Source organism: Paenibacillus monticola, from assembly GCF_009664975.1.
GTDB lineage: Bacteria > Bacillota > Bacilli > Paenibacillales > Paenibacillaceae > Paenibacillus_AQ > Paenibacillus_AQ monticola.
The window spans coordinates 692,056-747,848 of record NZ_WJXB01000001.1; the positions used below are offsets into that span (position 1 = coordinate 692,056).

73 protein-coding genes and 1 tRNA gene (2 of these 74 only partly in view) are annotated in these 55,793 nt (G+C 46.7%); 66 read left to right on the forward strand and 8 right to left on the reverse strand.

Annotated elements, in window-relative coordinates:
- On the reverse strand, nt 1-148 hold the 5' end (the start) of the coding sequence (locus GJB61_RS02840) for a hybrid sensor histidine kinase/response regulator (RefSeq protein ID WP_154116895.1). The gene continues 2,960 nt to the left of window position 1, outside the view; 148 of the gene's 3,108 nt are visible here — the first part of the coding sequence; the start codon lies at nt 146-148; its stop codon lies off the left edge, out of view.
- A gap of 168 nt (nt 149-316) precedes the next feature.
- Between GJB61_RS02840 and GJB61_RS02845 the strand changes: the two genes are divergently transcribed.
- The 4 genes from GJB61_RS02845 (at nt 317) to GJB61_RS02860 (ending at nt 3,053) form a co-directional block, all read left to right on the forward strand.
- Nucleotides 317-877 carry an RNA polymerase sigma factor gene (locus tag GJB61_RS02845; RefSeq protein ID WP_195724208.1) on the forward strand — a complete coding sequence of 187 codons (561 nt, stop codon included), beginning with the start codon at nt 317-319 and terminating at the stop codon, nt 875-877.
- On the forward strand, nt 874-1,323 hold the full coding sequence (locus GJB61_RS02850) for an anti-sigma factor family protein (RefSeq protein ID WP_195724209.1): 450 nt from the start codon (nt 874-876) through the stop codon (nt 1,321-1,323). Before GJB61_RS02845 ends, GJB61_RS02850 begins: the two co-directional genes overlap by 4 nt.
- Nucleotides 1,324-1,442: 119 nt before the next feature.
- Entirely contained in the window at nt 1,443-1,940 is a 498-nt protein-coding gene (locus GJB61_RS02855; RefSeq protein ID WP_154116901.1) for a hypothetical protein, read from the forward strand.
- An 18-nt stretch (nt 1,941-1,958) separates the two neighbouring features.
- Entirely contained in the window at nt 1,959-3,053 is a 1,095-nt protein-coding gene (locus GJB61_RS02860) for a DUF4097 family beta strand repeat-containing protein (RefSeq protein WP_154116902.1), read from the forward strand.
- An 86-nt stretch (nt 3,054-3,139) separates the two neighbouring features.
- Here GJB61_RS02860 and GJB61_RS02865 read toward each other — a convergent pair whose 3' ends face one another.
- Nucleotides 3,140-4,120: an aldo/keto reductase gene (locus tag GJB61_RS02865; protein ID WP_338115646.1), complete on the reverse strand. Its 981-nt coding sequence runs from the start codon at nt 4,118-4,120 to the stop codon at nt 3,140-3,142.
- A gap of 228 nt (nt 4,121-4,348) precedes the next feature.
- On the opposite strand from GJB61_RS02865, the gene leuB reads away from it, so the two are divergent.
- The 5 genes from leuB (at nt 4,349) to GJB61_RS02890 (ending at nt 9,955) form a co-directional block, all read left to right on the forward strand.
- Nucleotides 4,349-5,431 (forward strand): 3-isopropylmalate dehydrogenase, encoded by a 1,083-nt coding sequence (gene leuB / locus GJB61_RS02870; RefSeq protein ID WP_154116905.1) that lies wholly within the window; start codon nt 4,349-4,351, stop codon nt 5,429-5,431.
- Nucleotides 5,432-5,655: 224 nt separating this feature from the next.
- Complete coding sequence (locus tag GJB61_RS02875) at nt 5,656-6,195, forward strand: peroxiredoxin (protein WP_154116907.1); 540 nt, start codon at nt 5,656-5,658, stop codon at nt 6,193-6,195.
- Nucleotides 6,196-6,421: 226 nt separating this feature from the next.
- Nucleotides 6,422-6,829, forward strand: coding sequence for a hypothetical protein (locus tag GJB61_RS02880; protein WP_154116909.1), 408 nt, complete (start codon nt 6,422-6,424; stop codon nt 6,827-6,829).
- A 371-nt stretch (nt 6,830-7,200) separates the two neighbouring features.
- Complete coding sequence (locus GJB61_RS02885) at nt 7,201-8,304, forward strand: ATP-binding protein (protein WP_338115647.1); 1,104 nt, start codon at nt 7,201-7,203, stop codon at nt 8,302-8,304.
- 139 nt (nt 8,305-8,443) lie between these two features.
- Nucleotides 8,444-9,955: a leucyl aminopeptidase gene (locus GJB61_RS02890; RefSeq protein ID WP_154116913.1), complete on the forward strand. Its 1,512-nt coding sequence runs from the start codon at nt 8,444-8,446 to the stop codon at nt 9,953-9,955.
- 84 nt (nt 9,956-10,039) lie between these two features.
- Here the strand turns inward: GJB61_RS02890 and GJB61_RS02895 are convergent, their stop codons facing one another.
- From GJB61_RS02895 to GJB61_RS02905, 3 genes are read right to left on the reverse strand one after another with little or no spacing between them, the layout of a single operon-like run.
- Nucleotides 10,040-10,219 (reverse strand): FeoB-associated Cys-rich membrane protein, encoded by a 180-nt coding sequence (locus GJB61_RS02895; RefSeq protein ID WP_154116915.1) that lies wholly within the window; start codon nt 10,217-10,219, stop codon nt 10,040-10,042.
- 50 nt (nt 10,220-10,269) lie between these two features.
- The gene (gene feoB / locus GJB61_RS02900; protein WP_154116917.1) at nt 10,270-12,282 is read right to left on the reverse strand and encodes a ferrous iron transport protein B; all 2,013 of its coding nucleotides are present in this window, start codon (nt 12,280-12,282) and stop codon (nt 10,270-10,272) included.
- Complete coding sequence (locus GJB61_RS02905) at nt 12,279-12,521, reverse strand: FeoA family protein (protein ID WP_229521420.1); 243 nt, start codon at nt 12,519-12,521, stop codon at nt 12,279-12,281. The genes feoB and GJB61_RS02905 overlap by 4 nt, the downstream gene beginning before the upstream one ends.
- Nucleotides 12,522-12,765: 244 nt before the next feature.
- Between GJB61_RS02905 and GJB61_RS02910 the strand changes: the two genes are divergently transcribed.
- The 3 genes from GJB61_RS02910 to GJB61_RS02920 all read left to right on the forward strand — a co-directional run bounded on the left by GJB61_RS02910 (nt 12,766) and on the right by GJB61_RS02920 (nt 16,155).
- Complete coding sequence (locus GJB61_RS02910) at nt 12,766-13,728, forward strand: aldolase catalytic domain-containing protein (protein ID WP_338115648.1); 963 nt, start codon at nt 12,766-12,768, stop codon at nt 13,726-13,728.
- Nucleotides 13,729-13,889: 161 nt separating this feature from the next.
- Nucleotides 13,890-16,022: a putative bifunctional diguanylate cyclase/phosphodiesterase gene (locus tag GJB61_RS02915; protein ID WP_154116921.1), complete on the forward strand. Its 2,133-nt coding sequence runs from the start codon at nt 13,890-13,892 to the stop codon at nt 16,020-16,022.
- A gap of 62 nt (nt 16,023-16,084) precedes the next feature.
- Nucleotides 16,085-16,155, forward strand: a tRNA-Gly gene (locus GJB61_RS02920).
- 84 nt (nt 16,156-16,239) lie between these two features.
- On the opposite strand, the gene GJB61_RS02925 is transcribed toward GJB61_RS02920, so the two are convergent.
- The 3 genes from GJB61_RS02925 to GJB61_RS02935 form a co-directional block, all read right to left on the reverse strand.
- Nucleotides 16,240-17,460, reverse strand: a complete 1,221-nt coding sequence (locus GJB61_RS02925; RefSeq protein ID WP_154116923.1) for a tyrosine-type recombinase/integrase — start codon at nt 17,458-17,460, stop codon at nt 16,240-16,242.
- Between the two features lie 129 nt (nt 17,461-17,589).
- Nucleotides 17,590-17,988, reverse strand: coding sequence for a hypothetical protein (locus tag GJB61_RS02930; protein ID WP_154116925.1), 399 nt, complete (start codon nt 17,986-17,988; stop codon nt 17,590-17,592).
- Nucleotides 17,981-18,616: a helix-turn-helix domain-containing protein gene (locus GJB61_RS02935; RefSeq protein ID WP_154116928.1), complete on the reverse strand. Its 636-nt coding sequence runs from the start codon at nt 18,614-18,616 to the stop codon at nt 17,981-17,983. The genes GJB61_RS02930 and GJB61_RS02935 overlap by 8 nt, the downstream gene beginning before the upstream one ends.
- A gap of 190 nt (nt 18,617-18,806) precedes the next feature.
- On the opposite strand from GJB61_RS02935, the gene GJB61_RS02940 reads away from it, so the two are divergent.
- The 54 genes from GJB61_RS02940 to GJB61_RS03190 all read left to right on the forward strand — a co-directional run.
- A complete protein-coding gene (locus GJB61_RS02940) occupies nt 18,807-19,022 on the forward strand; it encodes a helix-turn-helix domain-containing protein (protein ID WP_154116930.1) in 216 nt (71 codons plus the stop codon).
- Nucleotides 19,019-19,309: a helix-turn-helix domain-containing protein gene (locus tag GJB61_RS02945; RefSeq protein WP_154116932.1), complete on the forward strand. Its 291-nt coding sequence runs from the start codon at nt 19,019-19,021 to the stop codon at nt 19,307-19,309. Before GJB61_RS02940 ends, GJB61_RS02945 begins: the two co-directional genes overlap by 4 nt.
- Complete coding sequence (locus GJB61_RS02950) at nt 19,306-19,623, forward strand: hypothetical protein (protein ID WP_154116934.1); 318 nt, start codon at nt 19,306-19,308, stop codon at nt 19,621-19,623. The genes GJB61_RS02945 and GJB61_RS02950 overlap by 4 nt, the downstream gene beginning before the upstream one ends.
- Nucleotides 19,624-19,805: 182 nt before the next feature.
- On the forward strand, nt 19,806-20,012 hold the full coding sequence (locus GJB61_RS02955) for a hypothetical protein (RefSeq protein ID WP_154116936.1): 207 nt from the start codon (nt 19,806-19,808) through the stop codon (nt 20,010-20,012).
- Complete coding sequence (locus GJB61_RS02960; protein WP_154116937.1) at nt 20,009-20,416, forward strand: hypothetical protein; 408 nt, start codon at nt 20,009-20,011, stop codon at nt 20,414-20,416. The genes GJB61_RS02955 and GJB61_RS02960 overlap by 4 nt, the downstream gene beginning before the upstream one ends.
- Nucleotides 20,409-20,792 (forward strand): hypothetical protein, encoded by a 384-nt coding sequence (locus tag GJB61_RS02965; RefSeq protein WP_154116939.1) that lies wholly within the window; start codon nt 20,409-20,411, stop codon nt 20,790-20,792. Before GJB61_RS02960 ends, GJB61_RS02965 begins: the two co-directional genes overlap by 8 nt.
- Before the next feature lie 253 nt (nt 20,793-21,045).
- Nucleotides 21,046-22,038 carry a hypothetical protein gene (locus GJB61_RS02970; protein ID WP_154116941.1) on the forward strand — a complete coding sequence of 331 codons (993 nt, stop codon included), beginning with the start codon at nt 21,046-21,048 and terminating at the stop codon, nt 22,036-22,038.
- A 281-nt stretch (nt 22,039-22,319) separates the two neighbouring features.
- The gene (locus GJB61_RS02975; protein ID WP_154116943.1) at nt 22,320-22,739 is read left to right on the forward strand and encodes a hypothetical protein; all 420 of its coding nucleotides are present in this window, start codon (nt 22,320-22,322) and stop codon (nt 22,737-22,739) included.
- A 15-nt stretch (nt 22,740-22,754) separates the two neighbouring features.
- Nucleotides 22,755-24,311: a PcfJ domain-containing protein gene (locus tag GJB61_RS02980; RefSeq protein WP_154116945.1), complete on the forward strand. Its 1,557-nt coding sequence runs from the start codon at nt 22,755-22,757 to the stop codon at nt 24,309-24,311.
- Complete coding sequence (locus tag GJB61_RS02985; RefSeq protein WP_154116947.1) at nt 24,308-25,297, forward strand: DUF3102 domain-containing protein; 990 nt, start codon at nt 24,308-24,310, stop codon at nt 25,295-25,297. The genes GJB61_RS02980 and GJB61_RS02985 overlap by 4 nt, the downstream gene beginning before the upstream one ends.
- Entirely contained in the window at nt 25,281-25,574 is a 294-nt protein-coding gene (locus GJB61_RS02990; RefSeq protein WP_154116949.1) for a hypothetical protein, read from the forward strand. Before GJB61_RS02985 ends, GJB61_RS02990 begins: the two co-directional genes overlap by 17 nt.
- 15 nt (nt 25,575-25,589) lie before the next feature.
- Entirely contained in the window at nt 25,590-25,913 is a 324-nt protein-coding gene (locus GJB61_RS02995) for a hypothetical protein (RefSeq protein WP_154116951.1), read from the forward strand.
- Between the two features lie 9 nt (nt 25,914-25,922).
- Entirely contained in the window at nt 25,923-26,723 is an 801-nt protein-coding gene (locus tag GJB61_RS03000) for a hypothetical protein (protein WP_154116954.1), read from the forward strand.
- 12 nt (nt 26,724-26,735) lie between these two features.
- The gene (locus GJB61_RS31045) at nt 26,736-27,149 is read left to right on the forward strand and encodes a hypothetical protein (protein ID WP_195724210.1); all 414 of its coding nucleotides are present in this window, start codon (nt 26,736-26,738) and stop codon (nt 27,147-27,149) included.
- Between the two features lie 2 nt (nt 27,150-27,151).
- Nucleotides 27,152-27,304 carry a DUF6906 family protein gene (locus tag GJB61_RS32485; RefSeq protein WP_420819722.1) on the forward strand — a complete coding sequence of 51 codons (153 nt, stop codon included), beginning with the start codon at nt 27,152-27,154 and terminating at the stop codon, nt 27,302-27,304.
- A 13-nt stretch (nt 27,305-27,317) separates the two neighbouring features.
- Nucleotides 27,318-27,665, forward strand: coding sequence for a DUF7694 domain-containing protein (locus GJB61_RS03010; protein ID WP_154116958.1), 348 nt, complete (start codon nt 27,318-27,320; stop codon nt 27,663-27,665).
- A gap of 12 nt (nt 27,666-27,677) precedes the next feature.
- Entirely contained in the window at nt 27,678-28,679 is a 1,002-nt protein-coding gene (locus GJB61_RS31050) for a hypothetical protein (RefSeq protein WP_195724211.1), read from the forward strand.
- Entirely contained in the window at nt 28,672-28,872 is a 201-nt protein-coding gene (locus tag GJB61_RS03020) for a hypothetical protein (protein WP_154116961.1), read from the forward strand. Before GJB61_RS31050 ends, GJB61_RS03020 begins: the two co-directional genes overlap by 8 nt.
- Entirely contained in the window at nt 28,869-29,489 is a 621-nt protein-coding gene (locus GJB61_RS03025; RefSeq protein WP_154116963.1) for a hypothetical protein, read from the forward strand. The genes GJB61_RS03020 and GJB61_RS03025 overlap by 4 nt, the downstream gene beginning before the upstream one ends.
- Nucleotides 29,479-29,829, forward strand: a complete 351-nt coding sequence (locus GJB61_RS31490; protein ID WP_154116965.1) for a hypothetical protein — start codon at nt 29,479-29,481, stop codon at nt 29,827-29,829. The genes GJB61_RS03025 and GJB61_RS31490 overlap by 11 nt, the downstream gene beginning before the upstream one ends.
- The gene (locus tag GJB61_RS03035; protein WP_154116967.1) at nt 29,816-30,064 is read left to right on the forward strand and encodes a hypothetical protein; all 249 of its coding nucleotides are present in this window, start codon (nt 29,816-29,818) and stop codon (nt 30,062-30,064) included. Before GJB61_RS31490 ends, GJB61_RS03035 begins: the two co-directional genes overlap by 14 nt.
- A 170-nt stretch (nt 30,065-30,234) precedes the next feature.
- Entirely contained in the window at nt 30,235-31,413 is a 1,179-nt protein-coding gene (locus GJB61_RS03040) for a hypothetical protein (protein ID WP_154116969.1), read from the forward strand.
- Nucleotides 31,376-31,678 carry a response regulator gene (locus GJB61_RS31495; RefSeq protein WP_229521421.1) on the forward strand — a complete coding sequence of 101 codons (303 nt, stop codon included), beginning with the start codon at nt 31,376-31,378 and terminating at the stop codon, nt 31,676-31,678. Before GJB61_RS03040 ends, GJB61_RS31495 begins: the two co-directional genes overlap by 38 nt.
- Nucleotides 31,671-32,399 carry a restriction endonuclease gene (locus GJB61_RS03045; RefSeq protein ID WP_154116971.1) on the forward strand — a complete coding sequence of 243 codons (729 nt, stop codon included), beginning with the start codon at nt 31,671-31,673 and terminating at the stop codon, nt 32,397-32,399. Before GJB61_RS31495 ends, GJB61_RS03045 begins: the two co-directional genes overlap by 8 nt.
- A gap of 690 nt (nt 32,400-33,089) precedes the next feature.
- Nucleotides 33,090-33,470, forward strand: a complete 381-nt coding sequence (locus GJB61_RS03050) for a hypothetical protein (protein WP_154116973.1) — start codon at nt 33,090-33,092, stop codon at nt 33,468-33,470.
- Between the two features lie 280 nt (nt 33,471-33,750).
- Nucleotides 33,751-34,290 (forward strand): hypothetical protein, encoded by a 540-nt coding sequence (locus GJB61_RS03055; RefSeq protein ID WP_154116974.1) that lies wholly within the window; start codon nt 33,751-33,753, stop codon nt 34,288-34,290.
- Nucleotides 34,271-36,106, forward strand: coding sequence for a phage terminase large subunit family protein (locus GJB61_RS03060; RefSeq protein ID WP_154116975.1), 1,836 nt, complete (start codon nt 34,271-34,273; stop codon nt 36,104-36,106). Before GJB61_RS03055 ends, GJB61_RS03060 begins: the two co-directional genes overlap by 20 nt.
- Nucleotides 36,107-36,116: 10 nt before the next feature.
- Nucleotides 36,117-36,380 carry a hypothetical protein gene (locus GJB61_RS03065; protein WP_154116976.1) on the forward strand — a complete coding sequence of 88 codons (264 nt, stop codon included), beginning with the start codon at nt 36,117-36,119 and terminating at the stop codon, nt 36,378-36,380.
- A 12-nt stretch (nt 36,381-36,392) separates the two neighbouring features.
- Nucleotides 36,393-36,608: a hypothetical protein gene (locus GJB61_RS31055; protein WP_195724213.1), complete on the forward strand. Its 216-nt coding sequence runs from the start codon at nt 36,393-36,395 to the stop codon at nt 36,606-36,608.
- Nucleotides 36,609-36,640: 32 nt separating this feature from the next.
- Nucleotides 36,641-38,299 (forward strand): phage portal protein, encoded by a 1,659-nt coding sequence (locus GJB61_RS03070; RefSeq protein WP_338115649.1) that lies wholly within the window; start codon nt 36,641-36,643, stop codon nt 38,297-38,299.
- Nucleotides 38,280-39,422: a head maturation protease, ClpP-related gene (locus GJB61_RS03075; protein WP_195724214.1), complete on the forward strand. Its 1,143-nt coding sequence runs from the start codon at nt 38,280-38,282 to the stop codon at nt 39,420-39,422. Before GJB61_RS03070 ends, GJB61_RS03075 begins: the two co-directional genes overlap by 20 nt.
- 5 nt (nt 39,423-39,427) lie before the next feature.
- Nucleotides 39,428-39,799 carry a head decoration protein gene (locus tag GJB61_RS03080; RefSeq protein WP_154116978.1) on the forward strand — a complete coding sequence of 124 codons (372 nt, stop codon included), beginning with the start codon at nt 39,428-39,430 and terminating at the stop codon, nt 39,797-39,799.
- 14 nt (nt 39,800-39,813) lie between these two features.
- Nucleotides 39,814-40,956, forward strand: a complete 1,143-nt coding sequence (locus tag GJB61_RS03085; protein ID WP_154116979.1) for a major capsid protein — start codon at nt 39,814-39,816, stop codon at nt 40,954-40,956.
- Between the two features lie 14 nt (nt 40,957-40,970).
- Nucleotides 40,971-41,318, forward strand: coding sequence for a hypothetical protein (locus tag GJB61_RS03090; protein ID WP_154116980.1), 348 nt, complete (start codon nt 40,971-40,973; stop codon nt 41,316-41,318).
- Nucleotides 41,251-41,622, forward strand: coding sequence for a hypothetical protein (locus tag GJB61_RS03095; RefSeq protein WP_229521422.1), 372 nt, complete (start codon nt 41,251-41,253; stop codon nt 41,620-41,622). Before GJB61_RS03090 ends, GJB61_RS03095 begins: the two co-directional genes overlap by 68 nt.
- Nucleotides 41,619-42,188, forward strand: a complete 570-nt coding sequence (locus GJB61_RS03100; RefSeq protein WP_154116982.1) for a phage tail protein — start codon at nt 41,619-41,621, stop codon at nt 42,186-42,188. The genes GJB61_RS03095 and GJB61_RS03100 overlap by 4 nt, the downstream gene beginning before the upstream one ends.
- Nucleotides 42,185-42,616: a hypothetical protein gene (locus GJB61_RS03105; RefSeq protein WP_154116983.1), complete on the forward strand. Its 432-nt coding sequence runs from the start codon at nt 42,185-42,187 to the stop codon at nt 42,614-42,616. The genes GJB61_RS03100 and GJB61_RS03105 overlap by 4 nt, the downstream gene beginning before the upstream one ends.
- Nucleotides 42,613-42,900: a hypothetical protein gene (locus GJB61_RS03110; RefSeq protein WP_154116984.1), complete on the forward strand. Its 288-nt coding sequence runs from the start codon at nt 42,613-42,615 to the stop codon at nt 42,898-42,900. The genes GJB61_RS03105 and GJB61_RS03110 overlap by 4 nt, the downstream gene beginning before the upstream one ends.
- A gap of 3 nt (nt 42,901-42,903) precedes the next feature.
- On the forward strand, nt 42,904-44,349 hold the full coding sequence (locus GJB61_RS03115) for a phage tail sheath family protein (RefSeq protein WP_154116985.1): 1,446 nt from the start codon (nt 42,904-42,906) through the stop codon (nt 44,347-44,349).
- A gap of 15 nt (nt 44,350-44,364) precedes the next feature.
- Nucleotides 44,365-44,883 carry a phage major tail tube protein gene (locus GJB61_RS03120; protein ID WP_154116986.1) on the forward strand — a complete coding sequence of 173 codons (519 nt, stop codon included), beginning with the start codon at nt 44,365-44,367 and terminating at the stop codon, nt 44,881-44,883.
- A 14-nt stretch (nt 44,884-44,897) separates the two neighbouring features.
- Nucleotides 44,898-45,218, forward strand: coding sequence for a phage tail assembly protein (locus tag GJB61_RS03125; protein ID WP_154116987.1), 321 nt, complete (start codon nt 44,898-44,900; stop codon nt 45,216-45,218).
- A gap of 148 nt (nt 45,219-45,366) precedes the next feature.
- A complete protein-coding gene (locus GJB61_RS03130; protein WP_154116988.1) occupies nt 45,367-48,276 on the forward strand; it encodes a phage tail tape measure protein in 2,910 nt (969 codons plus the stop codon).
- A complete protein-coding gene (locus GJB61_RS03135) occupies nt 48,273-48,479 on the forward strand; it encodes a tail protein X (protein WP_154116989.1) in 207 nt (68 codons plus the stop codon). The genes GJB61_RS03130 and GJB61_RS03135 overlap by 4 nt, the downstream gene beginning before the upstream one ends.
- Before the next feature lie 11 nt (nt 48,480-48,490).
- The gene (locus GJB61_RS03140; protein ID WP_229521469.1) at nt 48,491-49,513 is read left to right on the forward strand and encodes a phage late control D family protein; all 1,023 of its coding nucleotides are present in this window, start codon (nt 48,491-48,493) and stop codon (nt 49,511-49,513) included.
- Nucleotides 49,514-49,517: 4 nt separating this feature from the next.
- Nucleotides 49,518-49,745 carry a hypothetical protein gene (locus tag GJB61_RS03145; RefSeq protein ID WP_154116991.1) on the forward strand — a complete coding sequence of 76 codons (228 nt, stop codon included), beginning with the start codon at nt 49,518-49,520 and terminating at the stop codon, nt 49,743-49,745.
- Nucleotides 49,742-50,140: a phage tail protein gene (locus GJB61_RS03150; RefSeq protein WP_154116992.1), complete on the forward strand. Its 399-nt coding sequence runs from the start codon at nt 49,742-49,744 to the stop codon at nt 50,138-50,140. The genes GJB61_RS03145 and GJB61_RS03150 overlap by 4 nt, the downstream gene beginning before the upstream one ends.
- Complete coding sequence (locus tag GJB61_RS03155; RefSeq protein ID WP_154116993.1) at nt 50,137-50,472, forward strand: GPW/gp25 family protein; 336 nt, start codon at nt 50,137-50,139, stop codon at nt 50,470-50,472. The genes GJB61_RS03150 and GJB61_RS03155 overlap by 4 nt, the downstream gene beginning before the upstream one ends.
- A 1-nt stretch (nt 50,473) precedes the next feature.
- A complete protein-coding gene (locus tag GJB61_RS03160) occupies nt 50,474-51,604 on the forward strand; it encodes a baseplate assembly protein (protein WP_154116994.1) in 1,131 nt (376 codons plus the stop codon).
- Nucleotides 51,597-52,148 carry a phage tail protein I gene (locus GJB61_RS03165; protein ID WP_154116995.1) on the forward strand — a complete coding sequence of 184 codons (552 nt, stop codon included), beginning with the start codon at nt 51,597-51,599 and terminating at the stop codon, nt 52,146-52,148. The genes GJB61_RS03160 and GJB61_RS03165 overlap by 8 nt, the downstream gene beginning before the upstream one ends.
- A gap of 12 nt (nt 52,149-52,160) precedes the next feature.
- Complete coding sequence (locus GJB61_RS03170) at nt 52,161-53,975, forward strand: phage tail-collar fiber domain-containing protein (protein ID WP_154116996.1); 1,815 nt, start codon at nt 52,161-52,163, stop codon at nt 53,973-53,975.
- A gap of 95 nt (nt 53,976-54,070) precedes the next feature.
- Nucleotides 54,071-54,580: a phage holin family protein gene (locus GJB61_RS03175; protein WP_154116997.1), complete on the forward strand. Its 510-nt coding sequence runs from the start codon at nt 54,071-54,073 to the stop codon at nt 54,578-54,580.
- Between the two features lie 12 nt (nt 54,581-54,592).
- On the forward strand, nt 54,593-55,435 hold the full coding sequence (locus GJB61_RS03180) for a M15 family metallopeptidase (RefSeq protein ID WP_338115650.1): 843 nt from the start codon (nt 54,593-54,595) through the stop codon (nt 55,433-55,435).
- 2 nt (nt 55,436-55,437) lie between these two features.
- Nucleotides 55,438-55,650 (forward strand): phage holin, encoded by a 213-nt coding sequence (locus GJB61_RS03185; protein ID WP_154116998.1) that lies wholly within the window; start codon nt 55,438-55,440, stop codon nt 55,648-55,650.
- 134 nt (nt 55,651-55,784) lie between these two features.
- Nucleotides 55,785-55,793, forward strand: the 5' end (the start) of a protein-coding gene (locus GJB61_RS03190) for a hypothetical protein (RefSeq protein ID WP_154116999.1). 729 nt of this gene lie beyond the right edge of the window; the window shows 9 of its 738 coding nt (coding positions 1-9); its start codon is at nt 55,785-55,787; the stop codon falls past the right edge of the window.

Sequence of the window (55,793 nt, forward strand, 5' to 3'; positions counted from 1 at the left end):
CATTCAGCCCGCCATGCCGTAAATCCAACACGCCCTTGACCGAGTGAGTGTGGATAGGAAGAGGATGAATGCTTGTCCAAAAGATACGGAAGCTAGTAAGACCTAGCAGAAAGAGCAGGATAATTAGGAACAGTTTTTTATTTGTCATAATAATTAAGGTTATTTCGACGAATTATGTCGTTTTTCCTTCTATAGTCGAATGTTCCTGATATAAGATGTAAATAAGATAGTTATCGGTGGCTATTTAAGAATTATATATAATTATTCAGGTGGGTTGCAGGGGATTCCGATTAACTGGCGTCTAACTTTATGTAGCTTGGAGGAGGGGAGAAAACTGGAAGAGGCGGAGTTGATTGCCGCTGTGCTAAGCGGTCAGCATCAGGCTTTTGGGCCTTTGGTGACGCGTTATCAGGGCATGGTGTATAGAGTATGCATTAAGATTACAGGAGAAGCCGAGTCGGCCAAGGACATGGCCCAGGAGGTTTTTATTAAAGCTTATAAAGCCCTCCCCTCTTTCCGGGGGCAATCCTCTTTCTCCACCTGGCTTTATCGGATTGCTTATCGAACCTGTCTGGACTGGAAACGGGCCAATGACAGGGAATGGAAGCACCGCAGCACGGCAGATTATACAGAGAATGATTGGGTAACGTCGCAAACGCCTGAACATGTGGTACTTCGTAAAGAAGCATCCGCTGAACTTGGGGAGAATCTAAACAGCCTTGCCGAACCGTACCGGTCGGTCGTGCAACTGTACTATTTTCAGCGGCATTCCTATCAGGAAATTGCCGAGCAAAAGGGTATTTCAGTCAAAACCGTTGAATCACAGCTATATCGCGCCAGACAGATGATGCGTGGGAAAGGGGAGGAATGGCGATGAATTGTGCAACAGTGAAAGAATGGATGCCACATTATATCGAAGGTTTGCTGTCTCCTGAGATGGAGCAGAGTATCCGACTGCACATAGAATCCTGTCTCAACTGTGCTCAGTGGCTGGAGGAAGCCCGTGAACTGTCAGCTTTATGGGTGGAAATGGATTCTAATCAGGATCAATTGGAACTTATGGACTTTCCCGATCTGACGGCTGGTGTTATGGCACAAATTGATCTGCTGGAGAATGGGCGGAGAGAACGGGCCGTTAAAGCGACGATGGCAAGACGCCGTTCCGCCCCCAGAACCTCATGGATACACTATGGCGTTGCGGCTTGTCTGACCTTTTTGTTAATGCAGTTTGGTGTGTTTGAGCATTTGGCTTATGGGATTACGGAAATCAACGGTCATATGTCGAGTTCGGTCACTGCGTTATTTGGTCCTCAAGGGAAATAAAGGAGATATTCAAAATAGATAAGCAGATGCTCACAAAACTAAGTGTATGCTTTCGAAGTAGTTTTGTACGAAGTAAATCAGTGAAGCAAATGCTCACAAAACTTTTAGGAGGGTATTTTATGATCAAGAAGAAGCGCTGGCTTACCTTTATGCTGGCTATGATGCCAGGCGTGGGACATTTGTACTTAGGTTTCAAAAAGCAGGGGATGCAGTTTATGATCGGGGCATTTGTGTGTATTATTTTTATTCCTTCCATGCCCATGGTCTTTCCATTTGCGCTGGCCGCTCTGTGGTTCTATCAATTGTTTGATGCGCTGCAAAAAGCGACCTGGATGAAATTATCTGCGGAGGAGCATGAGCGGATGATGTTTCATCCGGATAATTTCGGAGCGCCTTGGAGTATGGATTTGCATTCGATTCCAGGCTATCCGCATGATGAGGTGAATCCGGCTTGGGTGGGCATCGGCTGTGTCGTAGCTGGCTTTTTGCTGCTGCTAATTACGGCTTTCCCAACACTGTGGAGAATGCTCACTGAGATCAATATTGGAACCATCCTGCTGTCATTAGCTTTAATCGGATATGGGCTGAGGATGCTGAAGAATAATTCGAGAGTATAGGGAAATGGGGAATTCGCCATGGGGAGATGGAAAATCGGGAGTTTTACTGCGGCATTAGGCTGTATTGCTCTGGGAATTATTGTTGGGCTTGCCCAATATGATGTAGTAACTTACGCAGCACTGGGCTATTTATGGCCCGCACTTCTTATCCTGTTTGGTTTGGAAATGTTAATCAGACTCTTTATTAAATCGGATGTCAAAAGCCGCGTGAGTGGCTGGGCCGTCCTTCTAATCATCTTGTTAGTTGCAGCAAGCGGAGCACAGTCGGTTTTGTTAGGAGATAGCTCACTGAGTTCTTTGTTTAATAATAAACAGCTTGCCCCCCTTAGCGGAACCGTAGAGGTGAAAGCGACTATTAAGACAGTGAAGATTGTACTCCCTAACGGAAAAGTTAAGGTAGACGGTGTTGACGGAAGCACATTGAAGTATGAAGGGAGCTTGCTCGTTTCCGGCAGTTCCGAAAGCGAAGCTGCAAGCACACTGGAGAAAAAATGGAAGGTTACGACGGATGGAGATACGCTGGTCATGGAGCTGAATGAGGAGTCAAACTGGCTCTCAAATCTTCAGTTTGGATTCAATAGTAAAAATCCTTTCCTGAATGTCACGGTGCCCAGCAATCTGACTGTGGAGGTAGAAACCAGTGATGGTTCAATAGAAGCCCAAAGTCTGAAATCAGGTATAGAGGCTGATACTTCCAATGGAGTCTTGGATATTCATGATATTGCCGGTGGTGTGGAGGCGCATTCCAGCAACGGCACTATTACGGTGCAAAATATTCAAGGAGAGGTAGAACTGGTCAGCTCAAACGGAGCGGTTACACTGAGTAATATCGATGGCTCCTTGTCAGCCAAGAGCAGCAATGGCAAAATCAGTATCAATTCAGCAGTGACTGGTGACTGGAAATGCACCACAAGCAATGGCAAGATTGTGATTGAATTGCCGGCAGTAAGTGATGCCAAAATCACAGCGGATACGAGTAATGGCTCGCTGAATGGCAATCTGCCCTGGGACCGTGAGGGTGATAGTCATGGGACAGCGCAGCTTGGCAGCGGCACTCATTCGATTGACCTGTCCACAAGCAATGGAAGCGTGACAGTGGACACTGCAAAGTAATAAGTTCTTCTATTTAGACAAAGGGGAGCGTTGGCACAGCATGATTCACAGCTGTGCCAACGCTCCCCTGATTTATTATTTAGAATCTACCAGGCATAGGCTTTTGGGGCTTCTCCGCCTGGACCAGGGAATATTTCATCAAGACGCTTCATCACCGATTCGTCCAGTACAATCTCAAGGCTGCGCAGAGCACTTTCGAATTGCTCTTGTGTACGCGGTCCGATAATCGGTGCGGTTACAGCAGGGTTGGCCAGCAGCCAGGCCAGGGCGATATTATCCTGCGGCTCTCCAAGCTCCATACTTAAAGCTGCGAAGGCCTCAAGCTGGCTCTTGTATTGCTCTACACGCTCTGAGTTTCCACCGCTGCGGCTACCCTCGATTTTCATGAGTGCATTACGGCCAAGAAGTCCTCCATCAAGTGGACTCCATGGAATAATACCCAGTCCGAGACTCTTGGAGGCGGGCAATACTTCCAGTTCAGGCAGACGACAGGTTAGGCTATATTTATGCTGTTCCGATACCAAGCCAAGGAAACCACGCGCTTTAGCTTCTTGCTGTGCTATTGCGATATCCCATCCCGCAAAATTACTGGAACCGACATAACCGATCTTGCCTTGGTTCACAGCCAGCTCGAAAGCGCCCCACAGTTCGTCCCAAGGGACAGAACGGTCTACATGGTGCATCTGGTAGAGTTCTATGTGATCCGTCTGCAGCCGCTGTAGCGATCCCTCTAAATGGCGGCGGATAATGTAGGAGGAAAGACCACCTTCATCATTAGGACCGTCAATCGTGTCGCTCATGGCACCATAAACTTTGGTGGCCAATACGACTTTTTCCCGCCGTCCGCCGCCCTGTTTAAACCAGCGGCCAATAATGGTTTCTGTAAGTCCGGAATTTTTGCCCCAGCCATAAATGTTAGCGGTATCAAAAAAGTTGATTCCGGCATCCAGCGCAGCATCCATAATACGGAACGCTTCTTTCTCATCTGTAATTGGACCAAAATTCATCGTTCCCAGACAAAGACGGCTAACCTTCAGACCGGATTTGCCAAGTTTAGCGTATTGCACTTCGCAATCACTCCTTTAATGGATTTAAAATTAGGGGAAATATAACAACTACTTATTAATTGTAACGATCTTGAGAGGCAAGGGCAAATAGCAGTTACTTCTTACTTATAGGCTTTGACTATCAGCTCCATAGAATCTATATCTTTGTCCTTTGTTCCCCGTTATGATACAACAATATACAGAAGAACTATGTCTGCATAAGCGCAGAACACTTGAGGAGTGACTTGAATGAGTGAAGTTAAAAAAATCGCCGTAATTGCTGGAGACGGCATCGGACCGGAAGTAGTAGCTGAGGCGGAAAAAGTATTGAAGGTAACCGAAGAAATATTCGGCTATGTCTTTGAAACAGAGCATGCGCTATTTGGTGGAATTGCCATTGATGAGAGAGGAACACCGCTGCCGAAAGATACATTAGAAATCTGTCGCAGTGCTGATGCAGTTCTACTTGGGGCCGTTGGTGGGCCTAAATGGGATAACAATCCAAAGGAACTGCGGCCGGAGACAGGCCTGCTGGGTATTCGTAAAGCACTTGGCCTGTTCTCTAACCTGCGTCCTGCAGTGGTGTTCGATTGCTTGAAGGATGCTTCGACGTTAAAGCCTGAAGTTCTGGAAGGTACAGATCTTATGGTTGTGCGTGAACTGACAGGCGGGATCTACTTCGGTGAGAAGCTGCGTCGTCAAGGCGAGTTCGGAGAGGAAGCAGTGGATACCTGCGTATATAACGTAATGGAAGTGGAGCGCATCGTCCGCCAGGCATTTGAAATTGCCGGCAAACGCCGCAAGAAACTGGCTAGTGTGGATAAAGCAAACGTTCTGGAAACTTCACGTTTGTGGCGTGAGGTTGTGAATAAGCTAGCTCCTGAATACCCGGATGTAGAGGTGGAGCATATCTTGGTAGACAACTGTGCAATGCAGCTATTGCGTCGCCCCTCTAGCTTTGATGTTATTGTAACTGAGAATATGTTCGGAGATATCCTGAGCGACGAGGCTGCCATGCTGACAGGATCTATCGGAATGCTTGCTTCGGCATCAATGGGCGAGGGCAGTTACGGTCTCTTCGAGCCGGTTCATGGCTCCGCACCTGACATTGCAGGACAAGGTCTTGCGAATCCAATCGCAACTATATTGTCCGTGGCACTGATGTTCCGTATGACCTTCGGTTATGAGGATGCAGCTGCTGCGATTGAAGCTGCCGTGGCAGAGGTGCTGGATGCAGGCCACCGTACAAGTGATATCGCTGTAGACAAGAGTAAAGCAATAAGCACAACAGAAATGGGCGATCTAATTGTTGCGGCTATTCGCAAAGCATAGTAATCGTAACCCATCTTAGACAGCTTTAAGGTAACGCAGAAAAAAGAAAAATGTCACAAAAGATTACTTATTTATAATAATTATAAATAAGTAATGAATATAATCTTGACTTTGATTTTGTACGATGATAACATTTGGTTATAGCAAAAAGACATTAGCTAAACCATAATATCAAGAAAAGCGATTGATTGTTTTTCTTACATAATCAAAGGAGGATTTAAGCAATGGCAGAACGTTTAGTAGGTAAACCGGCTCCGGACTTTACATTGGAAACAGTATCGGGAGACGGCAAGGATTTTGGTAAAGTAAGCTTGTCCGACTATCGCGGCAAATGGCTTGTATTCTTCTTTTATCCACTAGATTTCACTTTTGTATGCCCAACCGAAATTACAGCATTAAGTGACGCTGCAGCTGATTTCACAGCACTTGATACAGAAATTCTCGGTGCCAGCATCGATTCGATCCATAGTCATAAGGCATGGCTCACCACACCAAAGGATTCTAATGGCCTTGGCCCAATTAATTTTCCTCTGGCTTCTGACATCACGAAGAAGGTTGCCAGTGACTATGGCATTCTAATTGAAGAAGAAGGTATCGCATTGCGCGGATTGTTCATTATCGATCCTGAAGGCGAACTTAAATATCAAGTGGTGAACCATAATGATGTGGGCCGCAGCGTAGAAGAGACTCTTCGTGTTCTGCAAGCTTTACAATCTGGTGGACTATGCGCCATGAACTGGAAACCAGGCGACAAAAATTTGTAAATTTTTGTCCGCAGATTTGATCTTTGAGATACTAATGAGAGCCTCCTTGCGGGAACATTGACCCGCCAAGGGGGCTTTTTGTAACAATACAATCCGGGTTTATGAGATTGTTGTTTGAAAATGGGCGTAAAGGTTAATCTATAGCTTCAAGGAGAGGAATCTCCAGTGACATAGTGTAATACAATAATAAGAAAACATTGGAATCAACCAAGGAGGGTGAACAAGCATGAGCTTTTGCTGTGGAGCAAGTATGGTAGGAACAAAGGGAACCCTTAAACATTATCGTACGCAAGTTCATAATGTTCCCCTGCTTTTTTGTCCGGTATGTCACCGGGTGGAGGTTCATTACAAGGTCGAAAATGAATATGAGATTCTCGCAGAATACGCTCATGGAGACGGAGTTACGGATGTAGATTTTCAAGACTATGTCTTGGAGGACGAAACGGCGATCTTTGAGAATGTTATTAATGTCGAGAGTGAAGATCCGTTAACCATTGTGCGAAGCCAGATTGATATGGCGCTTGATTTGTTGGCAGTTGCGAAGCAGATCGGGGACACAAAATGGGAACGCGAACTGAAGAAAAGACTGGCTGTGATGAGCCAGCGTCGTCACCGGCTGCAACAGAAAGCTTAGGAGGATACTGATTATTCTCTATGCAGTGTCAGCACAATATTGTTCCACAAAAAAGCCTTCGCATTTGCGAAGGCTTTTTTGTGGATATGTTTTTTTATTCTATCTATGAAAATGGCTGATCCATAAAAAGACTCTTTTACAGTAAAATAATGAGTCTTAGGGATCATTTTTATCTATTTTTTAGCCATTCGACACTTTCTCTGATTGCGTTGTCTTCTTCACTTGGATATGATTGGAATATAGTTGAAACGGTTGGATAATAGTAGCGATTACCGAATGTTCTGGCGTCTTCGTCATATACTCAAATACATAGTAATTTGATGTCACTTGAGCGTCTTCGTCAAATGCAGTTAAAGGGGGAACTTCGTATCGTGATAAGTCAATACCAGGAAAGCTTGCTTTTATCAGCAAGAACGTTTCACTCCGGTCCTATGGATTCTACATATGAGGATGTTCTGGAAAACCTTGATAGTGGAATTATGCTTTTTGATGAAGAAGGGGTTTTGAGTTTTGCCAATAAACAAATGTACGCCATACTCGAATTGCAGCGTCACTCTATTTTAGGCTGCACTATGGTTCATCTGTTATCTCATATCCAGTTAAGCCGCTTCAAGAAGAAGCAATTGCTGCGCGGCTACCGGGATTTGGTTTGTAAGGTAAAGCCCAAATATGAATTTGTAGACGAATATGGGCGTTACTGGCGGGTCACTTTGAGTGCTGGCGAGCAAATGAAAGGCTATTCTTTGATTACAGTCAAAGAAATCTCTGATTACAAGCTTATCGAGCAAACGGCCTACCAGAATGATAGCTTGGCTATGTTGGGCAAATTATCTGCCTCCATTGCTCATGAAATCCGTAATCCATTAACTGCAATTCGGGGATTTATTCAGTTACTCCGTCCACACCTGCAGCAATTGGGGAAAGAGGAGTATGCAAAGATTATTTTAGCGGAAATTGACCGTGCGAACGATATTATACATGAATTTCTAAATTCTTCTAAGCCCTCTGTTCCTCAGGTTGGAGCGATTCCAGTTTCGGCGCTGCTCAAGGAGATCGTTCTGCTCACAGAGAGCGAAGCTTTGATGAAGGGTTGCCAGATTAATCTGCATCCGCTTCAGAGCGAGATGATTATATCGGTAGATGTAAAGCAATTGAAGCAGGTAGTGCTTAATATGATTAGAAATGCAATGGAAGCGATTGCGGAGAAAGCTGATAATGATATGGGGAAGATAGAGGTTGGGGCGCGGAGGGAAGGCGCAGAGGTTCGTATTTATATTTCTGACAATGGTAAAGGAATGGATGCCTGCACATTGGACAGGTTATTTAATCCATTTTTTACGACGAAGGAGAATGGGACGGGACTGGGTCTGTCTGTGAGTGATCGAATCATCAAGGATCATGGTGGATGTATTTCTGTTAGCAGCAGGATTAATGAAGGCACACGTTTTGTAATTTCACTACCCCTTACACACTAACAGATTGAACAATATCTTTAATAATAAATTCCTTTGAGAGGCTGATTCCTGTGGTGTAATACCGCTGCGGGAGATCAGCCTTAGCTATGTTACAATAAATATGAACTTAGCGTGTGACGACAAACGGAGGTAATGAAAATTGAAGATTGATTATAGCAGTGGAGTAGCATTAGAAGCAATAAAAGCTGATGCTATAGTCCTAATTGTATCTGAATCGGAAGTTGAACAAGGGGGCTTATTTGCTCAGTGGAATGATAGAATTGCTGTGTTGGGTAAAACAGGGCTGTTTGGAGGCAAGTTAAATCAGACTTATGTCCTGCCTTTGGAGAATCAATATGATTTTCCCATCATCATACTATGCGGTTGTGGAGATGGGCTTCTAACTACTGATCAACTGCGTATACTGGCTGCGAATATTGCTCGTGCTGCACTCAGGTTGAAAGCAGAGAAAATTGTCTTTCAGTTACCTGGTGAGATTACGCTTCTTACTGAGGAGAAGGCCGTAGTTACAATCGCCTATGCGCTTACGGAAGGATTAAGACTTGGAGCGTACCGCCGCAGACACTATAAGCAGGAGCAGACCTCTTATATGGGACTGGATTCCGTCACTTTTAATGTCGAACAGCAGACGGATGAGGCGGAGAGTGAGGACTGGGTTAACGGCATCCAGCGCGGTCAGGCCTTTGCTGAGGCGACTAATCTAGCGCGTGACTTGACCAACATCCCCGGCAATCTCCTGACTCCCTCAGATCTTGCGATGGCGGCTATAGAGGTTGCAGAGCGCTATGGGATGCCAGCCGAGGTGCTGGATGAGCGTGAGATCGAGCAAAAAGGAATGGGGGGATTGACGGCAGTCGGCAAAGGCAGCGTTAATCCGCCGCGGATGATCGTTATTCGCTATCAGGGCAGAGAACAATGGGATCATGTTATAGGTCTGGTCGGCAAAGGGATCACCTTTGACACGGGTGGGATCTCATTAAAGAGAGCTCCTGGTATGGAAGAAATGATTAGCGATATGGGCGGTGCCGCAGCTGTACTTGGAGTTATGGAAGCCCTGGGCAGACTACGGCCGCAAATTAATGTTGTTATGGTTATTCCTTCTGCAGAAAACATGCCATCAGCGAATGCCTTTAAGCCTGGCGATATTATTACTACGCTTAGTGGGCGGACGATAGAAGTGTTGAATACAGATGCTGAAGGCCGAGTTGTATTAGGGGATGCGCTCACTTACGCACGGGAATGGGGAGCCGAACGGATTATTGATCTGGCGACGCTGACCGGTGCTGTGCTTACTACGCTTGGAGATATAGCTACCGGTGCAGTAACTAATGACGAGGCATTTATGCAGGAATTAATGGCAGCCTCCAGAGATTCAGGGGAAAATATATGGCAGCTGCCTGTGTATCCAGAATTCCGTGAAATGATAAAAAGTGAGGTTGCCGATATTCGCAATGCGGCGGGGAGATATGGTGGGGCCAGTACTGCGGGCTTGTTTATTGGGGAGTTCGCTGAAGGGCTGCCGTGGATTCACCTGGATATTGCCGGAACGGCCTTCCTGTCTAAAGAGCGTGGAGTTAATCCCAAGGGTGCTACCGGTGTTATGGTTCGTACCCTGCTAGAATGGCTGCTAGGCCAAAACGAAGAGGAATAATATTCTTGCATCACAAAAACAGCACCAAGCTCCTGATACAGGTGAGCTTTGGTGCTGTTTTTAATTAATGGTTGGATATATAACTTAATGTTTGCTGTCTGCAGCTTTTCCACTGCAGGAAAAGGGAGAATCAAGAGATGCTGCCGAGCAAGTCTTCCCTTTGTCACAGCCTGCACAAGCGCCCTCTTTCCCCTTCTGAACATGGCGATAGATCATCCAACCTGAATATCCGAAGACAAGTGCTATAATCAGAACATTTATCATTGTTGTAACCCGCTTTCTTCAAGAATATATTCGAAAAGATGACGAAAGCATTACGACCATCCCAATAATTTACCGCCTTGAAAAATAATCAGAGACACGCTATACGCCAGAACAACGGAGTAACCCATGGAGAAAAAAGTCCATTTCCAGGATGCAGTTTCCTTCTTAATGACCCCTACAGTTGCCAGACAAGGAATATAAAGCAGAATAAAGGCCATGAAGCTGATGGAACTTAGGGGTGTGAAGACTTGTGAAATCTGACTCTCAAGTCCTGCAGAATCCGGTGCATGATAGATGATATTCATGGTTGAGACTACAACTTCTTTAGCTAAAAATCCGGGAACCAGTGTGGAACCTGCCTGCCATGTTCCAAATCCAAGCGGCTCTAGCAACGGTGCAATCATACCGCCGAATTTGGCCAGAAAGCTATTATCCATGGCTACATCAAATCCACCAGGCCCAGCATAGGACATCAGCCAAATAATTACGGAACCTGCAAGAATAATCGTTCCGGCTTTGCGCAGGAACCCTTTGCCTTTTTCCCAGGTGCTGCGCGAAAGTGTCTTAATTTGCGGCAAGCGATAAGGAGGCAGCTCAATAATGAAGATGGAGGATTCATTTTTGAACAAATATTTGGAGAATACTTTACATAAGATCAGTGCGAATACAATTCCCATTACATACATGGATAATACTGCTGTTGCTTGCCGTTCCGGAAAGAATACTGCTGCGAACAACAGGTAGACGGGCAATCGTGCAGAACAAGACATCAACGGCATAAGGAGTGTAGTAAGCATCCGATCCTTGGGCTGTTCAATACTGCGTGCAGCCATAATTGCCGGTACGTTGCAGCCGAAACCAATAATGAAAGGAATGAACGCTTTTCCGTTAAGTCCCATTCGTTCCATGGTACTATCCATCAGCAGGCAGACCCGCGCCATATAACCGGAATCCTCAAGAAAGGAGATAATCAGGAACAAAATGAAGATTTGGGGAACAAAAACCAGTACGCCGCCAACACCACCGATAATGCCATCCACAATCAAGGCGTGTGTAAAGTTAGAGGCCCCAAGGTACTGAAGCATAGAAACGGTTCCGTCACTGATGGGGCCGGATATTAATCCATCCACAAGGTCCGATAAAGGTCCACCTACCCAGTCGAAGGTTGTCTTGAACAGCGCATACATAAAGACGATGAACAGAGGCAATCCCAAAAAGCGGTGAGTCAGCAGGGAATCCAGTCTTTCAGTCAGGTTATGTGGTTTCTGAGCTGTAGTATCAAGTGCTGCATCGCATAAAGAACGGATATAATCCATGCGGGTTGAACGAATCCATTGGGGAAGCGTTAATGCAAGCTTTTTGATTTGCAATTCGCTCTGACAGGCAGCACAGATGGTCAGTAATCGAGAGGTATCCACACGTGTCTTTAGAAACTGGAGAATGACCGGATTCTGCTCCAACAGCTGAAGAGCAACCCATCGGAGAGTAGGTAAACCCGGGGTATGCTGCAATTCTTTTATAATAGAGGAGATGGCCTCTTCAACAACTTCACCATAAAATAATTTGAAAGTTACAGGCGGAATAGCTGAGGATTTCTCCAGAATGCTAAGTACTTGTCCAGTGCCTTTGCCGGTTCTTGCTACAAGCGGGAGGACGGTAATGCCAAGATGTGCCTGCAGGATTTCGGCATTGACATGAATTCCGCGCGCTTTGGCGACGTCGATCATATTCAGCCCCAATAGAGTCGGTTTGCCATATTCCAATAATTGAAGCGTGAGCAGCAGGTTTCGTTCCAACTGTGACGCATCCACGATATTGATGAGTGCTTCGGGTGATTCTTCAATCAGATATTGAGCAGCAACGCCCTCATCGCGTGATAATGGGTGAAGGGAGTAGATACCTGGCAAATCGATCAGCTTGCCAGCCCCGTTCTTTAGGCTACCGACCTTCTTCTCGACGGTTACACCAGCCCAGTTCCCTACATATTCGTAGGATGAGGTTAACGTATTAAAAAGAGAAGTCTTACCTGTGTTCGGGTTACCTACCAGTGCTATAGAACTCAAGATACATTCACCTCAATCATGGAAGCTTCCTTCCGGCGGATGGCGAACAATTGGCCGTTACATTCCAGCGTAATAGGTCCGAGAAAAGGTCCCTTTCCTTTAAGGCGGATGATAACGCCTTCCGCCACTCCGAGATCAGCCAGTCGGCGTTGTAAGATGGGGTTCATTCCTTCAATTCTATGGATGGAACCAGTAGAACCCGGCTGTAAACGCAGCAACGAGCAGGAAGTAGAAGCCATTTTTATCCCTCCGACAAGAGACTGATAATCAATCTCAATTGTTTTCTTGTACTGTAGCATGACAATTGAATAATGGCAGTGATATTTGTCATTGCGGCGTTACACTGGAAACGGTTATAGAGAATGCATCGATTATTCTTTACATTGTATTCATCCTTAAAGTATGATTAAGCGATAATAATTGCATAGTAAAGCTTAAGATCAAGGGAATTATGATTGCTTACAGTTGAAGGGAGAACAAATTGTGAAGACGAATCAGAGCAAAATTGTTGACTGCACCATCCGTGATGGAGGTCTAGTGAACAACTGGGATTTCAGCGTCGAGTTTGTACAAAATTTGTATGCTGGTTTAAATGAAGCTCGTGTTGATTATATGGAAATTGGTTATAAGAATTCACCGAAGCTGCTTAAAGGCGCTGAAGGTGCCGGACCTTGGCGATTCCTTAACGATGATTTCCTGCGCAAAGTAATTCCGCAAAAAGGCCATACTAAGCTTTCCGCTTTGGTGGATATCGGCCGCGTGGATGAGGCTGATATTCTACCACGGAGTGAAAGTATGCTGGATTTGATTCGTGTAGCCTGCTACAGCAAGGACGTGGACAAAGCTCTGCAGCTTGTGCAAACCTTTCATGATTTAGGTTATGAGACGACCATCAATATTATGGCACTGTCGAATGTAATGGATAACGAACTACTAGAAGCCTTCGAACAGATCCGCGAGAGTGTTGTTGATGTTGTATATATAGTAGATTCTTATGGTAGCTTGGATCATAACGATATCACTTATCTGGTTGAAAAGTTCAAAACGCATTTACCTAACAAACGCCTGGGAGTACATACCCATAACAATTTGCAATTGGCTTTCTCCAATACACTTATTGCTGCCGAGAAAGGTGTGGAATTATTGGATGCTTCCTGTTATGGCATGGGGCGTGCGGCTGGGAATTGTCCTACTGAACTGCTTGTTACACATCTGAAAAACACACAATACAACCTTCGTCCTGTGCTGGATGTCGTTGAACGCCTAATGACCCCTTTGCGGGAGAAGGAAGAGTGGGGCTATATCATTCCTTATATGATCACAGGTACGCTGGATGAGCATCCACGTTCTGCTATGGCCCTCCGTTCATCGGAAGATAAGGATAAAGCTGTTGATTTCTATGATTTGCTTACAACGCCCGAGGTTACTTTTGGCGAGAATAAATAGTTTTTTTTCAGAAGCACTGATCTCTGATTAATGGAGCAGTGCTTTCTTTTATATTGTAGGGGAAAACTGTAACTTTAGTGACCCATTCAGCCGATATTTATACATAGGACATAAATATATCCAATATTATGATAGATATCATTTTCAGACGCGAGGGACTTATGAGACAAGAAGAGAAAAGAACAATTCGAACGGCTATTCTAGGGGCTATATTGTTCCTTCTAATTCAGATTTTCCATACACCACTAGAACGAATTGATGACTGGGATCTGATTTCAGCATTATACCTCATTGCCGGATGCTGCAATATTGCGTTTGGTTTTGCAATTTTTGCGCAAGGTTGGCTATTTTTCTCCGATCGGTTATCCAGAGCAAGGTTATATGCCTCAGCGCTTTTTTTAGGGGTATGTATATTTGATTTCTTGCATACGCTCAGTTTTGTAGGAATTCCATGGATATCTTCATTTGTCAGCCCGGAGGAATCGCTTTGGCTGCTTGCGCTCTCACGTCTCTCTAGTGGACTAGGTATTCTGTTTATTTTTAGTAGAGTGGACAAGCCGGTATCTATCTCTGAAAAGGGAAAGGTATTTAGAATTGCCCTGCTATTGATTGTGGTCTCTTTGGTTATATTCCTATTCGGCCACTCGATTATTCCGCAACTGCTTAGCCAAGAGTGGATGGATTCTTTGAAGCGGCTGGTTGATATGGCAGTGCTCTTTATTTATCTGATAGGTGTTGCAGTCATAGTTTATCCAGGCAAAGTTGAAAAGTCAGCCTCGATGTTGATTATTATCCGTTCACTTATCTTTTTCGCTCTGGGCCAAGCTTTCTTTATGAACCCTTTGAGCGTTGGCGATGTGGACCCGCTCTTTGGCATGGTATGCAGCGGAGTTGCCTATTACTTGCTGCTTACCGGAGTATACCGATTGACGATCGAAGAACCTTTTCATGAGAAGCAGCAGGTTGAAGACCGGATGAATTACTTGGCTTATCATGATGATTTAACGGGACTGCCGAACAGACGCAACCTGATGCACCGTGTAGAAGAAATGATTATGACTGCGGTTGGAGAGAAAGATAGTAACCAAGGCTTCTCAGCGCTGGTCATTATGAACATCAATCATTTTAAGAATATTAATGATTCTCTCGGACATTATGCCGGGGATCATTTGTTGCAAAAGGTATCACAGCGGATCGCTATTGAGGCCAGAGATAATGAAGAGTTGTTTAGTATGGGAGCGGATGAATTTGCCTTCCTGATGCTGGAGAGAGCCAGTCTTGAGGGTTGCATGATACGGGCTTCAGAGCTGTTGCAGCTGTTCGAAATACCCGTTGGTCTGGAATCAGGAGAATATCACATTTCACTAAGTTTGGGCATGAGCATCTACCCAGAGGACGGGGATACTGCTGAACAGCTCATTCAGAATGCGGATACTGCTGTTCATAATGCTAAAGATCAGGGTGTTGAAATTCGTCGCTATATGCCAGCTATGCAGATGAAAGCGAAGGAAAGACTGAAGCTGGAAAATGACTTGCGGCGGGCACTTGAACGCAAGGAGTTCTATCTAGTCTATCAACCGCAGGTGAATCTGGAGACGGAAGAAATTGTAGGGATGGAGGCATTGCTGCGCTGGAATCATCCCAAGAGTGGTCTCATCTCGCCAGTGGATTTCATTCCAATCGCCGAGGAGAGCGGGCTAATTGTCCCCATTGGGGAGTGGGTTCTGAAAACAGCTTGCCTACAAAATAAACTATGGCAGTTAGCAGGATATCGACCGTTGTGCATCTCTATCAACCTGTCGATGCGCCAGTTTCTGCAGCCGAATCTGGCTGGTAAGATTGGAATGATTCTGAAAGACATTGGCTTAGATCCTTGTTATGTCGATCTGGAAATTACGGAAAGTATGACATTGGATAAAGAGACAGCCTTTGAACAGCTGAAACGACTAAAAGAGCTTGGTGTATTTATAAGTATAGATGATTTCGGCACGGGCTATAGCTCCCTGCATTATTTAAAGAATATGCCGATTGATCGGCTGAAAATTGATCGTTCCTTCGTCTCAGACGTGATGAATGACACTAATAATGCAGCGATTGTGTCTACCATAACTTCGATGGCGCATCACCTCAAACTGAAGGTCACGGCCGAAGGCGTTGAGAACAAGGAGCAGTTGCAGTTCTTGCGGCAGCAGCACTGCCACGATGCTCAAGGATTTCTATTTAGTAAGCCGATAAGAGCTGAAGAATTTGAAATATTTTTTCTGAAACAACCTTTACTAGGCATGCCTTCCTGAGCGCAAAAAGTTGCATTTTATACCCAGTGGTGCTACAATATTTTTTGTCTTCACTTTGAGTTGCGGGTGTAGTTCAATGGTAGAACTTCAGCCTTCCAAGCTGATAGCGTGGGTTCGATTCCCATCACCCGCTTTGTCCGAAATTTTTACCTAAGCCCTTGCGCCACAAGGGTTTTTTCTTTGCGCATTTTTCGACAAACCGTTGACTACTTTTTGCTCATGGGGCAATCGATGGGGCAATTTTGATGTTTTTTGGATTAAGACTTTCAAGTTTATCGACTACCTCCCGGTTAATAATATCGGACTCATGAGTATATTCCGCGCTCATATCCAACTTAGCATGACGGAGCCGTTCCTGGATTGTCTTAAGATCGGAACCGGATTCCCGTAGTAGCATACCGGCAGTGTGCCGGAGGCCGTGCAACTTGACGTGCTGAAGCTCATGCTTTTGCAGGAAGCGCCGCCATGTCAATGTAGGGGTTGTTGGGTAGTAGGGAAGACCGTTCCCACCATGGAACAAATATTGCTTGTCTGCACCCTTCCACTTCTTGCACTGTAGCTTCTCCTTACGCCAGATTCGCTCCAATCGCTTTAATTCCTCCATGTACCACGCGGGCATTCCCACCCAGCCCTCGCTGGACTCTGTTTTTACTTCACCTACGATTGTATTGCCGTCCTCATCTAGGGTAATCTGCTTGTCGATCCAGATCGCTCGTCGGTCGTGAGACACATCTTTCCACTCCACCGCCAGCAGTTCACCACGCCTGAAGCCGCCAAGCATACAACCTGTAAAGTATAGCCGCCAATTGACAGGGAGCTTGTAGAGGGCAATCAGGAGCTGCTCAACCTCAGCCCAGGAATAGTGCTTCTTCCGGCTACGGATCTGTTTGCGTTCCCGCTTGCTTTGACCGGGCCGCTTTACCCCGTCTATAGGGTTGAAGGATATAACCCCCCAGTCTGCCGCTGCATCAAAGATAGATTTGGCTGCTTTATAGATATTGAGCTTTGTGTTAGTTGCAAGCGGCTCTCCATTTTTTTGATTAGTCAACTCCGCAAAGTAGGTAACCAGGTGAAGCGTCGTGATCTTGTCCAGGCGAGTATCCCCAAAGGCGTCCATAAGACGGGTCTCAACGATAGCCATTGTGTTTTTTACCGTATATCCACCCATGTTTTGATCGGCATACCCCTTTTTCCATTTAGGCACAAAATCTCTGAAGGTCAGCTTACTATCTTTCCCCTTACCAGGGAGAAGACCTGATTCCACAGTATCCGTCCATTTCGCCAACTCCAGCGTGAGCCAGCGCTCTGCTTTCGTGTGTGATCGGACGATTTCTGCTGGAATCACAACTACTGTAGATTTTTTGGGGCGGTTGACCTTTGACGGGTCGCGCGCCACCAGTTTGTACTTGTTCCCTCCTAGATGTTCTGTCCAGGGCATCCTATTTCACCATCCTCACATATGCTATAACGACTTTTCGTTTCACTTTTGTAATACAATGTATTTATCACCTCCTTTCAGGAACACATGTTCTGTTTTGTGACCAAAAAAATAGCCTACTATGGATAATTAAAAATTAATCCAATTGCAAGATAAAATATCTAAGGATCTGGTTTGCATTATTATTTGTAAATCGGACATTTGAATGACAAACTGCTCAATTTCCGAAAGCTTGAAGTTCGGAGTCAACGGTTCCCCGCGTAGTTTGTTCATTCTCTTTTTTACATATGGAAAATGTATTCCGATATATTCCGGCAGTTCCGTATTAATCATCAATTCAGTATTTAATATAGAAATCCCGAGTGTATCATCATTAATTTCTTCTTGTGACGTTCGTTCGAAAGGCTGATTAAGGGATATGTAGGCAGTTTCTTTGTTCCAATCGAAACCATTCTCGGGCTTAACAATAAGCCATTTAGGTATCTCGACTCCCTCGCCGTATCTATAAATTACGCTGAGTCTATACATCGAATTCCACCTTTGTAACCTGCCCTTGGATCATAACTTCATCAATAGGGAAAACCCTCGGAGGGATGTTTTTATTTGCTGCCTGGAGGATTATGTTATCCCCCTCATAAAAGACTCTCTTCAGTGTTCCCTCATCATCGTTAACAATGACAACCCCGATCTTCCCATGCTGACAATGCCTCTGTTTTTTAACCAGTACCCGCATGCCCTCGCCTATACCTTCTTCGATCATGCTATCACCTTTGACGATTAGAAAAAAATACTCCCCGTCCGAAACTGAGTTTTTCGCAACTACCTCATAACCAACAATATCCTCTTGTGCCAAGCTGTTGTATCCTGCTTTGACCTCTCCGTATATTGGAATTTGTACCATCTCCACTGTTGTCATGTCGAAATCAAATACTTTAGAAGGATTGTGTGTATCTTCATTTTCTTCACTAGTAAAATAATCAATTTTTTTACCAAAAAAATCAGCAATCATTTTGAGGGAATCTATTTGGGGATTCTGTGTTTGTCCAGAAAGAATCTTAGTAAGACCGGTATATGATACGCCGGTTTCCTTAGCTAATTTATATGTACTAACCCCATAAGAATCCATTAATCCCTGAAGCTTTTCGGCAATGCCCAAATTCAAAACCCCCAACTATTACTCTATTAAGATATAACTCAATAGAGTAATAGTAAAACACAAAAGAGAGGTATGTCAAGCATATAAAAGCAAAAGAAAGAAAAAGGGAAGTTTTATAATACTTTTGAGTTATAATGGCATTTGATTATAACACTAAAGAGTTATAATATCGTTTCAGGAGGTGGTAAATATGGGGTTGAGAATTGAAGAAAACATGCAGAGGCTTATTAATAAAAAGAACTGGACAATCTATCGTCTAGCAAAAGAGAGCAACGTTGCTGTATCTGCATTGTATAACATAGGAAAAAAAAGACAAGGTCCATACGCTGAAACTCTTATCAAATTGGCTGATGCATTGGGCGTAACGGTTGATGAGTTGTTACGCGGAAAGGATGAAAGCGAATGAATACAGTGGATTTAATAACTGCCATTAGAGAAGATATAAAGCTAAATCTTCGTGAAGAAGTATTGGCAGAGTTGCAGCCAGAGATACAGCGTCAATTGAGAGCGAACATCTTCGATATGTCAGACGCTTGCCAGTATCTCAAAATATCAGATTCCACCCTGCGCAAAATGGTCAAAACCGATGAGGTTCCATATTTCAGGCAACGTGGGCAAATTTTCTTCCGACAAATCTCCTTAGATGGATGGGCTGCAAGTCTGGAAAAAAGCAATAAGGAGGGAGTTTCTTGACCTTATCAATTATCCCTAATACCCAATACCCAACCATACAAGCCAATCAAATTACAATTACAGCAAAAGATCAGACGACAGGCATTACAGCCGAACAGACTTTATCCATTGTTTATAAGGAAAATCAATACGGGATTTGGTTGGAAGGCACGGATGAATTCGGAGATTCCCAAGCGATTGTGATTTTCACAAATGAAGGCAGCTGCCGGATGGACGAACTGCTGGCCACTAATCATGCAAAGGAGGATGAAAACATTGAAAATGACAGTCAACATCTTGCGCAATGTCTGCGGCTTGTTCTTAGTTCTCCGTGATCAAGCAGAGGCTGAAGGATTAACAAAGGCATATGATAACGCCCAAAAGCAGTACAGTCTCTACCGGGATTTGTTGCTGCAGGCATACGAAAAACGGCCATCCAGATCCTACCCTGGACGGCCGTCACATTGGAAAATAATTGTTAAGACCAGTTTACCACGGACTGGAGGTGACAGCAACTGTGGCAAAGAGAGCGAAATCCGCAAGACGCACAGAACTGCGCCAGAATCTTCGCAAGCTATACCTAGACCAATCTGTGTATCTCTTGACGCATAGACTTCCGTCTACGGCTATCAATTTTAAGATTGCCAAGGCAAAGAGTGCGCTTGCAGTAGTGGACAAGGCTTCAATATATGTGGAACTGCCAAAGAAGAAGGCGAAGCCATGACGGACGACCAACTGCAGTATTACATCGCGGAGATTCAGAAGCAGCGCACACAAGCGGATGCTCTTGGTGAGGACAGCCCTGGTTTGCTTGTTGAAAAGATAACGCTGCTAACTACCGTGCATATGTACATGGGTCGTGTATCTGCCCAGATGGACGGAGACTATGCGAGGTTATACACCTTGCGGAAAAACACCTACGTAAAGGCTAAGAAGGAAGCTCCACGGGGTGATAAGACACTCGCGGCGGAAGAAGCGATTATGAAGCTTCGTGAACTGGAAGATGATGCGTATGAGCGCAAAATGATCTGGCGCAATGAGCTGGATTCAGTCAAAGAGAAAATCTATGAATTACGAATGCGGGTTCGAATTGAAACACATATAGCAGGAGGTGGGGCAATTGGTTAGCTTTGGATTCCATCCGGTGGGCAAACCCAAGCATAAGCGCGGTAACCGGACACAAGCTCAGGAGACAGCCATCACAGCCAAGGTGGACAAAGAAGTCTACCGCCGTGCCAGTGAGGCTGGATACACATGTTGTGAACGTTGTGGATGCAGCGTTCCCACGTATCGTTTTGAACGATGCCACATGCTCAATGCTTCTCAGCGGGGTACGGGCAGAGCGCCCTGGAATATCGTTGTTCTCTGTGCACCCTCTAATGTGGAAGGGACTTGCCACTACTGGGCGGATAAGACGACAGAGGGGCACGACTGGAAAGCAGCGAAACAAGCGGAGCTATACATTTACTACACAACAGGTGAGGGCAAAAGATTTTGGAAGTAGGGCATGTATCGCGTCCCCCGGACGTCCCAATAATGTCCCCGGGGACACGTAGGAGACAAAGCGGGGACAACGTAGTGACGTCCCGATGCTGTCCGAATCATGTCCAGCAGGAGGCGGTGAACACAGTTAAATGTTATGGATAAAGAGCTATCAGGCCACTGACAGGGACCCCCAAACGAACAAGTTTTGCCGTCTTTCGGGGTTGAATACAATAAATGCAGTCGGTGTTCTACACATCTTTTGGTGGTGGGCATTGGACTGGGCACCAGACGGAGACATCAGCAAATACGAGGCCATTGATATTGCCGAGGGCATTCACTTTTCCGGCGACCCGGATGTGCTTTTGTCCGCTCTCATTGAATCGGGATATGTGGCAAAAACCCTTGAAGGACGCGAGATCGTCAACTGGCAGAACATCGGAGGCCAAGTCATTGAGGGACGGAAAAAGGCGGCGGCAAAGAAAGCGGAACAACGCGAAAAAGCAAAGGCCAAAAAAACGGCTGAGTTGTTAGCTTCTAGGGCTGTCCCCGGGGACATTCCCGGGACAGAACAGGGACGTCCCCCCAACGTCCCGGTATATAAAGAATTAGATTTAGAAGTAGAACTATATAAAGAAAAAGATTTAAAGATAAACGGTCATGCAGATCAAAATCAAAAGTTAGATCAAAATCAAGAACAAAATCCGAAACCCGAACACACCGCTGACAAATCGGCAGCGCCAGACGAGTCCGGAAAAGATGGGAAAAAGGGTCCAAAAGGGCGGCAAAAGCCCGTATACGAGCCGGATAGCCCGTATATGAAAATGGCGATTTACTTCAAGGGCAAGCTGGACGAGCTGGCCAAAGTGCTGGAAATTGATGATTTGGCACCGAAAGCCAATTTGCAGACTTGGGCAGACGATTTCCGCAAGTTGGTGGAGCTGGACAAGCAATCCGATAAGCGGCTGATCGTGGACGTCATGGACTGGCTCCCGAAACATGATTTTTGGCGCAAAAATGTGTTAAGTGCAAGTACATTTCGGGACAAATGGACGACGTTGGTTGTTGAAATGCGCTCTGGAAAGACTGCTACATCGAATAAGGGTTCCGGGGGCCGAAGCGGCAAGCAAACTATTGAAATTGCACATGATGATGGCATAGAGGGTACGCCAACCCCTGAACAATTCGCCGCAATGATGGCAGAGGCACAGGCATATCAAGATAGAAAGCGGCAGGAAGAAGCTGGACGCCAGGGGATGCGCCAATGACCTACTTGTTGCGGAGTCCAGGTATACACCGTTGCACCTGTGGCTGGGAGGGCGAGCCCTTGCGAGATAAAAAGTACCCGAAAAAGCCGCCCAGGTGCCCAAAATGCTCCGAAGAGACTGCACTTATACCTTTACGGGAGATACCCGGATACTGCTTTTGTTGCGGCGCTACATCCGGCAAGCTACTGATTATAGGTCACACAATGTTACGTGAGTGCCGTAGTTGTGGCGCAAAACTTAATTTAACCACGCTAAAACCGTGGATATGGGAGGTAACAGGAATGAAAGAGGCAATTGACAAAATCAAGGCGGAAATGGAGCTGGACCAGCACCCACATGTCCAAGTGATCGGCAATTATTTGCTGCAGGTGCTGGAGGTCAACCCAACTGCAGCAGAAAAAATCCTGGTTGAAGATAAAACCATAGCAAAAGCAATTACTACAATGGCCGAGGAATCAGAAAAAAAAGCTCAGTTGGCCCATAAAGATAAAAGTGGTGAAGTTATTAAAAATGAGCTTCACATGATTTTCACAAAAACCCAAGCAATCATTATGTACTCAGCCGATCAAGTATTCGACTTTGTTCTAAAATATTTCGGCATCGCGGGCAGTCCCGCTCCTGTCATACAAGCTGCAGCCGCTCCGACACCCGCCACTCCGTCCAAGGGTAGATTTGATATCTCCCTGGATGATCTGTTGTAAAGGGGGAGCGGGACTATGAAGGACCATGAATTTCATGAGCATTTTCCGGATGATGCAACCCCGAAGCTTCTTGATTACATTACGAATACCGTAATGGACTGGAGCCGCTATCTGTTCACTCATCGGGAAGGCCGTCGCCAGTGGGCTTATTGTACGAACTGCCGGCAGGAGCATCCAACAGATCGGACTTTAAAGCATGGTAAAGAGGAGCAATGTCCTCATTGTGGATGTTCTGCGACAGTGAAAGCTTCCGGAGTTGGTCGGAAAACGCTGGTAGATCGTGCTTATCTGCTTTGGTACGAGCGCTCCCAAGTTGATTCTAATATTTTGATAGCGCGAGGATTTTACTGCACAAGAGACTATACCAAGGATTACCGCAAAACGGAAACATATGTGAAGGATATTGCCCGCTACCTGTTCAAATGGGGCGAAGGTGGAAAGATGAAACACCGCATTCATTGGACCAAGGGCGGCGAATGGTATGACCAGAAGAAGGTTTCCACCGAAGCGACCAAATCCATGAGCTACACCCCTAGCTACCATATGCAGCAGAAGGACATCAAGAAGGTGGTTAAGGGAACGCCGTTCCAGTATTGTACTTGGGATCAATATCCTATGCATGACTATGTGGAAATCTTTGATTTGGCTGCACGGTACTCCTGCATAGAGTTCCTTACAAAATTCGGGTTAGGTCACTTTGTGAGAACTAAACTTGAAGGCGGCCAGACTTTTGGGGCAATTAACTGGAATGGAACCACTCCTCAAAAGGTGCTGAGGTTGAATAAGCGGGAAATGAACGAGATAAAAAAAACCGGAGCGATCGGACTGCAGGCCCTGCGTCATTATCAGATTTGCCGTAAAGATGGGTCAAACCTTTCGTTTACGGAAGCCCGTGATCTTGCTAGTTTGGTTGACCCACTTCGCAGGGCAGAGTTAGCGGGGATTTTAACCAGCCTAGATAACAGATTTACTGTTGCAGAAATGAAGCGATACTTTATCAAACAGATTCGCAATAATCGCTTCCGCTATGAATGGAGGTCTTCGGTGATTCTCGACTATCGCGATTATTTAAGGGAATGCAGGGAACTGGGACTTGATTTAAATCGCAATGGAGTCGTAATGCCGAATGATCTAGGTCGAATGCATGAATTCACGATGCAACGAATCAAAGCTGTGTCTGATGCGGTAGTCCGGGAGAACATCCGTACTCGGTTCAGAAGTCTGAAGCCTATGCGGTTTCAATATAAAGACCTTATATTGTTCCCGGCTCCTTCGGCTGATCAGCTTGTGAGTGAAGGCAAGACGCTTAGCCATTGCGTAGGCGGGTATGCAAAGAATTACGCCAATGGTGTATGTGACATATACTTCATCCGGCAGAAGCACCAACCGGACAAACCATTCTACACAATGGAAGTACAGAAAGGGGCTGTCATGCAATGCAGGGGGTTTAAGAACTGCATCATGACAGACGAAGTGAAAGAATTCGTCGAGATGTTTGAGGAACGGAGATTGAAAAAGCGTCCGGCCAGCCCAATTAAAAAATCCAATAAACCGCAGGGGGTAGCAGTATGAACCAGGTATCATTGCGAACCACAGAAGTCATTGCCATTGAGATCAACAGCATTAAGGATCAGACGAAGCGCATTTTCTTATCTGCCAGTATCGAGATTGGCCGTAGATTGGTTGAGGCAAAAGGCATGATTCAACATGGAGAGTTTGCGATCTGGTTGAAGGATAATGTGGACTATTCGCAGTCAACAGCTAACAACCTAATGCGGGTGTTTGAAGAATATGGTTCAGATCAGCTCAGTCTCTTCGGAGGAGATACAAAATCCCAAGCGTATGAGAATTTGAGCTATTCCCAAGCGATTGCACTGCTGGTGCTTCCAGGAGAGGAGCGGGAACAATTTATTGGAGAAACCAATGTCGAGGAAATGTCCACCCGGGATCTGCAGGCTGCAATTAAAGAACGGCAGCAAGCCGTGAAGGAAAAAGAAGATGCTGAGAAAGCCAAAGTTACAGCTGAAAAAGCCGCCGAGAAGGAACGGAAGATCCGTGAGAAGCTGGAAACCCAGCAGAATGACCATGAGGCCATTGTGCAGCGCCTTCAAAAGCAGGTAGAGGAAGCACAGGCTGCAGGTGACAGCGGAGATGAAGAAGCGGCAGAGGCGCTGCGGGAGTCACTGAGCAAGTCGGAACGGCAGCTCATTGATTCACAGGACAAGATAAAACAACTTGAAGAGGCATTAAAGGCCAAGCCTGTAGAGGTTACCACAGCAACCGAGATTGTTTATCAGACACCGGATGATGTACTAGCCGAGCTGGAGGCTTTAAAAACAGAGTCGGAAGCGTTAAAGAAACAAGTTGCTTCAGGCACTAGCGAAGAGACCGCGGTCTTTAAAGCTCATTTCAAGACCCTGAATGACAGTTTTAACAATGTCTTGACGGCCATTGATGTAGTGGGCAAATCTGATCCGGAGATGGGGGCTAAGTACAAGGAGGCTATTGGCAAGCTGTTGGAGCGAATGAAGGGGACACTTAATGTTCTTCTTCGTTAGTCTTAGTCTTGTTGACCCAGAAGAGGCAGCCATTGAGGATCTGATAGGCGAGAGCATCCTGATAAAACGGCAATACCATTGCTATCAAACACATGTAGGGCAAATAGCTCATTATTACGCACTGACGGCTGATACACTGTATGACTTGTGCATTGCCGAGGATCAGCATTATAGCCGTATATTTGCCCATTATGATCGGTCGATTTTAGAACGGAACGATTATTTTCACGAATCTGATAAGCCGCTCCTGAATCGCATATTCAATAGAGCAATCTGAGAAAGGGTGAATATCATGGATTGGGATAAGCTCGTTAAGGATCTTCGAGAGTCGAACGCACTGGCCAAAGCGGCAGCTGAAGCTATTCCAGACGGAGGAAGTGCGAATTTAGATTCAGTGTTCCTCTGCATTCCACGGCAGCCAGAGACTAAGGTTCTGAATGCCATCCAGAAAGCCGGGCTGTACTGCCGCGCTAAACGTCGTTGGATCGGATCTGGATATATGATCAACCCGGACAGCAGCGGACAAGGGGACAAGCGTTGCAAGGCTGTGACGGTAATGTATAAGGAATTGGCCGGGCGTGGTTGGGATGTACTCACATACCGCAAGGTGGACTAGGAGGTCTATATGCCTAAAGTTGTTGTAAGAGCTGATTTGATTAAGAAAGCACTGGCGGACCGGCACAAGGATGATTTTTATATGACAGAGGTAAAGGACGGACCTTCACAGTCCGTCCAGCACCACCTTAAGCTTGATGCATTGGCCGTTCGAAAGAGTTGGTCCAAACCGCTCCTTTCCGGATATGAGATCAAAGTTAGCCGGAGTGATTTCCTTCGAGATAATAAATGGATGGGTTACCTGCCGCTGTGCCATGAATTTTCCTTTGTCTGCCCTACAGGGCTAATTAAGCCGGAGGAGCTGCCGGAGCAAGTAGGCCTTATCTATTACAATCCGGAAAAAGGTACATTACAGACGAAGCGCAAGGCTGTGTACCGGCTTGTAGAGATTCCAGCAAACATGCTCATGTACATCATCATGAACCGCCTAAATAATGACCGGCATCCATTCTTCTCTGATCAGAGGGAACGAATCGAGGCATACGTGTTAGATAAGGGTGACCGCTATCATTTATCTGTAACCTATAAGCATAAAATTTCCGCCAGGCTGGACGAGCTGGAAAAGGAAGCATCTGATATCCGCCGGAAGTATGAACGATTTGATCAAACACAATCGGTATATGACCGACTTAAGGATTTAGCCAATCGAATCGGCTGCCATGGATGGTTTGGTGACAAGTGGGTAGACGAGTTGGAGCAGATGCTGCTGGCCAGTGCTGTGAGTAAGGAAATACAGAGTGCGGTGGAGTCAGTCGAGCGGAGCGCCATGCAGCTACGGAAAGCAGTAGGTGCTAAAGCGGTGGAAGTCTGATGTTCTTCTTTTTTGAAGAAGATCGGCCACCTTGCCAAATCATTGATTACCGAGACATATACGACAGGCTTAAGGACAAGCCAGCAGATAAATGGACGCGGGAGCTGGATTTGTTCTCAGTCCTTCACCTCTGGCGACAAAATGATTTTAGGAGGGACGGCAATGTGTGATTGCTTGCAAAAGATTGGGGAAATGTACGCCGAACAATGCAGTAACCATGGGAAGCGGGCTGCTGTTCGTGTGAAATCCAGCGTATTAGTCGAAGTCGCTAAGCCGGTGAAGGACGGTCAGGACATCAGACCGGCGAAACATCGGAATGGATACCTTGCTCAAATGAACTATTGCCCGATATGTGGGGCAGCTTTGGTAGAGATCAGATCCAAATCGATGCATACTTACGTCAATTGGGACATGAAAGGGGACTGAACATGAAACAAGGCAGACGGCCAACGCGCCGCCAGAATGCAATTATACAGTCGTTTAAACTCAACCCCACAAACTGGTTAGTGGAGCGGGAATCCCCGAGCCACATGTCTATTGTGCATCGGACAAGCGGGAATTTAAAATGCTTGGCTAAGTAAGGGAGGTAAGAACATGCGTACATTTGGGCATATAGAAAAATTCAGAGTCAATCATACACTGGCAGGCTGGGGAGATGAGCGGAACGGGGCGTTTGTAATTAAGCTTCCCGGTACCCGCCTTACATTTCAGGTTATCGCCAGCACTGGAGCGGGTTGGGACCATGTGAGCGTCAGTACAGCCGAACGCTGTCCCCGTTGGGATGAAATGCAGCAAATCAAAGAGCTTTTCTTTGAGGACAGCGAATCCGTTATGCAGCTCCACCCGGCAAAAAGCAATTATATAAATCAACATCCGTATTGCTTACACCTGTGGCGGCCACATCATGTGCGTATACCGCTGCCGGACAAAATGATGGTCTAAGGGGGAACTTATATGAGCAAAATTTATCTCGCGTCAAGTTGGAAGAATGCGGAATTGGTCAAATACTTTAAAGGGGAGCTGCAGGCAAACGGGCATGAGGTTGACGCCTTCTGTGATCCGGAAGCGGGACGGTTTGTGTTCAGCTTCGACAAGTTGCCAAAGGTGGAGGAAATGAACGCGCAGACCGTCCTCCAGGAGTCTATTGTAAAAAGGGCATTTTATGAGGATAAAAAGTGGTTGGATTGGGCGGATACTGTTCTGCTTATTCTGCCAGCGGGCAAATCAGCACACTTGGAAGCGGGTTATGCTGCAGGAGCCGGAAAGCGGCTAATTATCTATCAAGATGAGTTCCCCGCCGGTGATTTTGATGTCATGTACGGGTTTGCTGACCTGATTACATCCTATTTATCGGAAGTTATTGATTTCCTCAAAACGCGGCGGATGCAAGTTTCAATAGCACAGCTTCCAGAACATGAGTTTGAGAGGTTGGACGAGCAGATTACCGTATACCTTGAAGAAACAGACGGTGAAGACGGTTTGAACTATGAAGTAGCAGCAGCGCTGCCTCCGTTTTTGATTGGATACACTGCAGCATGGAATGAGGTGGAACGCCTCTCTGCCGAGCTGGAGCGGGTACAACGGTCTGCGCTACAAAATCTTGATTTGGCCGTTCGTTCTTCCAGAGATATCACGAGATTGCGGAACCATCTGCAGGAGACTAGAAATGAAATGATGAAGCGGCAATCCTTTTACCAAGGGGAGATTCGCGCCATTCAAAAGGAACTGAATGCCAGTTTACGGCAAGTGGCAATTAGCTGGACCCCGTTCCCGGATATACCTCTGAGTGAACATACCAAGTACATTGTTTCTGACGGGAGATCAACAGGGTTCGGATACTACTATTTCGAAGACGAACAGCATTGGACAACGGAAGACATGTCTCCTGTAGATGGGCCGGACGTCACTCACTACGCTGTCATTAATCTGCCGGCAGATGGTCCACATCATGAATGACTGGCACTTTGCGAACAAGGACTCAAAAGCAGAGCAGGCAGCAGGCGGGCAGGGAGAGATCAAACATTCTCAGCTCACGCAAGAGGAGCTGGCCGAATTTCGGATGAAGTATCCAGCACCAACCGGCGAAGCTGCCAAGAAGCCCATACCCATTGATGGATATATTAAAAATCGGAAGGATGAGTGTAAATGAGCTATCTTAAATTGATTATGAGTCAAGGTAATAAGAATGCGGAGCTGGAGATCGAGGAGCCAAATGACGAGCTGAAGCTTACCGCGATTGAACGGGTAATGAGGTTCTTTGGTGTCAAACCTGCAGAAGTGAGTAAGTTTCCCGAAATCGAGACGATAGGTCCAATTGTTGGTTTGAATCTGGAAGACCTTCAGAAAAAGCGGCAAACGGCACCTAAGCAAGTTGAATCGATTGAAATCTCAATGCCTCAGCAGCCAGGAAGACCCCAGCAGCTGCCGCTTATTGGATCGGAGCGTGCCATGCACACAGAGATTAGGGAGTTGATTTCAAAGGCTCCGGTACAGCCTGTAGCTTCCCAAGAAAGCACTGAAGATCCAGAATGGTATAAGACAGGAATCAAGTATAAAGATGGTATGCCTCACTATCGCTTGCGCTACTGGTGCAAAAAGCCGGATTGCCAGGGTAAAGGAACGGAGTATATCCTGCCCAACCAAATGGAGGTAAAATGCAAGGCTTGCGGAACGCTTCATACTATACGGCCTGCAGCTCCGAAAGGGGAGTGGGACGGCTGGGGTAACTTCTTTATTGCTGACGAGCTGGCAGTAAATGAAGGTTAAGGAAGTACAGGCAGTATTAAAGGCGGGAGAACGATTCTTTGTTGATTGGGCGCTACCTGAAACGGTTGAAGTGCTTGCATGGGGTATGGCCTGGGTGCGGTATAAGACTCCAAGTATGAAATTTTTTATATCAACTAACATCCGGACGTTCTCCATGGGAATAGATAGTGTGTATAAGCAAGAAGGGGAGTGTTCTTCTGGGGGCGGTGGTGCAAATGGAGTTCTTCCCGAGTGTGACAGCAATCGACAAGGTGGCGACAAGAGTATTATTAAAAAAATACCCCAAAATGGTCAGGAAAATCGGAGTTTACGAGAAAAAGGAGTCGTTGACAGAGCTTGAAGCGATTGAATACAAGGATTTTGCGGGTAAGGTGCGGGAGATCAATAGAGCATTTGAGCTTATCGAAGACGATGAGGTAATGGCTATAATCAAGCATCGTTACGTAAATGCTCGTAAGCATAAGCTTACGCTGCTGACATATACCGCCACAACTAGTACAGCAACAATAAACCGGAGGATCGGTGTAGGAGTAGCAACCATTGCGGATCATTTGAAGCTGGCCGGAATCATTTGAAATTTTGTGAGCAATGGAGAGATGCTGTGCATGAGTTGGCGCAGGCAATTGACGAGTTAACTAGAAGAGTCCTTCATTGCGAAGGGCTCTTTTATGCTGTAAATAAGATAGCCAAAACCTAGAATATTGTGTAAAATAACGGTAACGATAATCATAAAAGGGTGAATTAGATGACAGACGCATCTGGAAATGTTAGTTCAGCAGATGAGATCTATAAAGAATTAATGATTGAGACCGTTTCGAATACATATCCGAAGTATATTCAAAAAGATTTACTTAGTACACTTGAACAGCAAGGTGTAGTAAAACTAAAAAAGAACATGCCAATTAAGAGCGGGGCCCAAACAATTGACCTTTCAGAAGCTGAAGAAGATGAACGATTAACTCAGGGGATTGAATCTCTCGCTGTGTTGAGAGCTTTGGAAAAGCGCGAATTCACTAAATCTTATCATTTTTCTGCAATATTTTCGGGAAATGGAAAACAAAAACCGGATTTTTTTAGTTTGGTAAATGAAGGGAAGTTACTTGATTTTACTTCACCGAATTTCCTTCATGATAATGTACAAGACGTTAATCACCCAACTGAAGTTATCCCAACATTGTTTACCATTGGGAATATAAAAATATTTAAATTTACGAAAATTCTTACAGGGTTCTTACCGGTAACAGCAACTAGGAAGAGAATTAAATATAATGTTCTTGGTGTTTATCATGAATACTTGGGAGTATTGGAAATTAGATTTGACAGAGCTAGATCCCTTTTTCAATATGAGGATGAACTTTTTTATCATAATCAGATTGTCGGAGTGTTGAACTGGTTCAAAGAAGTTGCTAAATTTGAATTAGAATACATCAACATTTCACCTGTCATCAGCTACATTAATAAAAAAGATCAAAACGAAGTTGTTGTCCACTCTCAAGCAATGAGTATGAGTACAGGGGCTAAGGCAGAACTCTATACTGCGGAAAATGGGGCTCCTATCCTGCCGTTACTAGGTGAGCTCAAGGAATTAATTAAAACTAATGAAGAATTGTTTGATCAATGTACTAAAATTAAAGACCTGCTGGATAAATTTATATCAGAGACAGAGGACACGTCAGATCTGCCATGGATTTCGTTGAGATGGAAAGGTGACGCCAAGAACGAAGGAATACTTGTAAAGTTTAAGCATAACTATGAAAACAAGGGTTATACTTTGCTTAATTTCTTTGGACGCCAAACTAATATGGAGAAGATGAACAATGTCACCAAATACATTATCGATAATAAAGCAGAGCTTGATACAAAAGAGTCTTCTGACGTCCCCGAAGTTGGAGAAACTTCTGATTCTACTCAAAAAGTATTCTAAGGGTAAGACCATTTACCCTGGCGTGCTTATTAGAGAGCTTAACATTGATATGACCCTTGCGTACAAAGTGCTAAATGAAGTAATGAAGTTAGGATTTTTAACAACTAATTTCGAGATTTATTGTCATAAATGCAGCAAATTCACTGGAGGAATTTATGAAACAATTGCTGAGATTCCAGAAGAAATAGAATGTGACGAAATGGGTCATATTTTGAATCCTTTGAACTCAAGCATTGTTATATTTAGGGTGATTCGAGATGACTAATACTATAGGGTTTGATCCAGATAAGTACTTTGAAGCACTTGATGAAAAAGAAGAAGCGTACAAAGTATTAAGTAGGATTAAAGCCTCTGATATGGAAGAATATAAGAGGCTTTTACAAAATTTTGTAGACGTAAACTCAAAAACGGTGAGTACAGAAAAGGTTGAACGTCAAGAGTTCAATACGACTCATAAAGGAAAGGCTCTAGAAGAATTAGTGGTTTTCCTTTTTGAAAAGACAGGATTGTTTAAGGTTTATAAAAATATAAGAAATTCAACCAATGAAATTGACCAATTATTGGAACTCTCTTTCACAGGTAAGCATTTCAAAGAGTATCTACCATTCACTGGAGATATATATTTGTCGGAATGCAAAAATTACAACAAGACTATTGATGTCACTTGGGTTGGGAAATTTTATTCTTTATTAATATCAAATCCAACAAAGTATGGATTCCTTTTTTCATACCATGGTTTTACTGGTAGTGGTTGGGATAATGCAGTGGGATTAACAAAAAAGCTGTTCTTACACAAAGAGCGGACAGAGGATAAGGTCCATATCATTGATTTTAACTACAGAGACTTTCAATTAATATTAGAAGGTTATAGTTTTTTGGAGATATTGGACTCTAAAATCAAAGAACTTTTAACCTCTACTGACTATAAAAAATATCTTAATGAAATTCATCCCGCCCTCTTGGAGAAAGCTGTTGGCGAGGAATAGAAAAGCATCCTTTGGGGTGCTTTTTAATTTGTATAAAGGAGGCAGCCCCAATGGCAAAAGGTAAATATCATGACTGGTTCGTGCCAGGAGGGCTGCTGAAACTTGAAGGTTGAGTCCGCGATGGTCTGACAGATGTGCAGATTGCTGCGAATATGGGTGTCTCTCGCAAGACGCTGTACGAAGATGCAGCGAAATTTTGAGACTAAATTGAGACTAAGTTGAGACTAAATTGAGACTAAGTTGAGACTAAAATGAGACAGGAACAGACTTACAGTAGGGACATAGGACGGCAACAACGTCCGGGTGTCCCTGCTGCCCCTTATCGCTGCAGGACTCGTCAGAGCTGAGCAGTGATGATGCCCGTTGCAATAGCAGCAGATAACATAGGGGCGTAGCTGATAGCACATGTAGCAAGTAGATGTTGCGGCGGTCTGATGCGGGGGACGGGGGTTCAATAACTGCCCTCAACGCGCTCCGCCCGGGCGCGATATGAGCATAAGGGATATGTAACGGCATAGGCCGGACGTTACCGTGCAAATACGGGCATTAACTATTATGGCCTCATGGTTCAGGTGGGTTCGATTCCCACGCAGGCCGATAATCACAAACGTTTGGGAATTTAATATGCAGGAGTGGGTCGCTGAGAAGCGGCTCTTTTTGTTGTATATCAATAGGGAAGGGTGATGAGATATGTCAGGCGGATATGACCTTGTACCAGCGCCTTCGATTATGGATAGATTGGTTGCTGCATTGGATGATGATCATCCCTATCAAATTGTGTTCTATAACCGAAGGGAAGGAGCGACGAGCGCAATCATCGAGCTCTTGAAAGGTAAGGAGGATATGCTGGCGATCTGTACAGAAGGGCAGTTTAGATTCTATCGAGAATCCGGCGTTAAGTTCGGACATCATAACGAGCTTCTAAAAATCAAACCCCTATCACTACAAGGCATAAAAACGGTTGTGTTTGATGTTGTGCCAGAGCGACACCTTAAAGAATTGAGGCGTGCTGTTTTGACGAGGGGATGTAAGTTGATAGTCGTTAAGCCTATCATCCGGGGCAATCAGTGATATTTACCGATTAAATGCCAAGGTTTTCTCTTCTGAATTGGAGAAAAAAGCCCGAAAAAAGTTTCAAACTTTTGGGTTTGGGTCCCTCTGGACTTTTAAAAAGACTGCGGGTGCGCGTGAGCCCGATTTCCGGCTAGATATGATTTTGGAATGGACGCTTCGTTTCGTTATGCAGGGCCATGCATAAAAAACCGCATATATTGAATGACCGATAAACCCTTGATGCATAAGGGTTTTTGTTGTGTTATGAGGGATAACAGAGAGGGGGTGAGGAAAAGGAATGGCGAAATCAGGGGATGCTCAAAACGAAATGGTCTTAAATGCGAATCAAATGGCCGAGCTGCTGGGTTTGTCTCCGAGGCGTATTCAGCAACTTGCGGAAGAGGGCATCATCGTAAGGAGCGGGCGCGGGAAGTACATGGCAGCTGGCAGTGTGCAAAACTATATTCGCTTTCAAGCAGAAAGCGGCGGTGGACCGTCGGAGGTTGACTACTTCGATGAACGCGCTCTGCACGAACGTGCCAAACGGCGTAAGGCAGAGATTGAACTTGCGGTGATGAATGGGGAACTGCACCGTGCCGGTGATGTAGCCCTTGTCATGAATGACATGGTTGTTACTTTTCGGGCAAGAATTCTTGCCATTCCTACCAAACTCGCTCCTCAAATGTTGGGACAAACTGAGCTGCCGGTGGTGCTGGACCTGCTCACGAAGGAGGTTAAGGAGGCAGCAACGGAACTTTCAGAGTATGATCCTGAAAAATTCTATGCGGTAAGTGAAGAGTATGTGGGGTTGACGGCAGATGCCGAAGATACCAGCTAAACTCAATCAACTATTTAAAGGATTTGCACAGCTTGTCGCCCCGCCTCCGGATCTAACCGTCTCGGAATGGGCAGACACTTACCGCAAATTATCCCGGGAGGATTCGGCAGAGCCTGGACAGTGGCGGACCAGCAGAGCTCCATTTCAAAAAGCTCCAATGGATGCTATCAATGATCCTCATGTCGAAACGATAGTCTTGGAGTGGGCTTCTCAGACCGGGAAAACCGCACTCATGATGAATATCATGGGTTTTTTCGTGGATTATGACCCCGCGCCGATCATGCTGGTGCAGCCGACGATCACGATGGCCGAAGCATTTTCCAAAGACCGCCTGGCCCCGATGATCCGGGACAATCCAACCATCAAAGATAAGGTTCACGATGTCAAAAGCAAGGACAGCGGCAACACCATTCTGCATAAACGGTTTCCCGGCGGAAGCATTACCATGTCTGGAGCTAATTCCCCGGCTTCGCTGGCTTCCCGCCCGATTCGAATCGTCATGATGGACGAGATTGATCGGTTCCCGGAATCGGCTGGTACTGAGGGTGATCCGGTCAATCTGGCGACTGCCCGCAGTGAAACCTTCTGGAACAAAAAACGGATTCTGATCAGCACGCCGACGGTTATGGGAGCTTCCCGTATTGATTTCGCCTATGAAAATAGCACCATGGAACAATGGAATTTGCCTTGTCCGGAATGCGAGGAACCTCAGCCCTTGATCTGGAATGGGATTGAATTTGAATTTGATGAAAAGGCCAATCGGCTCAAAAGCGTAGCCTACCGGTGCCAGCACTGCGGCATGCTTTCAACGGAACACGAATGGAAATCAGGGGTTGGGACTTGGGTTGCCCGCAAAGAGCACGCGGATACTCGGGGCTTCCACCTGAATGCTCTGGCTTCTCACTTTGTTTCTTGGTCCCGGATCGTGAATAAGTTCCGGGAAGCGACCAAGGGTGGCAAGGAAATGCTCAAGACATTCTTTAATACGGTCATGGCTGAACCTTGGGAAGAGACAGGCGAGAAATTAGATGATGAGCTGCTTTACAAGCGCCGGGAAGATTACGGCCATGAGGTGGATGTGCCTGAAGATGTGGTGCTGCTCACTGCTGGAGTTGATACGCAGGATGATCGGCTCGAAGTTGAAGTGGTAGGCTGGGGAGCTGGCAAACAGAGCTGGGGCATCCAGTATCACACCATTCATGGTAAGCCGGATCAAAGCGAAACCTGGCAGCAGCTAGATTCTTTTCTGGATCGTAAATGGTTGCGGGAAGATGGTTCCGGAATAATCGTTACAGCTGCATGTGTAGACTCCGGGGGGCATTATACAACGGAAGTCTATAAGTATTGTGTGAGTCGAGAGCACCGCCGAGTTTATGCCATCAAAGGGGAAGGAGGTCCCGGTAAGCCAATAATCATCGGCTCAAGCCGGAAGAACCGGGAAAAATGCTTGCTGATTCGTGTCGGGGTTGATGCTGGCAAGGAGCGGATTACTTCAAATCTACAATTGGAGGAAGAGGCACCGGGTTATTGTCATTTTCCAATAGCGGCGGATAAGGGGTATTCACAGAAGTATTTCAAGGGTTTGACTTCTGAACGGAAGGCGCTTCGATTTTCCCGCGGCAAGCCTCGGTATGAGTGGATTAAAACCACCGCACGAAATGAACCCTTTGACTTGCGAAACTATGCGCTGGCAGCACTGGAAATTATTCAACCAATCTTTGAGCAAGCCCTTAGAACTGGGACAACCCCGGCACCGAGCAGCGCAAAGAAGCAGGCCAGCAAAAAGAAGTATGTCAAAAAACAAAATATATGGTAGGTGAGCTTAGATGAACCAGCAGCAACGCGGCCGTATAGAACAGCGTCTTGCTTCCGTGGTCCGGCGGCTGGATGGATATTATGCGGAGGAGGAGGCCATTCTTGGAGGTGCTCAAGAGTACAGCCTTGGAAGTCGGAGCCTGAAGCGTGGCGACCTGAACGCGATTCGTGAGCAAATCACGGAATTGGAAAACAGGAAGGATGAATTAGAGAACGCTTTGGCGCAAGGATCGGATAAACGGAAATCATACCGGGTTGTATTCCGGGATTTATAAGGAGGAATTCAGATGCAACACCCATCAGTGGGAAGAATAGTCCATTATCAAAGCTACGGTACGCCGGGAGGGGAATACAAAAGCGAGCCGAGAGCAGCAATCATCACTCAGGTTCACAATGCAACGTGTGTTGATTTGTGTGTGCTCAATCCGACGGGAATGTTTTTTAATCTGAACGTCGTTCAAGGCCAAGAGGGTGGAAAGTGGGACTGGCCGCCCCGGGTTTAGTGCATATGGTCTGAAAGGAGTTGATTGAACTTGTGAATGTGGTTGACAAAACAATAGCTTGGTTGTCTCCTATTCGGGCACTAAAGCGGGAAGCTGCGCGAGTGCATCTATCCGTAATGAAGCAGTTCACCAATAGTGGTTATAGCCACAACGGAGCGAGCCGCCAGAAGAAGTCTATGCAGGGATGGGAGAGCACCAGCCGCAGCCCGCAGGAAGACGTGGGTAGTAACCTCCGGTTGTTGCGTGAACGTTCTCGGGACTTGTATATGAGCGGAGGCATTGCTGCCGGGGCTATCAATAAAAACAAGTCGAACATTCTCGGGTCCGGGTTATCCCTGAAATGCCAACTCAATTACCGGATGCTTGACATCACCCCGGAGCAGGCAAAAGCCTGGGAGGATAAGACCGAATTTGAGTTTAGCCTATGGGCCGGATCAAAGATTGACCATACCGGGTTAAATGACTTTTATGATTCCCAGCGAATTGCGCTGACCGGTTGGCTACTTAATGGGGACTCACTGGGCGTGGTCAAATATACTGACCAGCCGGAAATGCTGAACCCGTACAGGCTGCGGCTGCATTTAGTTGAGGCTGACCGTTTAAATAATCCTCAGCAATTCGCAGGGCAATCGTTCATGGGAGCGGAGAGTATAGAGCCTGGCACTTTTGCAGAGTTACCGTCCGGCGGTGCGATTCAAAACGGGGTGGAGACAGATCCGAGTGGTAAGGTAGTTGCTTACTGGATCAGCAATAAACACCCTAATTCATTAGTCCCAACCCGTAAACCTATCAGTTGGGCCCGGGTTGAAGCGATTAACCGCGTAACGGGGCTTCCAAATTGTGTATTCATCGTAGATCCGGAACGTCCTGATCAATATCGCGGCGTGCCATATTTGGCTCCGGTGATCGAGCAGATTAAGCAGATGAACCGTTACGCCGATGCTGAAATTGCGGCTGCCATCGTTAATAGTTTTTTCGCAGCTTTCATTAAAGTGGACGGCACGAAAAACGACATTCCCTTTTCCAATTCCATTGCACCAGAAGATCAAATCGAGATGTCTGCAGAAGATCGGCTGGCAAGTTATGAAATGGGACCGGGCACGATCAACGTCCTGGGAGCTGGTGAAGATGTAACCTTTGGAGATCCGACACATCCGACAGCAGGGTTCGATTCCTTTACCATGACCATGGCAAAGCTGGCTGGTTCAGCGCTGGACATGCCGTTTGAGGTCTTGCTTGGCGTATTTAACAGTAGTTATTCGGCATCAAGGGCGGCTCTGCTGCAAGCCTGGCGAACCTTTCGGGATCGGCGGGACTGGTTCGCGGCGGACTTTTGTCAACCGTTGTATGAAACCTGGCTCTTTGAGGCTATCTCCACCGGGCGCATTCAAGCACCCGGTTTTTTTACGGACCCAGCCCGACGGAAACTCTGGAGTGCGGCACTTTGGATTGGCCCGAGCCCGGGGCAAATTGATCCAATCAAAGAAGTTACAGCCTCGGCCATGAGGATCAATTATGGTTTTTCGACGTTTGAAAAGGAAACCAGCGAACTGACCGGCATGGATTGGGATTCCAATGTTGATGTATTGCGCCGCGAATGGGAAACCCGGGCCGGTCTGCCAAACATCAACAATCCAAACACGGGACCTGATGAAGGAGGTGATAAAGAAGATGGCAATTCCAAAGCTTAAATTTTGGAACATTGTAAACAGTAGCGAAGACGAAGCAGAGCTTTATGTGTACGGCCCCATTGTTAACGGTGATGGCTGGGTCTATGAGTATTTCGGAATGGAAGCGACAGATCAAGTTGAGTTCGTGCGAGAACTGAATGCGCTTGGGGCTAAGAAGAATATCGCAGTCTATATCAACAGTGATGGTGGGGATGTGTACGCTGCCCATACCATTCATAACGTGCTTAAACGGAATCAGGCATTTGTCACTGTCTATATCGACGGTATTGCGGCTTCTGCGGCCAGTGTCATTGCCATGGCTGCGGATAAACTGATTATGCCCGTAAATGCCACGCTGATGATTCATGATCCATTGATTGGTATCAGCGGATATTACAATGCCGAGGATCTGGCTGACATGAAAGATCTGCTGGATCAAGTTAAGAACAGCATCGTCGCCGCATATATGTCCAAATCAAACCTGTCGGACAAAGAGATTGCCAAGCTCATGACCAACGAAACATACATGACCGGCAAGCAGGCGTTAGAGATGGGCTTTGCCGATGAAGTTCTCTATGACAAAACCGTTGAGGTAGTCAATGCTGGAAGGTATGCAATTGTCAATTCGCTTGCCGTAGACACAAGTAAGATGAAGAACAACCCATTTTTGAAACATGAAGGAGAGGGAACCAATATGTCAGGAACACCAGCAAGTCCTATTAATTCTCCGGTGCCTACCGCACCGCCTGCAGTTCCACCTGTTGCTGCGCCTCAAGCTGCCGCGAATCCAGTTCCTTTTGTTGATGCAGCTACAGTTGAGCGTGAGCGTTTGAAAGGTATCGACGCGATTGCAGCTAACATCGACTCTGAATTGGTGAATGATGCCAAGTACACTAACCCTATTACCGCCGAGCAATTGGCCTTTAAGGCAATGAAGGAAGGGAAAATGCTGAACGTGGGGTTGTTTAACCAAGCTGTTGCAGCCAATCAAGCAGCGGGAACCGGAGGTGTACATGGTCAAACGTTGGATCAGGGCGGTGAAAAAGAATATGACCTGAACAATCTTAAAGATGTGAATGCCGTGTTCAGTACATTTGCTGCAGCATCCCAATCCGGACGGCCGCAGAATTTGAGAAGGGGGTAATCAGTTTGGATAATCATGTTGCACGATTTGAGAATGGCGGTTTCCGCCACTTCTTTGCAGGTACTGAGGTGCCCGCGCTAACAACGTCTATTACACTGGCTCCTAACCAGGGAGAACTTCAAAAAGGGACGGTGTTAGGCATCGTTACCGCAAACAAGCAGGGTAAATTGGTTGACATCGAGGCTACAGACGGCAGTAAGGTCGCACAGTATGTACTGGCAGAAGATGTGGATACCGGTACGGTTGCAATAGGAGCCGTTGTATTTAAGACAGGTATCTTCAATGCTGATGTATTAATTGTGGCTGAAGACGACACCTTGTTGGCTCATGCCGAAGAACTTCGTCAAGTAAACATTCACTATAGAACAGACTACTAAAGGAGAGTTGAGAAATGAAATTGAGACAAAGTACGATTGTGAATCGTCTGCAGCGTGGTCTTGCACGCCCGCAGAATGCCCTTGCTGGATTTAATGGGAATGTGAACATAAATGAACCGCAAACTATGGGCCAGGCACATATTCACCGTATGCCGGTCACCACTTTTTTGCGGGATACCTTCATGCCGAGTTTTCAAACCTTCCCTACCAAACATGTAATGATGGATTTTTATAAAAATCGGCAGCGCGCGGCACCATTTATCGCAGAGGGATCGCGTCCGATTAATATCCGTCGGGATGGGATTAGAACAGATATCTACACACCACCGTTCATTAATATCTCCCGCCCGTATGATGTGGATCTGCTGCAGCAACGGACGCCTGGTGAGAATGTATTCGGCGGCATGACTCCAGAAGAACGGGCGCTTATTATTATGCAGAATGATTACAATGAGTTGGAGGATATGGCTATCCGCCGTGAGGAAATCATGATCGGGCAGCTGATGCAATCCGGAATCGTAACCGTCTCCGGCTATGTAGACGACACTGCCACAAAGGTACGGGAGGATACTCTCGATTTTGGTTTCGATAATATCATCAACTTGACTGGAGTCAACCGCTGGAACCAATCGACTTCAAAAAAATACAGTGATCTATTCGATGCGGTAACCTTAGTGCGGCAGGCAGGCTGGAATCCAGAAGTTATGGTATTAGGGCAAGGAGCGGCTCGTAATTTGTTGGACGACGAAGCCTTCCTGAAAAAGTATATGGATTTGCGATATGCTCAATTTGGTGCATTCAATCCTCAGCTAAATCTGCAGAATGGTAACGGTTATGCATATATTGGCCGTCTGATCGAACTGGGAGTTGATTTATACTCTTATAATGCATGGTACTACGATGATGCAGCGGGTTTACTCAAACCTTACATCGAACATGATAAGGTTATTGTAGGGTCCCGTGAACTGGGAGAAATGCTCTATGGTGCGATTACGGTTATCCCTGAAGATTCCATTAATTTTGTGACCGTTGAAGCACCTCGTCTTTCGAAGGTAACTGTAGATAGAACTACGGATACCAAATCGCTGATTCTCAAGTCCAGACCGATTCCGAAGGCATTCGATGTTGATTCTTGGGCCGTTATTAACACCATCTAAGGGAGGCGAATATTTTGGAATACAAAGTAAATAAAGGATTTGTAAAATACGAAGGAGTCCTTTATCCAAAGGGTTCCTTTTTTAATGCTGATCCTTCGGAGGTTCAACATCTGTCCAGCAAAGATATAATCTTAGCACAAGATTTTCCTGCAGAGGATCAGATACAAAAGACAAACCTCCTTACTGGCGAGCAGGAAGAATTGCACGAGCTGCCTACTGTTGAAGAGTTTAGCAAACTGAAAGCTTCAAGACAAAAAGAATTGCTGCTTGAGCTGGAAATAGAGCCGGATTCAAATGAAGAACTACGTCTGCAACAGTATTCAGATTACTATGATCAGGCAGATTCCAATGAAGGGGTTTAAGGACTTTCTTGCAGAGGACATTCAGAGGACATTCCTGAATCAAAATGAGTTTGCGGATCCCTATATCATTGACGGCGTTGAAGTTAAAGCTTCTCTTGATTCCGTCAGCGACAGTAGGCACCCCCTGGCCTATGCCGAGGGGGTTGCACTGGTTACGCATGTACTGTTTGTCAGTATGACCGAACTTGGATATAAACCTGAGCCGGAACAACGGATGGTGATTAAGGACCAACGGTACCGTGTAGACCAGGTAGCTGAGGAGATGGGGATGCTTACGATCTCATTGGAGGCGAATGTCACATGATTGATGTCCGAGTCGAAGCAAGAGGAATCCGTGAGGCGCTGCGGCGAGTAGGTTCGCTGGAAACAGACGTTCGGAAGTCTTTCTATTCGGCTCTAAACCGAACATCGCAGCGGCTTAAAACTGAGTCAGGCCGCAAGGTAAAAGAAACCTATCTTGTCAAGTCGAAGGCGGTTACCGATCAAGTCGTTTTGCGTCGTGGCAGTATCAGCAATCTAAGCAGCGAGCTGCGCTGGAAGGGGGGGAACATTCCGATCATCAATTTTCGGACAAATCCAAAGGTTGTTGGAGGCAAAAAGCCCCGTGTGCTGAAGGCAGCGATTAAACGCGCTGGCGGTAACAAAAAAGTGGACGGGGCGTTTATCGCTCGTATGAGCAGCGGGCATGTCGGCATTTATCGGCGGAGTGCTCGCTCACGGCTTCCGGTGGAAGAACTTTATGGTCCAGCGGTACCCGTCATGCTCAATAATCCGGAGGTTGTGGATCATTTGGAAAGCGTAGCTATCGATGAAATGGATAAGCGGTTGGAGCATGAATTGAACCGTCGCTTGGGAGGAGGTACGTCATGACGCCAGTGATGCTGATGATGGCACTGAAGGAATTCCTAGTAAAGGAGCTGGCTGACGATGCAGCAACTATTCCCGCAGTGCATTTGGGTGCGTTGCCTTCTAAAACAGCAGCGACCCGGGACGACCCAGTGTTTCCGCTGATTATCATCCGCCCCATGGAGGGGGACAGTGACAAAGACGAAAGCCGGGCTCAGGTCAAACTGCTATTTGGGACACAGTCGGAAGATGATTCCGGCTTTATTGATGTACTAAACCTCATGGAGCGGGTTCGCATTTTGTTGATGCGTCAGCGAATCATTGATAAAAAATTTCGGATCGAACCGGATTGGAAATGGAAGTTTCTTGAGGACCAGCCGGAACCGCAATGGATATGCCAAGCGGTAACGACTTGGACTCTTCCGCAAATTAGACAGGAGGTTATTTTGTGAGTGAAATAAAGGATCAAAAACCGAAGGTGACAGTCGTTAAACAAGCAGCAAAAGAACCGACACGCATGTATCTTGGCCCGAGTCTGCCGGGCGGACGGCTGTTGCAATCTACGGTGTTTCGTGGTGGCATTCCGGCGTATTTGCAGCCTCTGCTTACCGAGCAGCCAGGTGTCGATGATCTCATTGTGCCATTGGACGAGATAGCCGGAGTACAGGCACGTATTACCCAAACCGGGACGGCTGAATATGTAGCTTATCAAAAGCTTTTAGGAAAGGGGATTTAATCCATGGCCTTTAAACATGGCGTAACTATTATTGAGCAATCAACATCCGTCCTAGCGCCGACGGAGGCAACCAGCGGTATTCCGTTTGCAGTGGGCACGGCTCCGGTTAACCTGTCTTCTGCAGCCGTGCCGGTGAATACGCCGATCCTAGCATTTACGTATGCCGAGGCGGTGGCCGCACTCGGGTATAGCGACAATTGGGAGGACTTCACACTCTGCGAACTGATTTACTCACACTTTGCACTGTACCAAAAAGCGCCGATGATCTTGGTAAATGTCCTTGATCCGGCCACTCATAAGACAACAGTTGCTCCGGTTACAGTAGCTGTCAGCAATCGGGTGGCGACTCTGACAATAGAGGGTGTACTGCTGCCGACACTCGTCGTCAAGTCTTCGGACGGGGCAACAACTTACAGCAATACCACGGATTACACAGCTGCATTTAATGACGACGGCCATGTAATGATCACAACCAAAGCCTCCGGGGTAATCGTCGCCAGTGTAACGCAACTCTCTATCGGATATGACAAGCTTAATCCGGGAGTCGTAGATGCTGACGATGTCATCGGCGGCGTGACGATGGACGGCGCTTATACCGGCTTTGAACTTGTTAATCAAGCCTATCCGCGCTTTGGTATCCTGCCTGATCTGCTGCTGGCTCCGGGCTGGTCACACCTTCCGGCAGTTGCTGCGGTTATGAAGGCCAAGGCCGGGAACATCAACGGTAACTTTAAAGCTATCGCTTTGACGGATATTGACTCTGCGCAGCCGTACACGGATGCCGGATCTTGGAAGTCTGACAATAGCTATACTGGACCACTGCAGATTGCAACATATCCGATGCTGACTCTGGGAGACAAACTATTCCACTACTCCACGCAACTGGCCGGGCTCATTGCCACAACGGATGCGGCCAATGGCGGGATTCCCTTTGCTTCGCCGTCCAATAAGGCATTACAGGCAGATGGTACGGCGCTTACAGATGGTACAGACATTTTCCTAGGGATTGACCAAGCTTCATACCTCAATAGCCTGGGTATCGTAACAGCCGTCAATCTCGGCACAAGCGGCTGGAAGTCCTGGGGCAACAACACAGGTGCTTTCCCTGGCGTAACTGATCCTAAAGACAGCTTTATCCCTATCCGACGCATGTTTAACTGGATAGGCAACAGCATTATCCTCACGTACATGCAAAAAGTGGATGACCCCTTGAACAAGCGGCTGATTGCCGCCGTGACGGATAGCGTTAATATCTGGCTGAACGGCCTGACATCTTCCGGAGCGCTGTTGGGTGGCCGTGTAGAATTCCTAGAATCGGAGAATCCGACAACAAGCCTAATGGCTGGTAAAATCACATTCCATTTGCATATCACACCACCAGGGCCAGCGCAGGAAATAAATTTCTTGCTTGAATACGACACAACATATCTGAGCGCGTTGTTCGCGTAGAAAGGAGAGGATCACATGCCAAAAAGATCAGAACGGGTTATTGATTACTCGGTATTTTTAAACGGTACGGAGTATTTAGGCACGGCCACTGCTACATTGCCGGAAATTACGTACCTATCAGAAACGATTAAAGGCGGAGGTATTTCAGGTGAAATCGAGGCTCCTGCCCCCGGGCAAACCGGAGCCATGACGTTGACGCTGAATTGGCGGACCATGGAGAAGGCAGGGACTAAGCTCTTGGCTCCAATAGTTCACGCTTTGGACTTAAGAGCGTCGGTGTTGGGGTTTGACCCCGCCTTAAGTGAGTATGTTGAAGAAGCACTCAAGGTTACAGTTAGGGCGCGTCCACTCGGTATGTCTCCGGGTAATTTGGAGACTTCGGCAGCTATGGATAGTTCCAACACCTTCAGTGTTTCATATATCAAAATTGTACAAGACGGAGTCGAAACCGTGGAGATAGACAAATACAACTATATTCATAAAATTCACGGCGTGGATTACCTGGCTCAGACCAAGATCAATCTTGGATTATAAAGGAGAGATAAACATTGGAAACAGAAAATAAACAGAAGGGCACTGCGAAAGTATTTACTTTCGCCCGGCCCGTTACATTTGAGGGAAACACCGTTGAATCTTTGAGTATTGATTTTGATCAATTGATTGGCGAGGATATTTTGGCCTGTGACCGACAGTATCGGGCGGAGTCGGCCCGACAATCCGGCGGTGAAATGATCAAAGAAATGAACAAAGCTTATCAGGCTTACATTGTTGCCAAGGCTGCCGGGGTTAAAGTGGGACTGATCCGCGCTCTTCCAGCCAAGGATTTCACCAAGCTGACGCTGCAGGCACAAGGTTTTTTGCTTCTGTAGGCTGCGGAGACGGCGACGAGATCAAAGACCTCGCCGTTACTTTGGCCATGATTACCCATACTTCGATTCCTTACTTTCTGGGCTTGCCTCTCGGTGAGCTTGGGGATTGGGTGGAGCGGGTAGCCACGATTAGGAAGGGGAGAAAATAGTGGCAGGAACAAGTAGGGAATATGATATTGCATTTCGTCTCAATGCACTTATGGACTCCTCATTCCGGCGATCAATGGGCGATGCGGAGCAGCATATACAGGATTTGGAACGCGCACTGCAGGACATGTCCCGTCGCGGTGATTTTGACGATCTACGCCGAGACGCAGACCAGGCAGACGACTCCATACGTAATCTGGATGATTCCGCTGTTGGATTCGGCGAAACGTTGAAAAACATGGCCGAATATATGGGAGCCTTTGCGTTGATTGAGACAGCAGGCGTCTCACTGCAAAACATTGTCGGCACCATTGGGGACTCTACGGATGCAATGGCTCAACTCCAGGCAGCTACCGGTATGACTGCGGAGCAAATGGAGGGCATGGACGCTATTTCCAAGGACTTATACCGTCAAAACTATGGCGAAGGATTTGAGGATTTAGGGGAGTCCATGGCGCTGGTGAAGCAATACACTCAGCAAACTGGCGATGAACTGGAGAAGATTACTGCAACTGCCATTGCGTTCCGAGATGTTTTTAACGAGGATGTTCCCGAGTCTCTAAAGGCTGCCGACACGATGATGAAGAAGTTCGGTATTACTTCCGAACAGTCATATAACCTCATGGCACAAGGGGCGCAGAAGGGTCTGAACAAGTCCGGCGAGTTAATTGATACCGCCAACGAGTACAGTGTATATTTCGATAAAATGGGTTATTCGGCCGATGAAATGTTCAACGTGTTTGCAGCAGGAATGGAAAACGGAGCTTTTTCTTTGGATAAAGTAGCGGATGCCGTAAAAGAGTTTGGTATCCGGATAAAAGACGGATCGGAAGGTACGAATGATGCAATTTACGCTCTGTTTGCTCCAGAAAATCTTGATGAGTTTGTGAATGGACTCGTCAAAGGCGGCGCAAAATCTGCACAGTACCTTGAATTGGTCAAAAAAGAGGGCAAAGAAACAGCGAATATTCTCTTGGGAGACTTTTCAAAAGGTGGTAAAACAGCGGCTAAAGCCATGAAGGATTTACAAATGTACCTCGGCGAAGGTGACAACATTTTTGATGGTTTGACGGAGGGATCAATGACCGGCAAACAAGCTATGGAAGAGGTCATTAAGAAGTTAAAGGAAATCAAGGATCCTATTTATCAAGGTCAAATTGCTGTTTCGTTGTTTGGTACCCAATTTGAGGACATGGAGAGCGATGCAATCCTGGCTCTTGGCAATACCCGTAAGCAGTTCGATATGACCCAGCAAACAATGGAAGAAGTCGCAGCAGTGAAATACAGTACCCTATCCCAGCAGTTTGCAACCATTGGCCGGGAATTAATGACGGACCTGGTAATCCCACTTGGGGAGGACTTAATGCCTCTTCTGCAGGGGCTTGCTAAATGGATGGGCGATAACGAAAAACTCCTGATGGTAATTGCTCTTGGTGTGCCGGCAGCGGCTCTAGCCAAGAATACGATTAAAATTGTTAAAAGTCTTCTGGCAGTCGAGGGCGCTGCAGGTGGAGCCGGAGGAGCAGCAGGAGGTTTTGCTAAGGTATTGGGAATGCTGACCAATCCAGTGGGGATTGCAATCGTAGGTGTAGGGTTATTGACCGCTGGAGTAATTGCCTACAAAAAACACCAAGAAAAAGCCCGGCAGGAACTTTTAAACATGGGCGATGCACTAGGTGAGGCATATTCCAACTATACGGAAGTTGACCATGCAAGTAAGCGGACCCAGAATCTGATTACGGAATATGATCGACTGACCCAAAAAATAAAAGATTCAAAAACGCCGGCGGATGAATTGACCGAAGCGAGAAGAAAGCTAAAGGATGTCGAAAAAGAACTTATCGACATGAATCCAGATATTTTGTCTGCTGAAGGTTCGAAGAATAGCAAATTCCGCGATCAATTGGATCTACTTAAGGATATTAATCAAACCCGCGCGGACATGAGTAAGCGCGAGCTCGAACATGACGCACTCGAAGCACAAGGGAAAATGCCTGATCTTGAAAATCAATATTCTGATTTAGCTGAAAATTTGAGCAAACAAAACGCAGCCTATGAGAAGGCCAAAGTGTCTTACCGTGACTATTTAGACTACATGAAGCAATATCAGAAAATATCTGATAGTGGAGCGAGTGACGAACAAAAAACGTCCCAATGGAATAATTTGGCCTCAAAAATTGAAGCCAATACTGGAGAGAATTACAGTGGTCCTGGTTGGGTAACGTTTCGTGATGATCTCAACGATATAGAAGCTTCATTTGATAAGTACAATGAAAAAATTAAAAAAACTCAGGATGAAATGGCCGAAGCTGAAAAAAGCTTTTCGTCATATTACGATTTGCAGAAACGAATGATTGAACTTAATCTAGGCGGTACGCTTGAACAGCAAGCGGCAAAATATAAGGATTTATCTTATGCTGAGAAGAAACGATTCGATCAAGCTATGCAAGATATTGCGGACTTAAATGGTGCCATGGACATGATGCCTGATGAGAAAAAGATTGATCTACAATTGATCTGGCAGCAGACAGGGCAGGTCCCAGACCTTAAGACAGTAGCCGGACAAAAACTCAGTTATTTAGCGCTGCACGATCCGGGAATCGATAGATATGCTGACGGAGGCATAGCAAATCAGGCATCAATTTTCGGCGAAGCTGGCCCCGAAATTGCGATCCCTCTCAACAACAAGTCGCGTTCCCGTTCACTGCTGGAAAAGGCAAACGATTTGATGGGCCATACCAGCAATGGCGAGGGTAGCATAGATGTAACCTGGGCGCCTCAGATCACCATTCAAGGTAGTGACCCAGCAGCAGAACAGAAGTTACGAAAGGTGCTGCAGGATTCACAAGCTGATTTTGAGCGGAAGTTCAAGGTTATGATGCAACAACAAAAGCGGGTGAGCTTTCAATGATCGTTTACAAAACAGTACAAGGTGACACGTGGGACGGCATATCCTACAAAGTCTACGGTCAGGCCAATCTTATGACACTGCTGCTCAATGCCAACCCGGGCCACGCAGGAACCGTCATTTTATCCGGTAACATCTCACTGACCGTACCGGATAAGCCCGCTGATGCCTCTGAAACTCTGCCGCCATGGCGAAAGGATGATTAACTTTGGAGACAATGCAGGATGCCCGCAGGGCCGTATTGGTGCTGCAATATAATGGAAAGGACGTAACCCAGGAGATTGCCGACTCGCTGACCGACTTTAATTATAACGATGCTGCCTCTGGCTCTTTGGATGACCTATCCATCAATTTAGAAGACCGTGAACAAAACTGGCAGGGACCATGGGCACCAACTGAGGGCGACAAAATCAAAGCTGAGATTCGCACTATCAATTGGGATGGACCAGGAGAGATTAAAAAATTGCCATTGGGTACTTTTGAGGTTGATAGTTTTGATTTCAATGGTTCGCCGGATATAGTAGCGATTAAAGCGGTATCATTGCCTGTCAGCTCAGATATCCGTCAAGAAAAAAGATCAAGGTCTTGGGAAAAGGTAACGCTCAAAACAGTGGCTGACCAGGTGGCTAATAGGTCTGGATTAAAGCTGCTCTATGAAGCAACGGACAACCCTTCCTATGATCGATTAGAACAAGCGGCGTTATCTGACTTAGCTTTTCTACTTGAGACAGCGACAAAGGAAGGCATTGCCATTAAGGTATCAAGTGGCAGCCTGGTCCTTTTCGATGAATCAACTTACGAGAAGAAGGCGACGGTTGCGACGATCACAAGAGGCGAAGACAATGTTAAGGGATACGGCTTTTCATGGGGAACGGCTTATGTTGCATACCGGTCCTGTGAGCTGTCTTACACCGATACCAAAAGTAAAAAGACGATAAAGGCAACCTATACGCCGCCCGGGGCTCCAAATACTGGCCCCCTCCTGAAGCTTAATGAGCAAGTAGACTCACTGGCTGCAGGGCTTAAATTGGCCCGGAGGAGACTGAGAGAGAAAAATAAGGAAGCGGGAAAAGGGTCACTGAGCCTCATGGGCGACATTCGGATGGCTGCAGGCTTAACCATTTACATCAAGGGCTGGAAGCGATTCGACGGAAAATACATCATTGAATCTGCCAAACACTCTATTGGAGGCAGTGGGTTCACTACAGATTTAGAAATTAGAAAGGTATTGGGGTGGTAATGTGTTGCGAACGGGAATTGTTTCAACCGTTAATGAAACAGCTCGAACGGTCAGAGTGACGTATCCCGATAATGACGATCTCGTATCCGGTGAGCTACCGGTGATTGGCCCGACGATGATCGGTCTGGAGGCGGTAGATCTTCCGAGTGTTGGTGAATGGGTATTAGTGGGATGCCCAAATAACGGTTCTGATGGATTTTGTCTCGGAGTTATCCCAAGAGGTGGGCCATGAATAAGATTGGTAGTTTAGGGCCTGTTGTATTTGTCGTTTCCGAGGGTGCCACGCGAACTATCGACGAGTTTACCCGAAACAGTGCAGGCCGATGGGCACAACATGACATTGTCGGTAGAAAGCCGAAAAAGGAGTGGCTCGGTCCGGGGATTGACTCGGTGTCGTTTTCGGTACGTTTTGATGTGCGGTTCGGACTCAATCCCCGGAAAGAGTTGGATCGTCTTACGGATCTAGAACGCGCAGGTAAGGCGCTACCGTTGGTTATCGGTCGCAAAGGTGTAGGTGTTGGATTGTGGATCATTACAGACCTTTCACAAGCATGGGAGACGCTGGACAACATCGGTAATGTCTTATCATCTACTGTCAATATTACATTAGAGGAGTATGTCAAATGAGTACCTATACTGTAGACATGACAAAGCCGTCCAGAATCAACTTTTCTCCCGCGTCAGTTGCTGAGGAGGTTGGGCAGAATCTAAGGACCATACTTTCCACGGCACTCGGCAGTGCACCATTAGCCAGAGGCATCGGTATAGACTACAGCATGGTAGATGAGCCGTACCAAATTGCAGAGGCGCGGCTTACTGGTGAAATATACACGGCTATTGCTGAGCAGGAGCCGAGAGCGTTGGTAGTGGGTGTATCTTTTAACGGTACAATAACGGATGCTATGACAGGGCGTGTAGCGGCTATAGTGACGTATACGCTAGCTGAGGGGGTGGAGTGATTTGGTTAAATATGTTGATTTACCGGATATTCAGTTCACCGCTGAAGAGGCAGCAGGGATTCTACAAAATGTAATAACCGTATATGAGGTCCTCACAGACCAAACGCTGCAGCCCGCCGATCCGGTGAGGCTGTTTTTATCGTCTCTGGCCACAATCATTGTGCAACAGCGAGTGATCATCAACCAGACAGCCAAAGGCAATTTACTGCGGTATGCGTCAGGGGTGGGGTTGGATCATATGGGGGCCTTCCAAGGATCAGAGCGCTTGGAAGCTGCTGCGGCGATTACAACGCTGCAGTTTACGCTTTCGATTCCCCTTTCCTCGGCTACTGGCATACCGCCAGGGACCCGGGTCGGTGCTCAGGGTGGCGACGGCTCTATCTATTTTGCGACAGCCGACTACATGGAGATTCCACCCGGGGCAACAACACGCACGGTGACGGCAGAGTGTTCGACAGCTGGATCGGCAGGCAACGGATTTTTGCCAGGCCAGATTAATGTTTTGATGGATCAGCTACCCTTCGTACAGGCTGTGACCAACTTGACGGCCAGCAGTGGGGGAGCGGCGGCAGAGACGGACGATTCCTTTAAGCAACGTATTCGGACCGCGCCAGAGTCATACAGCACGGCGGGACCGCAAGGAGCTTATGAGTTTTGGGCAAAATCCACATCGGCGGCGATCATGGATGTACATGCCTACTCGCCCGATGATGGTAAGGTTACGATTGTCCCTCTGATGATCGGCGGGCAAATACCCGGTCAGGATGTGCTGGACGCTGTAGCGGAGACGCTGGAGAATCGGGGCATCCGGCCACTGACGGATCAGGTAACTGTAATGGCTCCATCGCCGATATCCTATGACACGACACTGACCTACTATATCAGCCGCAGCCGAGCGGCAGAGGTGTCGGCCATTCAAGCAGCGGTGACGGCTGCCGCTGCCGCTTATCAACTCTGGCAGCGCTCCAAATTAGGGAGAGATATCAATCCCTCAGAACTGATTGCCCGTGTCATGGCGGCGGGGGCGCTGCGCGTAATAGCGACAGCACCGGTATACACATTGCTGGATGCGACACAAATCGCCCAAGATACACCGCCGACAATCACCTATGGAGGGCTGGCTGATGATTAATATCCAAACGGTAAGCCTACTTGATCTGCTGCCGCCGTCCATCCGGTCCGATCCGGCCATGGCTGCCGCCGCTGCCGCGCTGGATACAGAACTGCAAGAGACAACCGGTTTGATTACGGCCTTGGATATCTTCGGACGTTCGGCGGAGTGGACGGACGCGGAAACCGACGAACTGGCCTGGCAATACAACCCGCCTTACTATGATTCGGAACTGCCCTTGAATCAAAAACGGGTGCTCGTACAAAATGCGATTCCTTTCCACCGACATAAAGGGACGCCGGGGGCGGTTGAGGAACTGATTGCGATCCTTTTCGGTGAAGGAGCGGTAGAGGAATGGTGGCAGTACGGCGGTGATCCATATCATTTCCGCGTGCTGACCAACAATGCCGATGTGACTACAACGCGAGCGCAGGAGTTTATTGAAGCGGTGGATGCGGTGAAACGCCTATCTGCTGTGCTGGACAGCGTAACAATTACGCAGGCGGAAGATTTGCCGTTATACTTCGGTGTGGTTTTGCACATCGGGGATCACATCACGATTTAAGGAGGGAAAGCCGTGGCAGTATTTGGCGGCATGACATTAACAAATAAGGGCCTTGTGCTACAGGGCAAAGCCCAAGCGGGCGCGCAGCTTAATTATACAAGAGTTGCCGTCGGTGACGGGTCACTCAGTGGGCAGTCGGTACCCGCGCTAAATGGACTGATATCACTCAAAAAAAACCTACCCATTGCCCGTCTGCGTCCGCAACCACCGAATAAAGCGGTGATCGGCGCGACACTATCAAATGCCGATATCACAACGGGATTCTATTTCCGGGAGATCGGCGTTTTTGCTCAGGATCCAGATGTCGGGGAAATCTTGTATGCCTATGCTAACGCTGGGGTGACTGCGGATTATATTGCTGCTGGTGGCGGTTCAGATATCATTGAAAAAGCAATTGACTGCGTGGTGATCGTAGGCATAGCGGCGAATATTACAGCGAGTATTGATAACTCGCTGGTTTTCGCTTTACAATCCGATTTGGATAATATTGCAGCAACGGACAGTGTAACGCCCAGTAAGACGGGTACGCTGACCGCGCTGCTGTCCAGCTTGTTTACCTTAATCAAGGGCATTACTGGCAAGCCTAACGTCTTGACGGCTCCGGCAATCTCGCTAGAAGCGACCAAAGCTCATGTGGATGATACCACCCGACACATCGCAGCAGCAGAGCGTGCCGTCTGGAATGACCGCAGCGGATACGCCGTCACCACCGGCACAGCGGCCGCGCTGGCCGCGTCCGTCACTCCAGCACCAGCAGCATTATCCGCCGGGCTACGTGTCGGGATTAAAACCCATGTAGCCACAACGGGAGCGGTCACGCTTAACCTTAATAGTTTGGGAGCAAAGCCCATCAAAAAGCCTAATGGTAATAACCCGCTGCTGGCGCTTGGCGGGGTCTATACGGTGGTGTACGATGGTTCGGTTTTTATACTACAGGGTGAGGGGGGTGAGTATGGTACAGCGGTTGCTGCCGACGTTTTGGAGGGTACAACTATAGGTACTGAATCAGGGGTGGTCCCTGGAACATTGCCAAACTTAGCTGATCAAGATGTTGGGGGATATATTAGCACGGCTGGATCTGGATATTTGGGAGTGGTGGCAAACTCTGATGAAAATGGAGTAGTGGGTAAAATTACCGACTCTACTACAATAATTTGTAATGATGCCAGCCTAATTCCAGCCAATTTTCTAGCGGGCAAGACCGTGTTAGGAATGGCGGGGATAGCTACTTCTGAACCGACTGTCGGAGCGGCGGCGGGGGATATTGTTGCTAGTAAAGCCGCTACTGTAAATGGAAATCGTATTGTGGGTACGCTAGCCGATAAAGATATGGGGGCCGTGGCAGAACCCGCTGTAAATGCTGTTTTTTCTAGCGTGTTATATGTTAGGATTCCAAAGGGTGCCTATCGGACCGTAACGGGCAGCGGATATCCAGAAGTAAAGCTAACCACAGCTCAATTACTGGCAGCAGAAAATAACTTCAATGCAGCAGTGTTAAAAGCAGGAATTACCGCATTTGGCGTAACAGGGGTATATGCAGGACAGCAAATGGTTAGTGGTAGTGGTTCTGGCAATCTGTCTGGATTAATGACCGTAACTAACTTACCGTTCACACCTAAAATGATTATTTTAGACTGTGATGATAGCAAAGTTGTAAGAGCTACTTACGTTGCAGGTGGGAGCACTTATGGTAATGGGTACTATCAAATAGCTTCGCAGGGAACAAGTAAAGCTCTGTTGACTGCATGGACCATAACAGCTAATGGGTTCTCTTTAAAAACTGATACCCGTGCGAATAACCCTTTCACATACTATGCTTGGGGATAATCTAGAGGTTATCTATAACATACAAAATAAGAGACAAGCCCCGAGCCCATCGGGGCTATTTTTATGCCAATTAGAGATAGAGGAGGAGCGGGGGAATGTTCAATCATATCAAGCAATTATCAATGATCATATATACTGCAGCCGTTGGCTCAGGGAGCCGCGAGGTAGCCACAGGAGGGATTATATCCGCAGCGGGGCTGCTGGCAACAACTGCAGGACTATTGGGGGGCTGGGACCAATCACTAAAGGTGCTTATTGCATTTATGGTCGTTGATTATGTCACGGGCGTACTCGGGGCATTTAAGACTAAAACCGTCAGCAGTGACATTATGTTTTGGGGCGGCATTCGCAAGGCTGTTGTATTATTCGTCGTCGGACTTAGTTCTTTAATGGACGACTGGATTCAGCCGGGAACACCAATCTTCCGGACGGCAGCCATTTATTTTTACGCGGGTCGGGAAGGCCTGAGTGTCGTTGAAAATATTGGCATTCTGGGCGTGTGGTTTCCGCCGCAACTCAAGGACTTTTTATTGCAACTCAGTGAGGATAAAAGCAAAAATAATCCGGCCAAACCGGAGCATCCGGATAATGACCAATCAGCATAAGGAGTGATACAGGTGTCATTAACTTTAAATCAAGTAAAAGCCAAGTCTGCGTCTAAACTGAGCGGGCTTCTTTCGGCTGATCGCGCAGCTGCTGAAGCGCTAATAGAATTTGCATATGCCCATGGTGTGCCGATTGTGATCACACAAGGGTTGCGGACCATCCCTGAACAAGACGGTTTATATGCTCAAGGGCGCACTACAAAAGGACAGATCGTCACCAATGCAAAAGGCGGGTACTCATATCATAATTTCGGGGTCGCTATTGATTTTGCACTGCTGCTGCCTGACGGTGGTGTGTCCTGGGATACCAAGCGTGACGGAGACGGAGACGGCATAGCTGACTGGGATGAGGTTGTAGCAGATGCCAAACGCCTCGGATGGGAGTGGGGCGGAGACTGGAACACTTTCACGGACTTACCGCACTTTGAAATGACCTTCGGGCTGTCAACGGCTGATTACCGCGCCGGAAAGCGGCCAACACAAGCACAGTTGGATAAGGCGATTGCAAAAATCAAGCAAGTAAAAGAGGAGGCGGACGAATTGTCAGCAGAGGATAAAAAACGGATTTCTGATTTAGAGATACAAAATAAAGCTATCATGATGGCGCTAGAATCACTGGCTAACAGCAAGGATGTACTCAAGGGTCAAGCGTTGCAGCAGGCCGGAGAAATCAAGGCTCTTAAGGACAAGGCATCGATAGATAAACCACCAGCATGGGCGCAACCGGCTATTAAGGCAGCAGTAGATGCAGGGCTGCTGGATACACCATCTGGCAGCAGCTATGACTTTTACCGGACGCTGACGGTCCTGCATCGTGCAGGAGTATTAATCACGAACCATGAGGGGGATAAATAATCATGAACAGCAAATGGCGTAACTATGGTATGTGGGTATCTTTGACGGCAGCCGTGCTGTTGGGAGTGCAAGCAGTCGGGGCAATCATTGGTCTGCAATTGCCCCCAGAGAAATATGACGAGGTTACAGCGGCAGTGAATGCGGTCCTGGGTGTGCTGGTTGTACTGGGGATCGTGAGCAATCCGGAAGCAGGCAAAGGATATACGGATAAATAGTAAATTCCCAAGTGCTTACGATTTTGCCCACTGGCTTCGGCTGGTGGGCTTTTTGTCGTTTACAGAATGTCCCAAAACTATTATATTCAGTTTATGCAAATGATAAATTTTGCATTATGGAAGGTTGGAAATATATGAACGAG

What these genes read in the sequence shown, in the direction of transcription:
- GJB61_RS02850 (WP_195724209.1), top strand. Translation starts at nt 874, where the DNA reads ATGAATTGTGCAACAGTGAAAGAATGGATGCCACATTATATCGAAGGT.
- GJB61_RS02855 (WP_154116901.1), top strand. Translation starts at nt 1,443, where the DNA reads ATGATCAAGAAGAAGCGCTGGCTTACCTTTATGCTGGCTATGATGCCA.
- GJB61_RS02860 (WP_154116902.1), top strand. Translation starts at nt 1,959, where the DNA reads ATGGGGAGATGGAAAATCGGGAGTTTTACTGCGGCATTAGGCTGTATT.
- leuB (WP_154116905.1), top strand. Translation starts at nt 4,349, where the DNA reads ATGAGTGAAGTTAAAAAAATCGCCGTAATTGCTGGAGACGGCATCGGA.
- GJB61_RS02875 (WP_154116907.1), top strand. Translation starts at nt 5,656, where the DNA reads ATGGCAGAACGTTTAGTAGGTAAACCGGCTCCGGACTTTACATTGGAA.
- GJB61_RS02880 (WP_154116909.1), top strand. Translation starts at nt 6,422, where the DNA reads ATGAGCTTTTGCTGTGGAGCAAGTATGGTAGGAACAAAGGGAACCCTT.
- GJB61_RS02895 (WP_154116915.1), bottom strand. Translation starts at nt 10,219, where the DNA reads ATGATAAATGTTCTGATTATAGCACTTGTCTTCGGATATTCAGGTTGG.
- GJB61_RS02905 (WP_229521420.1), bottom strand. Translation starts at nt 12,521, where the DNA reads ATGGCTTCTACTTCCTGCTCGTTGCTGCGTTTACAGCCGGGTTCTACT.
- GJB61_RS02915 (WP_154116921.1), top strand. Translation starts at nt 13,890, where the DNA reads ATGAGACAAGAAGAGAAAAGAACAATTCGAACGGCTATTCTAGGGGCT.
- GJB61_RS02925 (WP_154116923.1), bottom strand. Translation starts at nt 17,460, where the DNA reads ATGCCCTGGACAGAACATCTAGGAGGGAACAAGTACAAACTGGTGGCG.
- GJB61_RS02930 (WP_154116925.1), bottom strand. Translation starts at nt 17,988, where the DNA reads ATGTATAGACTCAGCGTAATTTATAGATACGGCGAGGGAGTCGAGATA.
- GJB61_RS02940 (WP_154116930.1), top strand. Translation starts at nt 18,807, where the DNA reads ATGGGGTTGAGAATTGAAGAAAACATGCAGAGGCTTATTAATAAAAAG.
- GJB61_RS02945 (WP_154116932.1), top strand. Translation starts at nt 19,019, where the DNA reads ATGAATACAGTGGATTTAATAACTGCCATTAGAGAAGATATAAAGCTA.
- GJB61_RS02960 (WP_154116937.1), top strand. Translation starts at nt 20,009, where the DNA reads ATGACGGACGACCAACTGCAGTATTACATCGCGGAGATTCAGAAGCAG.
- GJB61_RS02975 (WP_154116943.1), top strand. Translation starts at nt 22,320, where the DNA reads ATGAAAGAGGCAATTGACAAAATCAAGGCGGAAATGGAGCTGGACCAG.
- GJB61_RS02980 (WP_154116945.1), top strand. Translation starts at nt 22,755, where the DNA reads ATGAAGGACCATGAATTTCATGAGCATTTTCCGGATGATGCAACCCCG.
- GJB61_RS02985 (WP_154116947.1), top strand. Translation starts at nt 24,308, where the DNA reads ATGAACCAGGTATCATTGCGAACCACAGAAGTCATTGCCATTGAGATC.
- GJB61_RS02990 (WP_154116949.1), top strand. Translation starts at nt 25,281, where the DNA reads ATGTTCTTCTTCGTTAGTCTTAGTCTTGTTGACCCAGAAGAGGCAGCC.
- GJB61_RS02995 (WP_154116951.1), top strand. Translation starts at nt 25,590, where the DNA reads ATGGATTGGGATAAGCTCGTTAAGGATCTTCGAGAGTCGAACGCACTG.
- GJB61_RS03000 (WP_154116954.1), top strand. Translation starts at nt 25,923, where the DNA reads ATGCCTAAAGTTGTTGTAAGAGCTGATTTGATTAAGAAAGCACTGGCG.
- GJB61_RS32485 (WP_420819722.1), top strand. Translation starts at nt 27,152, where the DNA reads ATGAAACAAGGCAGACGGCCAACGCGCCGCCAGAATGCAATTATACAG.
- GJB61_RS03010 (WP_154116958.1), top strand. Translation starts at nt 27,318, where the DNA reads ATGCGTACATTTGGGCATATAGAAAAATTCAGAGTCAATCATACACTG.
- GJB61_RS31050 (WP_195724211.1), top strand. Translation starts at nt 27,678, where the DNA reads ATGAGCAAAATTTATCTCGCGTCAAGTTGGAAGAATGCGGAATTGGTC.
- GJB61_RS03020 (WP_154116961.1), top strand. Translation starts at nt 28,672, where the DNA reads ATGAATGACTGGCACTTTGCGAACAAGGACTCAAAAGCAGAGCAGGCA.
- GJB61_RS03025 (WP_154116963.1), top strand. Translation starts at nt 28,869, where the DNA reads ATGAGCTATCTTAAATTGATTATGAGTCAAGGTAATAAGAATGCGGAG.
- GJB61_RS31490 (WP_154116965.1), top strand. Translation starts at nt 29,479, where the DNA reads ATGAAGGTTAAGGAAGTACAGGCAGTATTAAAGGCGGGAGAACGATTC.
- GJB61_RS03040 (WP_154116969.1), top strand. Translation starts at nt 30,235, where the DNA reads ATGACAGACGCATCTGGAAATGTTAGTTCAGCAGATGAGATCTATAAA.
- GJB61_RS03045 (WP_154116971.1), top strand. Translation starts at nt 31,671, where the DNA reads ATGACTAATACTATAGGGTTTGATCCAGATAAGTACTTTGAAGCACTT.
- GJB61_RS03050 (WP_154116973.1), top strand. Translation starts at nt 33,090, where the DNA reads ATGTCAGGCGGATATGACCTTGTACCAGCGCCTTCGATTATGGATAGA.
- GJB61_RS03055 (WP_154116974.1), top strand. Translation starts at nt 33,751, where the DNA reads ATGGCGAAATCAGGGGATGCTCAAAACGAAATGGTCTTAAATGCGAAT.
- GJB61_RS03060 (WP_154116975.1), top strand. Translation starts at nt 34,271, where the DNA reads ATGCCGAAGATACCAGCTAAACTCAATCAACTATTTAAAGGATTTGCA.
- GJB61_RS03065 (WP_154116976.1), top strand. Translation starts at nt 36,117, where the DNA reads ATGAACCAGCAGCAACGCGGCCGTATAGAACAGCGTCTTGCTTCCGTG.
- GJB61_RS31055 (WP_195724213.1), top strand. Translation starts at nt 36,393, where the DNA reads ATGCAACACCCATCAGTGGGAAGAATAGTCCATTATCAAAGCTACGGT.
- GJB61_RS03075 (WP_195724214.1), top strand. Translation starts at nt 38,280, where the DNA reads ATGGCAATTCCAAAGCTTAAATTTTGGAACATTGTAAACAGTAGCGAA.
- GJB61_RS03085 (WP_154116979.1), top strand. Translation starts at nt 39,814, where the DNA reads ATGAAATTGAGACAAAGTACGATTGTGAATCGTCTGCAGCGTGGTCTT.
- GJB61_RS03095 (WP_229521422.1), top strand. Translation starts at nt 41,251, where the DNA reads ATGAAGAACTACGTCTGCAACAGTATTCAGATTACTATGATCAGGCAG.
- GJB61_RS03100 (WP_154116982.1), top strand. Translation starts at nt 41,619, where the DNA reads ATGATTGATGTCCGAGTCGAAGCAAGAGGAATCCGTGAGGCGCTGCGG.
- GJB61_RS03105 (WP_154116983.1), top strand. Translation starts at nt 42,185, where the DNA reads ATGACGCCAGTGATGCTGATGATGGCACTGAAGGAATTCCTAGTAAAG.
- GJB61_RS03115 (WP_154116985.1), top strand. Translation starts at nt 42,904, where the DNA reads ATGGCCTTTAAACATGGCGTAACTATTATTGAGCAATCAACATCCGTC.
- GJB61_RS03120 (WP_154116986.1), top strand. Translation starts at nt 44,365, where the DNA reads ATGCCAAAAAGATCAGAACGGGTTATTGATTACTCGGTATTTTTAAAC.
- GJB61_RS03135 (WP_154116989.1), top strand. Translation starts at nt 48,273, where the DNA reads ATGATCGTTTACAAAACAGTACAAGGTGACACGTGGGACGGCATATCC.
- GJB61_RS03140 (WP_229521469.1), top strand. Translation starts at nt 48,491, where the DNA reads ATGCAGGATGCCCGCAGGGCCGTATTGGTGCTGCAATATAATGGAAAG.
- GJB61_RS03150 (WP_154116992.1), top strand. Translation starts at nt 49,742, where the DNA reads ATGAATAAGATTGGTAGTTTAGGGCCTGTTGTATTTGTCGTTTCCGAG.
- GJB61_RS03155 (WP_154116993.1), top strand. Translation starts at nt 50,137, where the DNA reads ATGAGTACCTATACTGTAGACATGACAAAGCCGTCCAGAATCAACTTT.
- GJB61_RS03165 (WP_154116995.1), top strand. Translation starts at nt 51,597, where the DNA reads ATGATTAATATCCAAACGGTAAGCCTACTTGATCTGCTGCCGCCGTCC.
- GJB61_RS03175 (WP_154116997.1), top strand. Translation starts at nt 54,071, where the DNA reads ATGTTCAATCATATCAAGCAATTATCAATGATCATATATACTGCAGCC.
- GJB61_RS03185 (WP_154116998.1), top strand. Translation starts at nt 55,438, where the DNA reads ATGAACAGCAAATGGCGTAACTATGGTATGTGGGTATCTTTGACGGCA.